General features: G+C 75.0%; 55 protein-coding genes (1 of these 55 only partly in view). 39 read left to right on the top strand and 16 right to left on the bottom strand.

Annotated elements, in window-relative coordinates:
• Positions 1 to 216 precede the first annotated feature (216 nt).
• On the top strand, positions 217 to 1,509 hold the full coding sequence (locus tag ASF82_RS00315) for a SpoIIE family protein phosphatase (protein WP_056051923.1): 1,293 nt from the start codon (positions 217 to 219) through the stop codon (positions 1,507 to 1,509).
• Between the two features lie 60 nt (positions 1,510 to 1,569).
• Here ASF82_RS00315 and ASF82_RS00320 read toward each other — a convergent pair whose 3' ends face one another.
• Positions 1,570 to 2,931 (bottom strand): PP2C family protein-serine/threonine phosphatase, encoded by a 1,362-nt coding sequence (locus ASF82_RS00320; protein ID WP_056051927.1) that lies wholly within the window; start codon positions 2,929 to 2,931, stop codon positions 1,570 to 1,572.
• A 150-nt stretch (positions 2,932 to 3,081) separates the two neighbouring features.
• On the opposite strand from ASF82_RS00320, the gene ASF82_RS00325 reads away from it, so the two are divergent.
• From ASF82_RS00325 to ASF82_RS00360, 8 genes are all read left to right on the top strand, one after another.
• Entirely contained in the window at positions 3,082 to 3,414 is a 333-nt protein-coding gene (locus ASF82_RS00325) for an STAS domain-containing protein (protein ID WP_056051930.1), read from the top strand.
• A complete protein-coding gene (locus ASF82_RS00330) occupies positions 3,407 to 3,814 on the top strand; it encodes an ATP-binding protein (RefSeq protein WP_056051933.1) in 408 nt (135 codons plus the stop codon). The genes ASF82_RS00325 and ASF82_RS00330 overlap by 8 nt, the downstream gene beginning before the upstream one ends.
• Positions 3,815 to 4,048: 234 nt before the next feature.
• On the top strand, positions 4,049 to 4,429 hold the full coding sequence (locus ASF82_RS00335; RefSeq protein ID WP_056055461.1) for a LexA family transcriptional regulator: 381 nt from the start codon (positions 4,049 to 4,051) through the stop codon (positions 4,427 to 4,429).
• Positions 4,422 to 5,708 (top strand): Y-family DNA polymerase, encoded by a 1,287-nt coding sequence (locus ASF82_RS00340; protein WP_056051936.1) that lies wholly within the window; start codon positions 4,422 to 4,424, stop codon positions 5,706 to 5,708. Before ASF82_RS00335 ends, ASF82_RS00340 begins: the two co-directional genes overlap by 8 nt.
• A gap of 143 nt (positions 5,709 to 5,851) precedes the next feature.
• Complete coding sequence (locus ASF82_RS00345) at positions 5,852 to 7,735, top strand: BCCT family transporter (protein WP_082514112.1); 1,884 nt, start codon at positions 5,852 to 5,854, stop codon at positions 7,733 to 7,735.
• A 52-nt stretch (positions 7,736 to 7,787) separates the two neighbouring features.
• Positions 7,788 to 8,333: an RNA polymerase sigma factor gene (locus ASF82_RS00350; RefSeq protein WP_197982492.1), complete on the top strand. Its 546-nt coding sequence runs from the start codon at positions 7,788 to 7,790 to the stop codon at positions 8,331 to 8,333.
• Complete coding sequence (locus tag ASF82_RS00355; RefSeq protein WP_056051939.1) at positions 8,330 to 9,001, top strand: hypothetical protein; 672 nt, start codon at positions 8,330 to 8,332, stop codon at positions 8,999 to 9,001. Before ASF82_RS00350 ends, ASF82_RS00355 begins: the two co-directional genes overlap by 4 nt.
• A gap of 25 nt (positions 9,002 to 9,026) precedes the next feature.
• Entirely contained in the window at positions 9,027 to 10,049 is a 1,023-nt protein-coding gene (locus ASF82_RS00360) for an LLM class flavin-dependent oxidoreductase (protein ID WP_056051942.1), read from the top strand.
• A gap of 47 nt (positions 10,050 to 10,096) precedes the next feature.
• Here ASF82_RS00360 and ASF82_RS00365 read toward each other — a convergent pair whose 3' ends face one another.
• Positions 10,097 to 10,879 (bottom strand): FadR/GntR family transcriptional regulator, encoded by a 783-nt coding sequence (locus ASF82_RS00365; RefSeq protein WP_056055469.1) that lies wholly within the window; start codon positions 10,877 to 10,879, stop codon positions 10,097 to 10,099.
• A 151-nt stretch (positions 10,880 to 11,030) separates the two neighbouring features.
• Here ASF82_RS00365 and ASF82_RS00370 point away from each other — a divergent pair, with 151 nt between their 5' ends.
• Genes ASF82_RS00370 through ASF82_RS00380 form a run of 3 tightly spaced genes read left to right on the top strand, consistent with a single transcriptional unit; the run spans position 11,031 to position 14,433 of the window.
• The gene (locus ASF82_RS00370; RefSeq protein WP_235491115.1) at positions 11,031 to 11,933 is read left to right on the top strand and encodes a proline iminopeptidase-family hydrolase; all 903 of its coding nucleotides are present in this window, start codon (positions 11,031 to 11,033) and stop codon (positions 11,931 to 11,933) included.
• Between the two features lie 53 nt (positions 11,934 to 11,986).
• On the top strand, positions 11,987 to 13,450 hold the full coding sequence (locus ASF82_RS00375; RefSeq protein ID WP_056051947.1) for an APC family permease: 1,464 nt from the start codon (positions 11,987 to 11,989) through the stop codon (positions 13,448 to 13,450).
• Positions 13,447 to 14,433 (top strand): acetamidase/formamidase family protein, encoded by a 987-nt coding sequence (locus ASF82_RS00380; protein WP_056051950.1) that lies wholly within the window; start codon positions 13,447 to 13,449, stop codon positions 14,431 to 14,433. The genes ASF82_RS00375 and ASF82_RS00380 overlap by 4 nt, the downstream gene beginning before the upstream one ends.
• A 115-nt stretch (positions 14,434 to 14,548) precedes the next feature.
• Here ASF82_RS00380 and ASF82_RS00385 read toward each other — a convergent pair whose 3' ends face one another.
• The gene (locus tag ASF82_RS00385; protein WP_056051953.1) at positions 14,549 to 15,247 is read right to left on the bottom strand and encodes a hypothetical protein; all 699 of its coding nucleotides are present in this window, start codon (positions 15,245 to 15,247) and stop codon (positions 14,549 to 14,551) included.
• A 232-nt stretch (positions 15,248 to 15,479) separates the two neighbouring features.
• On the opposite strand from ASF82_RS00385, the gene ASF82_RS00390 reads away from it, so the two are divergent.
• Positions 15,480 to 16,178 (top strand): hypothetical protein, encoded by a 699-nt coding sequence (locus tag ASF82_RS00390; RefSeq protein WP_056051957.1) that lies wholly within the window; start codon positions 15,480 to 15,482, stop codon positions 16,176 to 16,178.
• Between the two features lie 34 nt (positions 16,179 to 16,212).
• Here the strand turns inward: ASF82_RS00390 and ASF82_RS00395 are convergent, their stop codons facing one another.
• Positions 16,213 to 17,268, bottom strand: a complete 1,056-nt coding sequence (locus tag ASF82_RS00395; protein WP_156369863.1) for a GTP-binding protein — start codon at positions 17,266 to 17,268, stop codon at positions 16,213 to 16,215.
• 47 nt (positions 17,269 to 17,315) lie between these two features.
• On the opposite strand from ASF82_RS00395, the gene ykgO reads away from it, so the two are divergent.
• The 3 genes from ykgO (at position 17,316) to ASF82_RS00410 (ending at position 18,137) form a co-directional block, all read left to right on the top strand.
• Positions 17,316 to 17,438 (top strand): type B 50S ribosomal protein L36, encoded by a 123-nt coding sequence (ykgO, locus tag ASF82_RS00400; protein ID WP_056051966.1) that lies wholly within the window; start codon positions 17,316 to 17,318, stop codon positions 17,436 to 17,438.
• A gap of 154 nt (positions 17,439 to 17,592) precedes the next feature.
• Positions 17,593 to 17,748, top strand: a complete 156-nt coding sequence (locus ASF82_RS00405; protein WP_056051970.1) for a hypothetical protein — start codon at positions 17,593 to 17,595, stop codon at positions 17,746 to 17,748.
• A gap of 95 nt (positions 17,749 to 17,843) precedes the next feature.
• Positions 17,844 to 18,137, top strand: coding sequence for a helix-turn-helix transcriptional regulator (locus ASF82_RS00410; protein ID WP_056051972.1), 294 nt, complete (start codon positions 17,844 to 17,846; stop codon positions 18,135 to 18,137).
• Positions 18,138 to 18,176: 39 nt separating this feature from the next.
• Here the strand turns inward: ASF82_RS00410 and ASF82_RS00415 are convergent, their stop codons facing one another.
• The gene (locus ASF82_RS00415; protein WP_200931955.1) at positions 18,177 to 19,340 is read right to left on the bottom strand and encodes a M20/M25/M40 family metallo-hydrolase; all 1,164 of its coding nucleotides are present in this window, start codon (positions 19,338 to 19,340) and stop codon (positions 18,177 to 18,179) included.
• A 208-nt stretch (positions 19,341 to 19,548) separates the two neighbouring features.
• On the opposite strand from ASF82_RS00415, the gene ASF82_RS00420 reads away from it, so the two are divergent.
• Both ASF82_RS00420 and ASF82_RS00425 read left to right on the top strand, forming a co-directional pair.
• A complete protein-coding gene (locus ASF82_RS00420) occupies positions 19,549 to 20,727 on the top strand; it encodes an exonuclease SbcCD subunit D (protein ID WP_056051975.1) in 1,179 nt (392 codons plus the stop codon).
• Positions 20,724 to 24,017, top strand: a complete 3,294-nt coding sequence (locus ASF82_RS00425; protein WP_056051978.1) for an AAA family ATPase — start codon at positions 20,724 to 20,726, stop codon at positions 24,015 to 24,017. Before ASF82_RS00420 ends, ASF82_RS00425 begins: the two co-directional genes overlap by 4 nt.
• A 231-nt stretch (positions 24,018 to 24,248) precedes the next feature.
• Here the strand turns inward: ASF82_RS00425 and ASF82_RS00430 are convergent, their stop codons facing one another.
• The 3 genes from ASF82_RS00430 to ASF82_RS00440 all read right to left on the bottom strand — a co-directional run bounded on the left by ASF82_RS00430 (position 24,249) and on the right by ASF82_RS00440 (position 26,644).
• Positions 24,249 to 24,509, bottom strand: a complete 261-nt coding sequence (locus tag ASF82_RS00430) for a DUF6458 family protein (RefSeq protein WP_056051981.1) — start codon at positions 24,507 to 24,509, stop codon at positions 24,249 to 24,251.
• A 415-nt stretch (positions 24,510 to 24,924) separates the two neighbouring features.
• Positions 24,925 to 25,716 carry a type I 3-dehydroquinate dehydratase gene (aroD, locus tag ASF82_RS00435; protein WP_056051984.1) on the bottom strand — a complete coding sequence of 264 codons (792 nt, stop codon included), beginning with the start codon at positions 25,714 to 25,716 and terminating at the stop codon, positions 24,925 to 24,927.
• A 1-nt stretch (position 25,717) separates the two neighbouring features.
• Positions 25,718 to 26,644: a shikimate dehydrogenase gene (locus ASF82_RS00440; RefSeq protein WP_235491116.1), complete on the bottom strand. Its 927-nt coding sequence runs from the start codon at positions 26,642 to 26,644 to the stop codon at positions 25,718 to 25,720.
• 144 nt (positions 26,645 to 26,788) lie between these two features.
• Here ASF82_RS00440 and ASF82_RS00445 point away from each other — a divergent pair, with 144 nt between their 5' ends.
• Entirely contained in the window at positions 26,789 to 27,232 is a 444-nt protein-coding gene (locus ASF82_RS00445) for a GNAT family acetyltransferase (RefSeq protein ID WP_056051988.1), read from the top strand.
• Positions 27,233 to 27,267: 35 nt separating this feature from the next.
• Here the strand turns inward: ASF82_RS00445 and ASF82_RS00450 are convergent, their stop codons facing one another.
• Complete coding sequence (locus tag ASF82_RS00450) at positions 27,268 to 28,233, bottom strand: EamA family transporter (protein WP_235491191.1); 966 nt, start codon at positions 28,231 to 28,233, stop codon at positions 27,268 to 27,270.
• A 205-nt stretch (positions 28,234 to 28,438) separates the two neighbouring features.
• Between ASF82_RS00450 and ASF82_RS00455 the strand changes: the two genes are divergently transcribed.
• From ASF82_RS00455 to recQ, 3 genes are all read left to right on the top strand, one after another.
• Positions 28,439 to 30,712 carry a bifunctional UDP-sugar hydrolase/5'-nucleotidase gene (locus ASF82_RS00455; RefSeq protein ID WP_056051994.1) on the top strand — a complete coding sequence of 758 codons (2,274 nt, stop codon included), beginning with the start codon at positions 28,439 to 28,441 and terminating at the stop codon, positions 30,710 to 30,712.
• A gap of 96 nt (positions 30,713 to 30,808) precedes the next feature.
• Entirely contained in the window at positions 30,809 to 31,753 is a 945-nt protein-coding gene (locus ASF82_RS00460) for a type II CAAX endopeptidase family protein (RefSeq protein WP_056051997.1), read from the top strand.
• Positions 31,754 to 31,784: 31 nt separating this feature from the next.
• Positions 31,785 to 33,983, top strand: a complete 2,199-nt coding sequence (gene recQ, locus ASF82_RS00465) for a DNA helicase RecQ (protein WP_082514119.1) — start codon at positions 31,785 to 31,787, stop codon at positions 33,981 to 33,983.
• 116 nt (positions 33,984 to 34,099) lie between these two features.
• On the opposite strand, the gene ASF82_RS00470 is transcribed toward recQ, so the two are convergent.
• Complete coding sequence (locus ASF82_RS00470) at positions 34,100 to 34,681, bottom strand: hypothetical protein (protein WP_056052000.1); 582 nt, start codon at positions 34,679 to 34,681, stop codon at positions 34,100 to 34,102.
• Between the two features lie 226 nt (positions 34,682 to 34,907).
• Between ASF82_RS00470 and ASF82_RS00475 the strand changes: the two genes are divergently transcribed.
• From ASF82_RS00475 to ASF82_RS00510, 8 genes are all read left to right on the top strand, one after another.
• The gene (locus ASF82_RS00475; RefSeq protein ID WP_056052002.1) at positions 34,908 to 35,657 is read left to right on the top strand and encodes a 1-acyl-sn-glycerol-3-phosphate acyltransferase; all 750 of its coding nucleotides are present in this window, start codon (positions 34,908 to 34,910) and stop codon (positions 35,655 to 35,657) included.
• 94 nt (positions 35,658 to 35,751) lie between these two features.
• Positions 35,752 to 36,678 (top strand): NAD(P)-dependent oxidoreductase, encoded by a 927-nt coding sequence (locus ASF82_RS00480; RefSeq protein ID WP_255354125.1) that lies wholly within the window; start codon positions 35,752 to 35,754, stop codon positions 36,676 to 36,678.
• Between the two features lie 210 nt (positions 36,679 to 36,888).
• On the top strand, positions 36,889 to 37,974 hold the full coding sequence (locus ASF82_RS00485; protein WP_056052008.1) for an alkene reductase: 1,086 nt from the start codon (positions 36,889 to 36,891) through the stop codon (positions 37,972 to 37,974).
• A gap of 157 nt (positions 37,975 to 38,131) precedes the next feature.
• On the top strand, positions 38,132 to 39,274 hold the full coding sequence (locus ASF82_RS00490; RefSeq protein WP_056052011.1) for a septum formation family protein: 1,143 nt from the start codon (positions 38,132 to 38,134) through the stop codon (positions 39,272 to 39,274).
• A gap of 273 nt (positions 39,275 to 39,547) precedes the next feature.
• Entirely contained in the window at positions 39,548 to 40,189 is a 642-nt protein-coding gene (locus ASF82_RS00495) for a CDP-alcohol phosphatidyltransferase family protein (protein WP_056052014.1), read from the top strand.
• 9 nt (positions 40,190 to 40,198) lie between these two features.
• On the top strand, positions 40,199 to 40,735 hold the full coding sequence (locus tag ASF82_RS00500) for a GNAT family N-acetyltransferase (protein ID WP_056052017.1): 537 nt from the start codon (positions 40,199 to 40,201) through the stop codon (positions 40,733 to 40,735).
• Between the two features lie 9 nt (positions 40,736 to 40,744).
• On the top strand, positions 40,745 to 41,320 hold the full coding sequence (locus tag ASF82_RS00505) for a hypothetical protein (RefSeq protein WP_056052018.1): 576 nt from the start codon (positions 40,745 to 40,747) through the stop codon (positions 41,318 to 41,320).
• A 76-nt stretch (positions 41,321 to 41,396) separates the two neighbouring features.
• Entirely contained in the window at positions 41,397 to 42,353 is a 957-nt protein-coding gene (locus ASF82_RS00510; protein ID WP_056052021.1) for an SDR family NAD(P)-dependent oxidoreductase, read from the top strand.
• Between the two features lie 102 nt (positions 42,354 to 42,455).
• Here ASF82_RS00510 and ASF82_RS00515 read toward each other — a convergent pair whose 3' ends face one another.
• Positions 42,456 to 42,668, bottom strand: a complete 213-nt coding sequence (locus tag ASF82_RS00515; protein WP_056052024.1) for a hypothetical protein — start codon at positions 42,666 to 42,668, stop codon at positions 42,456 to 42,458.
• 164 nt (positions 42,669 to 42,832) lie between these two features.
• Positions 42,833 to 42,964, bottom strand: a complete 132-nt coding sequence (locus ASF82_RS16275; RefSeq protein ID WP_255354126.1) for a hypothetical protein — start codon at positions 42,962 to 42,964, stop codon at positions 42,833 to 42,835.
• Between the two features lie 227 nt (positions 42,965 to 43,191).
• Here ASF82_RS16275 and ASF82_RS00520 point away from each other — a divergent pair, with 227 nt between their 5' ends.
• Genes ASF82_RS00520 through ASF82_RS00530 form a run of 3 tightly spaced genes read left to right on the top strand, consistent with a single transcriptional unit; the run spans position 43,192 to position 46,786 of the window.
• Positions 43,192 to 45,024 (top strand): circularly permuted type 2 ATP-grasp protein, encoded by a 1,833-nt coding sequence (locus ASF82_RS00520; protein WP_082514124.1) that lies wholly within the window; start codon positions 43,192 to 43,194, stop codon positions 45,022 to 45,024.
• The gene (locus tag ASF82_RS00525) at positions 45,018 to 45,947 is read left to right on the top strand and encodes an alpha-E domain-containing protein (RefSeq protein WP_056052026.1); all 930 of its coding nucleotides are present in this window, start codon (positions 45,018 to 45,020) and stop codon (positions 45,945 to 45,947) included. The genes ASF82_RS00520 and ASF82_RS00525 overlap by 7 nt, the downstream gene beginning before the upstream one ends.
• Entirely contained in the window at positions 45,944 to 46,786 is an 843-nt protein-coding gene (locus ASF82_RS00530) for a transglutaminase family protein (protein WP_056052028.1), read from the top strand. Before ASF82_RS00525 ends, ASF82_RS00530 begins: the two co-directional genes overlap by 4 nt.
• 15 nt (positions 46,787 to 46,801) lie before the next feature.
• Here ASF82_RS00530 and ASF82_RS00535 read toward each other — a convergent pair whose 3' ends face one another.
• The 4 genes from ASF82_RS00535 to ASF82_RS00550 form a co-directional block, all read right to left on the bottom strand.
• On the bottom strand, positions 46,802 to 47,626 hold the full coding sequence (locus ASF82_RS00535) for an endo alpha-1,4 polygalactosaminidase (RefSeq protein WP_082514127.1): 825 nt from the start codon (positions 47,624 to 47,626) through the stop codon (positions 46,802 to 46,804).
• A 79-nt stretch (positions 47,627 to 47,705) separates the two neighbouring features.
• Positions 47,706 to 48,284: a hypothetical protein gene (locus tag ASF82_RS00540; RefSeq protein ID WP_156369864.1), complete on the bottom strand. Its 579-nt coding sequence runs from the start codon at positions 48,282 to 48,284 to the stop codon at positions 47,706 to 47,708.
• Positions 48,285 to 48,391: 107 nt separating this feature from the next.
• Entirely contained in the window at positions 48,392 to 49,729 is a 1,338-nt protein-coding gene (locus ASF82_RS00545; protein ID WP_056052033.1) for an MFS transporter, read from the bottom strand.
• Positions 49,726 to 50,205 (bottom strand): MarR family winged helix-turn-helix transcriptional regulator, encoded by a 480-nt coding sequence (locus tag ASF82_RS00550; RefSeq protein WP_082514130.1) that lies wholly within the window; start codon positions 50,203 to 50,205, stop codon positions 49,726 to 49,728. The genes ASF82_RS00545 and ASF82_RS00550 overlap by 4 nt, the downstream gene beginning before the upstream one ends.
• A 183-nt stretch (positions 50,206 to 50,388) precedes the next feature.
• Between ASF82_RS00550 and ASF82_RS00555 the strand changes: the two genes are divergently transcribed.
• The 6 genes from ASF82_RS00555 to ASF82_RS00580 all read left to right on the top strand — a co-directional run.
• Entirely contained in the window at positions 50,389 to 51,141 is a 753-nt protein-coding gene (locus ASF82_RS00555; RefSeq protein WP_056052035.1) for an SDR family NAD(P)-dependent oxidoreductase, read from the top strand.
• A gap of 253 nt (positions 51,142 to 51,394) precedes the next feature.
• Positions 51,395 to 52,072 carry a response regulator transcription factor gene (locus tag ASF82_RS00560; RefSeq protein WP_056052037.1) on the top strand — a complete coding sequence of 226 codons (678 nt, stop codon included), beginning with the start codon at positions 51,395 to 51,397 and terminating at the stop codon, positions 52,070 to 52,072.
• Positions 52,065 to 53,594, top strand: a complete 1,530-nt coding sequence (locus ASF82_RS00565; RefSeq protein WP_056052040.1) for a HAMP domain-containing sensor histidine kinase — start codon at positions 52,065 to 52,067, stop codon at positions 53,592 to 53,594. The genes ASF82_RS00560 and ASF82_RS00565 overlap by 8 nt, the downstream gene beginning before the upstream one ends.
• A gap of 255 nt (positions 53,595 to 53,849) precedes the next feature.
• Entirely contained in the window at positions 53,850 to 54,482 is a 633-nt protein-coding gene (locus ASF82_RS00570; RefSeq protein ID WP_056052042.1) for a PepSY domain-containing protein, read from the top strand.
• A gap of 109 nt (positions 54,483 to 54,591) precedes the next feature.
• Positions 54,592 to 55,461, top strand: a complete 870-nt coding sequence (locus tag ASF82_RS00575; protein WP_056052044.1) for an alpha/beta hydrolase — start codon at positions 54,592 to 54,594, stop codon at positions 55,459 to 55,461.
• Positions 55,462 to 55,534: 73 nt separating this feature from the next.
• Positions 55,535 to 55,849, top strand: partial view of a biotin/lipoate A/B protein ligase family protein gene (locus ASF82_RS00580; protein WP_056052046.1) — the beginning only. Its footprint extends 735 nt past the window's final position; 315 of the gene's 1,050 nt are visible here — the first part of the coding sequence; the start codon lies at positions 55,535 to 55,537; the stop codon falls past the right edge of the window.

Genomic DNA, 55,849 nt, shown 5'->3' on the forward strand with positions numbered 1-55,849 from the left:
TCTTCCCGGTGGGGAGGTGACAGGGGTTCGCCGCCACCTCGGGAAGGGGTGGGTGTTCCCAGGTCCTGCTCAGCTTCGCCCACGCCGGGCCCCCCGAACGGGGCACGCCCCGTGCTGGCACGCGGCGGGCCCGCCTGCTCTACTGGTCGTCAGGCACCACCGCTCCGACCGCCTCCTCGGCACCACCAGGTCGGGGCCGCCGGATCAGGGAGAGACATGGACGACCGAGCGGGAACCGACACGGACACCGACACCGCCGCCGCCGACCCGGGCGGCGCCGCCGCCGGCTCGCAGGACGACGGCTGGCACGCCGTCGACGGCACCGCGCCCCTCGACGCCGCCGAGCGCGAGCGCCTGGCCGCCGTCGAGGCCTCGGCCCTGCTCGGCACCCCGCCGGAGGAGCGCTTCGACCGCATCACGCGCTTCGCCCGCGAGCTCCTCGACGTGCCGATGTCGTACCTCAACCTCGTCGACGACGCCTCGCTCGTGGTCAAGTCGCCCCAGGAGCCGGGGGAGGCGGCGCCCCGCTTCCCGTACGGGGCCGCGTTCTGCGAGTACACCGTCCACGGGACGGGCCTCTTCGAGGTGACCGACGCCTCCCTCGACCCCCGCTTCGCCGAGAGCCCGGCCGTCACGGCCTTCGGGGTGCGCTCGTACGCGGGCGTGCCGCTGCGCGCCGACGGCGGGCAGGCGATCGGGACGCTGTGCATCCTGCACCCCGAGCCGCGCCGGCTCACCGGCGAGGAGCGCGGCCGGCTGGTCGACCTGGGGCGGTGGGCCGAGGCGGAGATCCGCCAGGGGCAGGGCCCGGCGTCGGACGTCACCGTCGCCGTGGACCCGACGGTCGCAGGGCAGCGCCCCGCCCTGCACCACGGCGACCTCACGGCCACCGCCCTCGACCGGCCCCACGGCGCGGTGAGCGGCGACCTCCACGCCTGGGCCGAGGGCGGCGACGTCGTCACGGCGACGCTCGCCGACGTGATGGGCAAGGGCGCGGCGGCCGGCGCCCTCGCCGAGGCCCTCCGCCGGAGCCTCTACGAGGGGCCCGACGGCACCGACGCGCCCCCCGCGACGGCGCTCGCCACGGCGGCGCGGGCCCTCGGCCCGCAGCTCGCCGAGGCCGGGTCGTTCGTGACCCTCTTCCACGCCCGCGTCGACACGCGCTCGGGCGACGTCGAGTACGTCGACGCCGGCCACGGCCTCACGCTCCACCTCCGCGCCTCGGGGACGGTCGAGCGGCTCTCGTCGCACGACCTGCCGCTGGGGCTCCAGGACGCGGCCGAGGGCTGGACGACCGGGACGCTGCGCCTCGAGCCCGGCGACGCGCTCGTCTCCGTCTCGGACGGCGTGCTCGACGTCTACGACTCGACGCTCGCGAGCCTCGACCGCGTCGTCGCCGACCTGCGGGCCGAGCGCGACGTCGAGGCCTTCCTCGACGCGTTCTCGGTCAAGGTCGGCGTGGCCCAGGTCGACGACGACGTCACGGTGCTGGTCGTCACGAGGAGCTGAGCGGCCGGCCGGCCGGCAGGCCGGGCGCCGGTGCCGGCGGGGGTCGGTGCGGCCCGGGCGTCAGGGCGCCGTCGGGGCGGCGACGGCCACGGGAGCGAGCACGTCGCCCGCGACCGGCGCCGCGACGGGCTCGCGCCGCAGGGCGACCACGGTCACGTCGTCGTCGTGGCCCAGCTCGCGGGCGAGGTCGGCCAGGGCGTCGACGACCGACGACGGCCGCGGGTCGCGGCGTGCGAGGGCCGCCACGTGCTCGACGCTGTCGAGCCCGCCGCCGAAGAGGTCGAGCACCCCGTCGCTGAAGCAGACCACGAGGTCGCCGGGGCAGAGGGCGGTGGTCCGCGTCTCCCACGCGTCGTGCAGGCCCAGGCCGAGGCCGATCGGGAGGTCGGGCGTCGACAGGCGCTCGGCTCCGCCGTCCTCCCGCACGACGACGGTCAGGCCGTGGCCGGCGTCGGCCCAGTGCAGCACGTCGCCGCGGAGGCGCGCGTGGAAGAGGGTGGTGAACACGACGGAGTCGGGCCCGTCGGCGAGGTCGGTGGCGAGCCCCTCCGAGGCGCGGACGATGGCGGCCCCCGGGTCGGGGTCGCGGCGCGAGCTGCGCACCGTCGCCCGCACGGCCGCCGCGATGAGACCGGCGCCGACGCCCTTGCCCATGACGTCGCCGAGGGTCATCGCGACCCCGTCGTCGGTGCGGTACCAGTCGAAGAAGTCGCCGCCGACGGTCGTCGAGGGCAGGCAGGTGCCCGCGAGGGCGTAGCCGGGCGTGTCGGCCAGGGCTCCGGGGAGGAGCGAGCGCTGCACCTCGGCGGCGCGGGTGATCTCGGTCCGGACCACCGCCTCCCGCTCCTCCGACAGGCGCAGCTGGGCCGCGTACTGACGGCTCAGCTCGTTCACGACGAGGGCCAGCGCGGTGTAGACGAGGACGCCGACGAGCAGGCGGGCGAGCTCGGTGACGCGGTCGCCGGCGCTGATGCCGGCGATGAAGGGCGTGAGGATGACGACCATCGAGCCGAGCACCGCCCAGAGCACCGACCGGCGTGGCTCGCGAGCGGCGAACCACACGAGCGGCATCACCAGCAGGGCCGTGAAGACCGACGAGGAGGAGCCGGTCGACCAGCGCAGGACCCCCAGCGCGACGAAGTCGAGGGCGGGCACCAGGAGGGCCCACCCGCCGATCACGGCCGGGCGGGCGGTGGCGGCGGCCGCCCAGAGCGTGGCGACCGCGGTGACGCCCAGGGCGACGAGGAGGCCCGCGCCGCTGGTGACCACCAGCTGCGGGACGGTGAGCGAGAGGACGACGGCCAGGACGACGAGCAGCGCCGACGGTGCCTGCTTCACCAGGGGGGTCACGCCGTACCGCAGGAGGAACGTGTCGAGCGTGGAGCTCCGGCGTGCCCGCGACGGAGAGCGGTCAGAGGTCACCCCCCGACGATAGGTGTCGGGCAGCCCTCTCCGGTACCCCCCGCACTGGAGCGCCGCGGCGGGCTGTGCCGGGGGTCGGCCGCAGCTATGGTGTCGCGGAGGACCGCGCCGACCCGTGCGCCGGGACGACGAGCCGAGGAGGCTGGCTGGATGGATCTCGCTGTCGAGGGAGCGGGCGCCGACGTCGCCGTCGTGCGCTGCACCGGGAGGCTCAACATGGTCTCGGCCCCGGCCCTGCGGGAGGCCGTGACCGGCGCGATCGCCGACGGCCGGCCCCGCGTCGTCGTCGACCTCGCCGGCGTCGACTTCATGGACTCCTCCGGCCTGGGCGCCCTCGTCGGCTGCCTCAAGTCCGCCCGCTCGGCGGGCGGCGACCTGCGCATCGCCTCGCCGTCGGCCCAGGTGCTGATGGTGCTGAAGCTGTCGAACATCGACCGCATCCTCCGCCCGCACGACGACGCGGCGACGGCGTTCGATGAGTGAGCACCAGCTCGTCTTCGCCACGCCGCCGGACGACGTCAACACGGTGCACGACTTCCTCGAGTCGGTCTGGGGCGACGACACGACCCTCACCGACGAGGAGCGCATGGCCTTCGAGCTCGCCCTCGTCGAGCTGACCAGCAACGTCATCGAGCACGCCGCGGCGGGCGAGGGCGTCGCCTGCCGGCTCTCCGTCGCCATCACCGACGGCGAGCTGACGGCCACCCTCAGCGACACGGCCGAGCCCGGCAGCGTCTCGCTCGTCGGCCGCGTCATGCCCGACGAGATGGCCGAGGGCGGCCGCGGCCTCGCCCTGGTCCAGCTGCTCGTCGACGACCTCGGCTACGAGCGGGTGGGCGACTCCAACGTGTGGTCGATCCGCAAGGCGCGCCCGACGGCCTAGCCGAGGGGCGCCGCACGACCGGCCACCTCGGGGGAGGCGACGTCAGTGGAGGCGACGTCGGTGGAGGCGACGTCGGTGGTCTGGCCTAGGTTCTCTCCGGGAGGCACCGTGAGCGAGACGACAGGCGAGGCAGCGCGTGGGGCGTGCCCTGCGCGGCCGACCCGACCCGCGACTCCTGAGCTGCCGCCCGTCGTGCTCGGGCCCGTCGGGGGCGAGGAGCGCGCCGACGCCGACCTGCCGCGAGCCGCGCTCGAGGCTGTCCACGCCGGCTTCCCGTCGCCCGCCCAGGGCTACTGGTCGGGGCCGGTCGACCTCAACCGGCACCTGATGCGCGACCCGACGGCGACCTTCCTGGTGCGGGTGAGCGGCGACAGCATGACGGGCGCGGGCATCTTCGACGGCGACGAGCTCGTCGTCGACCGGGGGCTCGACGCCCACGACGGAGCCGTCGTCGTGGCCGTCGTCAACGCCGAGCTGACGGTCAAGCGCCTCTCGTGGCGGCAGGGGCTCATGGTGCTCAGCCCGGAGAACCCCGCCTACCCCGAGATCGTGCTCTCCGAGCTCGACGAGGCGACCGTCTGGGGCGTCGTCACGAGGTGCCTGCACCGTGTCTGAGCGCCACGTCGCCATCGTCGACGCCAACAACTTCTACGTGTCGTGCGAACGTGTCTTCAACCCCGCGCTCGAGGGCAGGCCGGTGGTCGTCCTCTCGAACAACGACGGCTGCGTCATCGCCCGCTCGCAGGAGGCCAAGGCGCTGAACGTCGACATGGCCGCGCCCTGGCACACGATCGCGCCGATCGCCGCGATGCAGGGCGTCGTCGCGGTGTCGAGCAACTACGAGCTCTACGGCGACATGTCGGCGCGCTCGGCCGAGATCCTCAGCCGGTTCACGAGCCACCAGGAGGTCTACTCGATCGACGAGTCGTTCATCGAGCTGAGCGGCACCGTCGACGAGACCACCGCGCAGGCCCGCGAGATCCGCCGCGTGGTGCGCAAGCTGATCGGCCTGCCCGTGAGCATCGGCATCGCGCCGACGAAGACCCTCGCGAAGCTCGCGAACCGGGGCTCGAAGCAGGCCGCCGCACTGGCGGGCGTCTGCCACCTGGGCAGCTACTCGTCGGCGCAGCAGACCGCCATCCTCGCCAGCGTCGACGCGGGCGACGTGTGGGGCATCGGTCGACGCACGGCGAAGAAGCTCGTGCCGCTCGGCGTGCACACGGCCGCCGACCTGCGCGACGCCGACGCCGCCCGCATCCGGAAGCGCTTCGGCGTGGTGCAGGCGCGCGTCGTGCAGGAGCTCCGCGGGGTCGACTGCCTGCCGATCGAGGAGGTCCAGCCCGAGCGCGACCAGATCTACCACTCCCGGTCGTTCGCGGTGCCCGTGACGACGGTCGCCGAGCTCGAGGAGGTGCTGTCGGTCTACACGCAACGTGCCGCCGCACGACTCCGGGGGCAGGGCTCGCTGACCCGGATGATGCGCTGCTTCGCCGCCACGTCGCCGTTCGCGACGGAGGCCGGCCACACCAACCACGTCGTGTCGATCGCCTTCCCCGAGCCGACCGACGACGCGACCACGCTCTACCGGGCCGCGATCGCAGCGCTCGGCCCCCAGCTCGAGCCCGGCAAGCGCTACGTGCGCGCCGGCGTCACGCTGATGGAGCTCACGCCGCGCGCCGAGCACGCGAGCCTCGACGTCTTCGGCGAGGTCGCCGCGGCACCGCCCGCCTACGGCGACGTGCTCGACCGGATCGCCGGCAAGTTCGGCGACGAGAGCCTCGGCCTCGGCGTCGCCGGTCTGCGGCACCGCCGCGGCTGGGCGATGAAGCGCGACATGGTCTCGCCGCGCGCGACGACCCACTGGGACGAGCTCGCGACGGTGACGGCGCGGTAGCTCCTCCGTGATCGAGGTGCCCCTTCCTGGGCTCTCCGGCGAGGACGGAGCCCCAGACGGGGCGTCTCGACGACTCGCCGAGCATCTCGGTGCACGGTGCGCATCATTGCCCGGAACGCGCCGGGAGCCGTCACGATGGAGGCATGGCAACGACCGAACCGCCCTCCTCCGGGGCCCCCGAAGCCCGACCCTCGACCCTGGGGGAGGCCGTCACGACGACCCCCCAGCTCCGCCGCTGGGTGTTCTGGCCCGCCGCGATCGTCGTCCTCGGCTTCGTGGCCTTCACGCTGATCGCGCCCGCCTCGGCCGAGGCGCTCTTCCTCGGGCTGCAGAGCGGCATCGTCCGCAACTTCAGCTGGTACTACGTGCTGATCGTGGCCTTCTTCGTCGGCTTCTCGATCTTCGTCGGGTTCAGCCGCTTCGGCACCATCAAGCTCGGCAAGGACAAGGACGAGCCGGAGTTCTCCACCGGGTCGTGGTTCGCCCTGCTCTTCGCCGCCGGGATGGGCATCGGCCTCGTCTTCTACGGCGTCTCCGAGCCCCTCAGCCACTTCGCCTCGCCGCGCCCCGGCGTCACCGGCACGGAGGACCAGCTCGCGCAGCAGGCCCTCACGCAGACCTTCCTGCACTGGGGCCTGCACGCGTGGGCGATCTACGTCGTGCTCGGCCTCGCGCTCGCCTACGCCATCCACCGTCGGGGCCGTCCGGTCTCCATCCGCTGGGCGCTCGAGCCCCTGCTCGGCGACCGCGTGCGCGGCGGCTGGGGCAACCTGATCGACGTCATCGCCCTGGTCGGCACGCTGTTCGGCGTCGCCACCTCGCTCGGCCTCGGCGTGATCCAGATCGGCGCGGGCCTCGAGGCCGCCGGCATCGCCGACAGCAGCATCGTCAGCCAGATCGCGATCATCGCGGTGATCACCGCGGTGACGATCGTCTCGCTCGTGACGGGCGTGACGAAGGGCATGAAGATCCTCTCGAACTTCAACCTGATCCTGGCCGCCGCGCTCCTCCTCTTCGTCCTGATCGTCGGCCCGACGCAGTTCCTGCTGCGCGACTTCGTGCAGTCGATCGGCGCCTACCTGCAGAACGTCGTCGGCCTCTCGTTCAACGTCACCGCCCAGCAGGGCGCCGCCGGCGAGGAGTGGCAGGGCGCCTGGACGACCTTCTACTGGGGCTGGTGGATGTCGTGGGCCCCCTTCGTGGGCATCTTCATCGCGCGCATCTCGAGGGGCCGGACCGTCCGCCAGTTCGTCTTCGGCGTGCTGCTCGTGCCGACCGCCCTGACGTTCCTCTGGTTCGCCGTGCTCGGCGGCGCGGCCATCCACCGCCAGACCGACGGCGCCGGGGGGCTCATCGGCGCCGACGGCTCGGTCGACGTCGAGGGCTCGCTGTTCGCCCTCCTCGGCGACCTCCCCGCGGGCGCCGTGCTGACCTTCGGCGCCATCCTCCTGATCGGCGTCTTCTTCGTCACGTCGTCCGACTCGGGCTCCCTCGTGATGGCGATGATCGCCTCCGGCGGTGACATCGAGCCGAAGAACTGGCTGCGCGTCTTCTTCGCGCTCGTCGCCGCCCTGCTCGCCGTCGCCCTGCTGCTCACGGGCGGCCTCGACGCCCTCAAGACCGCGGCGATCACGACGGCGCTGCCGTTCAGCGTGGTGCTGCTGCTCACCTGCTGGTCGACGATCATCGCCTTCACGCGTGAGCGGCGGGCCTATGACGCGGCTGAGCGCGACGTGCTGCTCGAGCACGTCGGGGCCTACTACGGCCTCGAGGTCGAGGCGCCGACGGAGGCCGGGGCCCGCGGGCTGGCCCGCCCGTGGGAGGCGTTCAAGGGTCGCCTGCGCGGCTCCCGTCGTGCGACGGGCGAGGGCTCGCCCGCCTCGTCGGCCTCGCCGTCCTCCGTGGCTGCCGAGCCGCCCCTCCGCGTGAGCGACGTCTCGGTCGACCCCGCGGTCGACCCGAGCCTCGACCAGCGCCCCACCGACGACGACCGCGGCGAGGGGACGCACGGCCCCGGCCCGCGCTGACGTCGGCCCGGGCGAAAGGCACGCCGGGCGGCGGACATGTGAGGGTGTGGACGTGACCCTGCTGCCCGCCCGAGCCCGCTTCGAGGCCCTCGTGCCCGAGGTCGTCGAGCCCGTGCGCCGGTACCTCGCGCGCCGCGTCGACGCGGCGACGGCCGACGAGGTGCTCGGCGACGTGCTGCTCGTGCTCTGGCGGCGCCTCGACGACGTGCCCGCGGGCGACGAGGTGCCCTGGGCCGTCGGCGTCGCCCGGCTGCAGCTGAGCAACGCCCTGCGGTCGATGCGTCGCCGCGACCGGCTCGTCGCGCGCATCGTCACGGTCGACCCGCCGACCGAGTCGGTGCCCGAGGCCGACGAGGTCGACCCCCGGGTCGCGCTCGTCGCCCCCGCCCTCGCGCGCCTGCGGGAGGTCGACGCCGAGGTGCTGCGCCTGCACGTCTGGGACGAGCTCACCGTCGCCCAGACGGCCGCGGTGCTGGGCACGACGCCGAACGCCGTGTCGATCCGCCTGCACCGGGCCCGTCGACGCCTCGCCGACGAGATCCGGAAGGCGGAGGCGCGTGACGGACATGCACCGGTGACGGGAGGAGACGGACGATGACCACGCACGACGAGCACGAGCACGAGCACGAGCACGAGCACGAGCACGACGAGCACGCCGAGCACGGCGCCGACGACCTGCTGATGCGGTCCGCCGACCCGGCCTCCTCCCTCGCCCCGCTGCCGGCCCGGCAGCTCGCTGACCTGACGGAGACGACCATGAGCACCGCACCCCGCACCCCCGCCCGCACGGCCCCCGGCCGCTCCGCCGCCGCTCCGGCCCGTCGACGCTCCCGCCGCCTCCTGGCCGGGGCCGCCGGCGGGGTGCTCGTCGCCGCGGCGGTGGTCGGGGTGCTCGTCGCGACCGGCCCGGGGGCGGGCGGGAGGGTCACGACCCTCACCGCGCCTCCGGCGGGCGGACCGGGCGCGATGTGCGCCGTGCCGACCGCGGAGGTGCTGGCGACCTCGACCACGGCCTTCCGCGGCACCGTCGTGGCCGTCGACGGGGGCACCGCCACGCTGCGGGTCGACGACGTCTTCGCCGGCGACCCGGGCGACGCCGTCGAGGTGCCGCAGGGCGACCCCGACGACCAGGTCGACGGGGCGGCGCCCGTCTTCACCGAGGGAGGCGCGTGGCTCGTCGCCGCCTCGGCCGGCGTCGTGAGCTCGTGCGGCCTGACCGGCCCCGACTCGCCGGAGCTCGCGGCGCTCTACGACCAGGCGTTCTGACGCCGTCACCTGCGAGGATCGGGCCATGCCCGTCGACGGAACACCCCTGCGGCGCCTCGGCGTCCTCACCATCGGCTCGTTCGACCCCGCCTCGCCGGCCGCGGGCCACGAGGACGTCCTGCGCGTCATCGAGCGCGCCGAGGAGCTCGGCCTCGACAGCGCGTGGCTGCGCCACCGCCACCTGCAGCCGGGCATCTCGTCGCCGGTCGCGATCATGGCGGCGGCGTCGCAGCGCACGAGCCGGATCGAGCTGGGCACGGCGGTGACGCCGATCGGGGCCGAGAACCCCTTCCGGCTCGCGGAGGACCTCGCCACGGTCGACGTGCTGCTGGGGGGCCGCCTCAACCCGGGCTTCTCGTCGGGCACCCCGATGAACTTCGACCTCTACCGCGACGCGATCTACCCCGACACCGCCGACCACGAGGAGCTCGGGCCCGAGCGCCTGCTGCGCCTCCGCGACCTCGTGCGCGGCGACGTCGTCTCGGCCTCGCCGGGCCGTCGCGGCATCGAGGAGTTCAGCGACGTCGTCCAGCCGCACAGCCCGGGGCTCGTCGACCGGCTGTGGTGCGGCGTCGGCAGCACGAGGTCCGCCGTCTGGGCCGGCGAGAACGGGTTCCACCTGCTCGCGTCGAGCGTCACGAAGGCCGAGCGGGGCACCGACTTCGCCGAGAACCAGCGCGCCCAGATCGACGCGTACCGCGACGCCCACCCGGCGGGCGCCTCCGCCCGGGTGTCGCAGGGGCTCGTCGTCGTGCCGACCGACTCGGCCACGCCCGAGCAGCGGGCCCGCTACGCGGCGTACGCCGAGGCGCGCGCCGGCCGCGTGGGCGTGCCGCAGGGCCCGGGGCAGCTGCTCTTCGCCGCCGACCTCGTCGGCACCTCGGCCGAGATCGCGGACGCCCTGCACGCCGACCCCGCCTACCAGGCGGTCGACGAGGTCGCCTTCGCGCTGCCGTTCGCCTTCGAGCCCGGCGACTACGCGCAGATGCTCACCGACATCGGCGAGCGCCTCGGGCCCGAGCTCGGCTGGAGCCCCGCCGGCGCCTGACGGCGAGCCCTCCGGGGGCCCGACGCCGAGCCCCGCCAGGTCGTCGGTCAGGCGTGGTCGCCGCCGCGGACCACGCGTTCGAGCAGCTCGAGGTCGATGCCGACGTGACGTCGTGCCAGCGCGGCGGCGCGCGCGGCCTCCCCGGCGCAGATGGCCTCGACGATCTGCTCGTGCTCGGCGAGGGCGCGCAGCTCCATCTCGCGCATGCCGTCCGGGCCGCCCCAGAGGTGGGCCGGCGCGGCGATGCTGACCCGCGACTCCAGCTCGAGCAGCACGGCCCGGAGCGTGGCGCTGTGCGCCGCGTCCGCGATCGCGACGTGCAGGCGCTCGTCGGCCTTCTGCGAGGCCAGGCCCGAGGCGGCGGCGCGGTAGCCCTCGAGGCGGTCGCGCAGCACGGCGACGTCGTCGTCGGTGCGGTTCTCGGCGGCGGCCTCGGCGACCGTGCCGTGCAGGCGGCCGATCGCGTCGCTGGTGTCGCGGAGGTCCGACCAGCGGGCGGCGAGCGTCCGCTGCGCGACGGCCGCGGCCCGGTCGGTCGAGCGCTCCTGCACGAACGAGCCGCCGCCGCGGCCGCGCTGGGTCTCGATGAGCCCCTGGTCGACGAGCCGGGCGAGGGCGGCCCGCACGGTCATCCGGCCCACGCGCAGCGAGGCGGCGAGCTCACGCTCCGGGGGGAGGCGCTGGCCGGGCAGGTACTCGCCGGTCGCGATGGCCGTGACGAGGCGGTCGGAGATGTCGTCGACCCGGGTCGACGACTCGAGCGGGGCCTCGAGGACGCCGGGGGAGTCGGAGCCGGGAGAGGCGGTGGCGGCGTCGGTCGTGGCGGTCACCGGGGACCCGGCGCGCGCCTCCGCGGCGTCCACAGACCCGTCCTCCGTCATGCCGCGTCACCCCTCCCCAGCTCGTCGTCGTGTTACGCCCAGGTTAAGTCACGCAGAAAGGTCTTGGCGTGAGACCTTTCGCGGGTGCATGCTGACGCGCATGTCGACGAGCACCGCTGCCACCCTCCCGTTCCGCGACGGCCACACCTGGTACCAGGTCACCACGCCCGACGAGCCCCGCCCCGGCGCCCTGCCCCTCGTCGTGCTCCACGGCGGCCCCGGCATGGCCCACGACTACCTGCGCAACCTGGCGGCGCTCGCCGACGAGACCGGCCGCACCGTGGTGCACTACGACCAGTTCGGCTGCGGCCGCAGCAGCCACCGCCCCGACGCCCCCGTCGAGACCTGGGTGCCCCAGCTCTTCGTCGACGAGTTCGAGGCCGTCGTCGCGCACCTCGGGCTCGAGCGCTTCCACGTGCTCGGCCAGTCGTGGGGCGGCATGCTCGGCGCTGAGATCGCCGTGCGCGAGCCCGCCGGCCTCGCCAGCCTGGCCATCTGCAACTCGCCCGCCTCGATGCAGCTCTGGGTCGACGGCGCGGCCGAGCTCCGGGCCCAGCTGCCCGCCGACGTGCAGGAGGCGCTGCTCCGGCACGAGGGCGCGGGCACGACCGGCGACCCCGAGTACCTCGCCGCGACCCAGGTCTTCTACGAGCGCCACGTCTGCCGCGTGGTGCCGATGCCCCAGGACTTCGTCGACAGCGAGGAGCAGATGGAGGCCGAGCCGACGGTCTACCACACCATGAACGGCCCGAACGAGTTCCACGTCATCGGCACGATGCGCGACTGGACGATCGTCGACCGCCTGCCGAGCGTCACCGCGCCCACCCTCGTGGTCGCGGGCGAGCACGACGAGGCGACGCCGGCCACCTGGCAGCCCTTCGTCGACGGCATCGACGGCGCCGTCTCCCACGTCTTCCCCGGCGCCAGCCACTGCACGCACCTCGAGCAGCCGGAGGAGTTCCGCCGCGTCGTCGCCGGCTTCTTCGCCGACCACGACGCCTGACCACCACCACCCCCTCCCCGCACCGTTCCTCCCTCACCCCGAAGAGAGACACCATGTCCGAGCGCACCGAGTCCCCCGAGCTGAGCGCGCAGGCGCAGCTCGAGCAGTACGGCTACAAGCAGGAGCTGAAGCGGTCGGTCTCGACCGGCGACCTGCTCGTCTACGGCCTGATCTTCATGGTGCCGATCGCGCCCTGGGCGATCTTCGGCACCGTCTACAACGCGTCGTCGGGCCTCGTGCCCCTGGTCTACCTCGTGGGCCTCGTCGCGATGATCTTCACCGCCCTCGCCTACGCGCAGATGGCCAAGTCGATCCCGCTCGCGGGGTCGGTGTTCTCGTACGTGGGGCGCGGCATCCACCCCACGGTCGGCTTCTTCGCCGGCTGGGCGATCCTGCTCGACTACCTGCTCGTGCCGACGCTGCTCTACGTGTTCGCCGCCGAGTCGATGGTCGGCATCTTCCCCGGCACCGCCCGCTGGATGTGGGCGCTGATCTTCGTCGCGATCAACACGGCCGTGAACCTGCTCGGCATCACCTCGCTCAAGCTGATGAACCGCGTCTTCCTCGCCATCGAGGTCGTCTTCATCGTCATCTTCGTGATCATCGCCGTCACCGCCCTCAACGGCGGCACCATCCCCGGCGCCGAGTTCAGCGTCAGCCAGGTGTGGGACCCGTCGAAGGTCACCGGCCCGCTGATCGCGTCGGCGCTCTCGATCGCCGTGCTGTCGTTCCTCGGCTTCGACGGCATCTCGACCCTCGCCGAGGAGTCGACCGGCAAGCGCGGAGGCGCGGGTCGAGCCATGATCATCGCCCTCGTCATCGTCGCCTTCCTGTTCGTGCTGCAGACCTGGCTGGCGAGCGCGCTCGCCGCGGGCCGCGACTCCTTCCCCGAGGGGGAGGCCGGCAACGCCTTCTTCGACCTCGTCGCCCAGGCGTCGTCGAGCGGCTGGATGACCGCCTTCTTCGTCGTGAACGTGCTCGCCGTCGGCATCGCGAACGCCATGGCGGCGCAGGCCGCGACCTCGCGCCTGCTGTTCTCGATGAGCCGTGACCGGCAGCTGCCCGCGGTGCTCTCGCGCCTCAACTCGCGCCAGGTGCCGCAGGCCGCCATCCTCGTCGTCTCGGTGCTCTCGGCGATCCTCGTGCTGTTCTTCGTCGGCCAGATCGACGTCATCTCGTCGCTGGTCAACTTCGGCGCCCTCTTCGGCTTCATGCTGCTGCACCTCTCGGTGATCTGGCACTACGTCGTGAAGGGGAAGTCGCGCAACTACCTGCTGCACCTCGTCGTGCCCGTGGTCGGCTTCCTGATCATCGGCTACGTGCTCGTCAACGCGGCCCCCGCGGCGAAGATCGGCGGCCTCGTCTGGCTCGTCGTCGGCGCGGGAGTCTTCCTCTTCTACAAGATCCGGGGAGGCGCGGCGCCGACCCTGGGGCAGGTCGACGAGGGCGACGGGTCGGGAGCGGCCGCCACGGCGACCCCGGCGGCGGACACCCTCGAGAAGGAGGCCGGGCGGTGAGCGACGCGCACCGCGACTCCTCGGGGTCCGGGCCGGCGTCGGCCTCGTCCGGCGCCTCGGGCGTCGACCACTTCCTCGGCAACGAGCTCGGCCGGCCCGGCTTCAGCGCCGCCGTCGAGCCCGTGCTGCGCATCACCCCGGGCACGGGCGAGACGATCGGCTTCGAGACCAGCGACGCCGTCTACGCCGAGCTGCACGACCACCACGACCTGGCGCAGCTGTCGGTGCCGATCAACCCCGTCACCGGCCCGGTCTTCGTCGAGGGCGCGATGCCCGGCGACGCGCTCGCCGTGACGGTGCACGACATCCGGCTCGTCGACCACGGCTGGTCGGTCAGCCTGCCCGGCTCGGGCGCCCTGCAGCACGTGATGGGCGACGAGATGTTCACCCGTCGCGTGCCGATCGACGCGGAGGGCGTGCACGTCACCGACCGCCACGTATTCGCGCCGCGGCCGATGATCGGCTGCATGGGCACCGCGCCCGCCGAGGGCGAGAACTCGACGATCATGCCCGCCTACCCGCAGGGCGGCAACATGGACGTGACCGAGAACACCGTCGGCTCGACCGTCTACCTGCCCGTGATGGTCGAGGGCGCGTACCTCTCGATCGGCGACGTGCACGCGATCATGGCCGAGGGCGAGTCGTCGTTCGTGGCGATCGAGGCGCAGGGCACGGCCGTCGTGTCGATCGACCTCGTGAAGGGCGCCCGGCTGCGGGCGCCGCGCATCGAGACCGCCGACGACTGGATCTTCGTCGGCCTCGGCGACCCCGTGCAGGAGAGCGTCCGGCGCGGCTACGAGGACGCCTTCTCCTTCCTGGTCGACGACCACGGCTGGTCTCGCGGCGACGCCTACGCGGTGCTCAGCGCCGTCGGGCACTCCCGGCTCGGCGGGCCGACCGGCTCGGTCGCGCCCGACCCGCTGCACCCGTTCGCGGCCGTCGGCGCGGTGACGCTGCACCGCGTGCCGAAGTCGGTCCTGTAGGAGGTGCGGGGCGGGCCCGGTCGCGGGGCGACGGGTCCGCCCGCGCTGCTGCGGGCCGACCGGGCCCGACCGCCCGGGCGCGCGACCGCCCGGCCGCCCGGCTGCCCGACCGCCCTCAGCTCGAGAGGTGCGTCAGGATCGACCCGAGCAGGTCGTCGGTCGGGTAGTTCGACTGCCCGACGGCGATGAAGAGGTCGCCTCGCACGAAGTAGGTGTCGGTGCTGTCGGTGCCGTACATCGCGTCGACGGTGGTCTGCTGGCAGAGCCGACCGTCGTGGGCCTCGGAGCAGCTGGCCCCGCGCGCCTCCGCCTGCTGCAGCAGGGCGGCGCTGGTGGCCTCGTCGAGTCGCCCCAGCTGCACCGACAGCCCGGTGACGTCTGCGGCCGGGTCGCGCCAGAGGCAGTCGAGCTCCGCCGCCGTGTCGGCGATGACGAAGGGGGCGTCGCCGGCCGCGGGGACGCCGGGCGTGCGGGCGCCGCGGGCGCTGCCGTCGCGCCGCGGGTACGCCTCCGGGTTCAGCGGCGTGGAGCCCATGGTCGCCTGGTACGTCGCCGTGTCGACGATCTGCGTGCAGTCGGTCGGGATGGTGACGACCGGCGACGCGTCGGGGGCCGCGGTCGCCGTGGGGGCCGGGGTCGTGTCGGGCTCGGCGGTCGGCGTCGGGGCCGGCGTCGGAGCGGCGTCGCCGGTGGCCGTGGCCGTCGGGGTCGGCGACGCCGTGGCGTCGCCCCCGGGCGTCCCCGAGCAGCCGACCAGGGCGAGCACGACGAGGGCGGCGGCCGTGACGGTGGTGAGCGGGCGGACGTGCGACATGGCGGTTCTCCTCGACGGGCAGGTGCCGCGCGCACCCCTGGCGCTCGCGGCGGGCCCTCGGTCGGGCCCCGTGCTCACGCTAGTGAGCGGGGGAGGAGTCGCCCGTCAACCTCGGGGATGATCCCCGCCCGTGCCGGTCACGATCTGGTCACGTCGACCCGGTGTCGGACGGCGGCCCGCTACGGTCTCCCCGTCGGCCTGCAGCGGCCCGACGCCGGCCCTGAGGAGGACCATGCTCTCGCTCCGCTCCGCACCCGTCGGTGCGACCCGTCGGCGACCGTCGTCCCGTGCCCTCGGCGGCCTCGTGCTCGTCGTCGGCATCGCCCTCTCGGCGGCCGGCTGCGCCTCTGACGACGGCGCCGCCTCCGCCTCCCACCGTCAGGTGTCGGTGGCGGGCCACGGCTCCGGCGAGGCCGAGGCGACCCAGGCGGCCACGGTGAGCCCGACGCCCAGCTCGGAGGGCGCAGGGGCGGCGATCGCCGCTCCGGCCTCCCTCCCGACGTCGTGCGACGACGTCCTGCCCCCCGCCGAGGCCGTGGCCGCGGTGGGCGACCGTCCGGTCGTCGAGCTCGAGCCCCGCGCGGAGGCGGACGCCGTCATGAAGAGCGAGCGGCCCGTGCTGGCCGCCGAGGCCCTCGCGTGCCTCTGGTCGTCACCCGGCTCCGACCTCGGCACGAGCGTCGAGTACAGCGTCGTGGCCCCCGAGGTCTCCGACCAGTACCTGTACGACCTCAGCCTCGAGGGCTTCGCCTGCACCGAGTCGCTCGGCGGGCAGCGCTGCGCGTACTCGCACCCCGGCACGGCGGGGTCGTCGGCGGACGCCGGGCTGCTGACGATCTTCGAGCGCGACGGCGTCGTGATCACGCTGACGGAGTTCGGCGACGTGTCGGGCTCGCTGCTCCAGGCCGTCGTGCACCGCTTCTGGCCCTGAGCCCGTGGCGGCTCGGCCCCTCGGGCGAGTCAGCTCAGTGGGCGTGACCGTGCCCCGGCCGCCCCGTCGCGTCGTCCCAGGTCGGGAAGGGGTCGACCAGGTCGCGCCACGAGGCCGGGTCGGCGAGCAGCTCGGCGTCCGTGAGGAGGCACTCGTCGAGCGCGCGACGGACGAGTCCGGCGTCGAGGTCGAGCCCGAAGAACGTGATCTGCTGGCCGTGCGGCGACTCCGGGTGCCACGACGGCCGTGACGTCGGGTCGAGGCTGAGCATCTGGCCGACGCTCGACCAGGAGCCGACCCGGTCGGCCCGGGTCGCGAACTGGGTGAAGCCCCGTGACCGGAGCACGGTGCCGGCCGGCCCGGGGGTGAACGTCTGCTCCAGGGCGACGGCCAGGCGCTCGGGGTGGAAGGGCCGCTCGTCGCGGTAGACCACCGTCGACACGGGGTCGCCCTCGACGACGTCGGGGGCGTCGTCGGAGAGGGCCCGCATCCAGCCCGCGGAGCCGGAGAGGGCCGAGGCGCGGCCCGGCGTGGGCAGGCAGCCCGCCGTCAGCGACGTGATCGGCAGCACCGTCGCGGTCGGGGCCAGCACCCCGAGCAGGGCCGCGAGGAGGCGGTGCTCGCGCTCCGTCACCGCGCCCACGTCGGTGAGCACGACGAGGGTCGCGTGCTCCACGAGCTCCACGACGTGCTCGGCCGCCGCGAAGCGGTCGTCCGTGCCGCGCAGCACGAGGTCGGCGAGGTCGTCGGCGCTGACCACGCACGCCACGTGCTGCAGCAGCGACGCCCCGTCGGGGCGGCCGAGGTCGTGGTCGAGCAGCGAGCCGAGCAGCAGCGCCGTCGAGCGGGTCGGGGTGCCGGGGCGCAGCTGGACGGCGACGTCCACGGGCTCGCCGCTCCGGGCGAGGTCGAGCACGGCACGGTGGACCTCGTCGACGGCGTCGTGCACGTCGGGCCCCGGGGCCAATCGGTGGCTGTCGGGGCGGGCGAGCGTGTCGGCGACGTGCTGCAGGGCCGCCTCCTCCTGCCCGGCCACGAGGGTGACCCCCCGGTGTCGTGGGAGGCGCTGGCTCGGCAGGTCGTGTCTCATGCGGCTACCCTAGATGAAAACCGTTCTCAACAACACGGAGGTCACCCATGAAGGTCCGCAACTCGCTCAAGGCGCTGAAGCTCGTCCCCGGCTCGCAGGTGGTGCGCCGGCGCGGTCGCGTCTACGTCATCAACAAGGCGAACCCGCGCTGGAACACGCGCCAGGGCTGAGGCCGCCGCCGGTCGTCGTCGGTCATGGTCGCGGTGTCTCGCGCTCCTGTCGGTGCTGGTTCTCATCATCGATTGGATGAACGCATTGCAATCCGTGCATGCGTCATGATGGACTGCTCCTGCCCGCACGACCCGCCCCTCCGGAAGGACCGCCATGACCGACACCGAGACCCACGCCGAGCACACCGTCACCGAGCACCAGCACGGCACCGACTGCGGCCACGAGACCGTGACGCACGACGACCACGTCGACTACGTGCACGGCGAGCACAAGCACGCTCAGCACGGCGACCACTACGACGAGCACTGATCGTCGCGACCGAGGGCCCCGCTCGTCAGCGGGGCCCTCGGTGCGCCCGGCACCGCGGCCGCGCGCGTCGCATGCGCCGCGGCTAATGTGTCTCCATGTCCACCGAGGGCCTCGAGGCCGCCGCCGAGCTGTTCAAGGCGCTGTCGTCGTCGTCCCGCCTGCGCCTGCTCCGCCTCCTCGGCGAGGGCGAGGCGGGGGTCTCCGCCCTGGTCGAGGCGTCCGGGCTGTCACAGCCCCTCGTCTCGCAGCACCTGCGCACCCTGCGAGCTGCGGGCCTCGTCCAGGTCGACCGCGTCGGGCGCGAGGCGATCTACTCGGTCGCCGACCTGCACGTCTCGCACATCGTCGACGACGCCGTGGCGCACGCGGGCGAACAGCCCGGCGCCTGACGCGCGCCCTCTGACGCCCGGTGCGGGCGCCCGGCCGCGCTACGCCAGCTCGGCGAGCAGCGCCACGACGAACTCGCTGCGCTCCACCATGCCGTCGAGGCTGATCCACTCGTGGCGCGCGTGGGCGCCGCCGCCCACGCCGCCGACCCCGTCGAGCACGGCTGCGCCGAGCGCGGCCGCGAAGTTGCCGTCGCTCGCCCCGCCGACCGACACCTCGCGCAGCTCGAAGCCCAGCTGCCCGGCGACCGCGGCGGCCCGTTCGTAGAGCGCGCCCGTCGCCGCCGACCGCTCCATCACGGGGCGGTTCCAGCCGCCGGTGACCTCGACCCGGGCGAGCGGGTCGTGCGGGGCCAGCGACGCGAACAGCTGCTCGACGCGGGCGGCCTCGTCGGCCCGGGTGACCCGCACGTCGACCATGGCGCGGGCGTGCCCGGCCCGGACGTTCGTCCGCGTCCCGCCCTGCACGATGCCGACGTTCAGCGACGTGCCGGCCTCGACGTCGGCCTCGCCGTGCAGCTGCAGCACGAGACGGGCCATCTCGTCGATGGCGCTCGCCCCGCCGCGCGGGTGGAGCCCGGCGTGCACCTCGACGCCGAACGTCTCGACCTCGTAGATGCCGACGCCCTTGCGGGCGGTCTTGACCGCGCCCTCGGCGGCGGACTCGAAGACGAGCACCGCGCCTCCCCGGCGCACCTCGGCCTCGATCACGGGGCGCGACGCGATGCTGCCGACCTCCTCGTCGCCGGTCAGCACGATGCGCACGCCGGGCCGCGGCAGGCCGAGTGAATCGGAGACGGCCAGGGAGTGCCCGAGCTGCACGAGCCCGGACTTCATGTCGAAGACACCGGGGCCGGTCATGCGGTCGCCGTCGATCTGCACGGGCCACTCGGCGAGCGTGCCCTCGGCCCAGACCGTGTCGTAGTGGCAGAGAGCCGTGACCCACTCGGCCGAGCCGGTCGGTGACGGGTGCTCGAGCGTGACGGCGTCGCCGTAGCCCTCGACGACGCTCACCCGGCGGGCGGCGGCGGGGCCGGCCGTCCGCTCGAGCCACGCCTCGATCCACGCGAGCCCGGCGGCGAGCAGGTCGACGTCGTCGGAGGGGGTCTCGAGCGACGCGTAGGCCACGAGGTCGGCGATCATCGCCTCGCGGCGGGCGGCGACCGCCTCGCGCAGGGCGGTCGTGTCGGTCTCGGTGAGGGTCACGGGGGTCTCCGGGGGCGTCTCGGTCGGTGCGGGCGGCGCGGGCTCCGACCATGTTCCTCCCTCCCGGGGCCGACGGGCGACGAGGAGGCGCGGTGCCGGCCCCGCAGGCAGGGCCACGCCGCACCTCGGGTGTCGGTCGGCGTCGATACAGTGACGACCGTCCGGCAGCACCGCCGGCGCCACGACCACCGCGAGCGAGAGGGGCCCCGTGCGCATCCTGCACACGAGCGACTGGCACCTGGGGCGGACCCTGCACGGCGTCGACCTCCTCGAGCACCAGGCCGCCTTCGTCGACCACCTCGTCGACCTCGTGGCCGAGCGCGCGGTCGACGTGGTCGTGGTGGCGGGCGACGTGTACGACCGGGCCGTGCCCTCGGTGCCCAGCGTGCGCCTCCTCGGCTCGGCCCTGCGGCGGCTGAGCGAGCTCGCCGTCGTCGTCGTGACGCCGGGCAACCACGACTCCGCCGCGCGGCTGGGCTTCGCCGCCGAGCTGATGCGGCCGGGCCTCCACGTGCTGGCCGCGGTCGACCGGCTCGACGAGCCGGTCGTCGTCGACGACGTGCACGGGCCCGTGGCCTTCTACGGGCTGCCCTACCTCGACCCCGACACCGTGCGGCACGCGCTCGCGCCCGACGGCGCCGACGGGCCCCTCGCCCGGTCGCACGAGGCCGTCGTCGGCGCGGCGCTCGACCGGGTCAGGGCCGACCTGGCGACGCGGCCCGGCACCCGCTCGGTCGTCGTCGCGCACGCCTTCGTCGCGGGCGGCGCCGTCGTCGAGCGGAGCGAGAGCGAACGCGACATCCGCGTCGGCGGGGTCGACGTGGTGCCCTCGGCGGTCTTCGACGGCGTCGACTACGTCGCCCTCGGCCACCTGCACGGCGCCCAGCGCGTGGGCGCCGCCGCCGGGTCGCACCCGGTGCTGCGCTACTCGGGCTCGCCCCTGGCCTTCTCGTTCGGCGAGGTCGGGCACGTGAAGTCGACGGCCGTCGTCGACCTCGCCGCCGACGGCACGGTGGAGGTCGAGCTCGTCGCCGCACCGGTGCCGCGCCGTCTGGCCGAGGTGACCGACACCCTCGAGCACCTGCTCGACGGCCGGCACGACGACCTCGTCGACGCCTGGCTGCGGGTCAGCGTGACCGACCCCGTGCACCCCGACCACCTGTGGGCGCGCGTCCGGGAGAGGTTCCCGCACGCGCTCGCCGTGCTGCACACGCCCGTCGGCGCCGTCGACTCGCCCCGGCTGCGCGTGGTGACGGCCGAGACCGACCCCGTCGAGGTCGCGGCCGACTTCGTCGCCTTCGCCTCGGGGGCCCCGGCCAGCGACGCCGAGCTCGCCGTCGTGCGGGCGGCGTACGAGGCCGCGAGGGCGAGCGAGGGCAGCGAGTGATCCTGCACCGGCTGACCCTGCGTGCCCTCGGCCCCTACGCCGGCGAGCACTCCATCGACTTCGCGGCGCTGGGCGCCTCGGGCACCTTCCTGCTCGAGGGGCCGACCGGGGCCGGCAAGTCGACCGTCATCGACGCGATCGTCTTCGCCCTCTACGGGCAGCTCGCGGGCGAGGGCGCCAGCCGCGACCGCCTCCGCAGCCACCACGCCGCGGCGCACGTCGAGCCGTTCGCCGAGCTCGTGTTCGAGACGGCGGCCGGCGTGCACCGCATCCGCCGGAGCCCGGCGTGGCAGCGGCCGAAGAGCCGGGGCACCGGCACGACGCCGGCGAACGCGACGGCCACGCTCGTCCGCCTGACCTCGCCCGACTCGGTCGACGGCGAGGTGGTGTCCACCAGCACGCAGGAGGTCGGGCACGAGATCGGCCGGGTGCTCGGCCTGACCCGTCAGCAGTTCGTGCAGACGGTCGTGCTGCCCCAGGGCGAGTTCGCGGCGTTCCTCCGCTCGTCGGGGGAAGACCGCCGGCGCATGCTGCAGTCCCTCTTCGGCACCGAGATCTACGAGCTGACGACGGCCCGCCTGGCCGAGGGGCGGCGCGCGGCCCACGCGGCCGTCGCCGAGGCCGACCGGGGCGTCGAGCTCGCGGTCGCCCGGCTGCGCGAGGCGCTCGGGGTCGACGACGACCCGGTCGTCGGAGCGGCGCTGGAGGCGGCCCTCGCCGGGCAGGCCGCCCCGGTCGGTGCGGGTGCCGGGGGCGACTCGGGCGACTCGGGGGCTCAGCCCTCCGAGGGCGCCGAGGGTCTCCCGGCCACCGTCGACGGCGTCCTCGCAGCGCTCGTCCGCGACTCCGACGCGGCCGCCGAGCGGCGGGGCGAGGCTCGACGGGTGCACGACGACGCGCGGCGCCGCCTCGACGAGCAGCGCCGCCTGCGGGCGGCCCTCGACCTCCGCGCCGACCTGCAGGCCCGGAGCGCCCGCCTGACGGAGGCGGCGGTCGCGGTCGACGAGGCCCGGTCGCGCCTCGAGGCCGCGGGCCGGGCCGACACGGTGACCGGAGCGGCCCGGGGCCTCCGGGCGGCGCAGGCCGTGCTCGCCGAGGCCCGCGCGGCGCTGGTCGACGCGCGGGAGGCGGCGACGGACGCCGACCCGGAGCTGGAGTCCGTGCCCGGGCTGGTGCTCGTCACCGGGGCGTGGCCGTCGGCCGAGCGCGCGGACAGCACCGACAGCACCGACGGCACCGCCGGCTTCGACAGCTTCGACAGCTTCGACAGCTTCGACAGCTTCGACAGCCACGGGGGAGAGGACCCCACGCTGCCCGAGGTGGCCGCCGCCGTCGCGGCCCACCGCGACGACCTGCGCTCCGACCTCGCCGTGCTCGGCCGGGTCGCCGCCGTCGAGCGGGGGCTGCCCGGCCGTCGTGCCGAGCTGCTCGACGCGGGCCGAGCGCTCGAGCAGGTCGACGTCGACCTCGCAGCGCTCGACGCTGAGCTCGCCGAGGGCCCCGTCGCGAGGACCGCCCTGGTCACCGCTCGTGATGCCGCCCGGCGGTCGGCCGACGACGAGCCCGCCGTCGCCCGCCGGGTCGCCGACGCCCGTGCGCAGCTCGCCGCCGTGCTCGCGACGGACGCCCTGAGGCAGGAGGCGACGCGGCTCGACGAGCTCCTCGCCGACCGGTCGACGGAGGCGCTGGTCGAGCTCGACCTCGAGGCCGGGCTCCGTCGTCGGCAGATCACCGGCACGGCCGGCCAGCTCGCGCTCTCGCTCGAGGCCGGAGAGCCGTGCCCGGTCTGCGGGTCGATCGAGCACCCGGCCCCGGCCGCCCCGACCGACGACCACCCGACCGACGACGACGTGGAGGCCGCCGCCCTCTCCGCCCGCGCCGCGGGGCAGCGGCAGCGCGACGCGGCCGCCGCCGCGGCCGCGGCCCGTGCCCGTCTCGACGTCGCCGTGGCGGGGCTCGGCGACCTCGACGAGGCCGGGGCCCGGGAGGCCGTCACCGAGGCGGAGCAGGCGCTCGACCGCGCCCGTGCCGCCGTGGCGTCCGCCCGGGCCGCGGAGCGGGCGCTCGATGACCACGACCGTGAGGCGGAGGCGCTGCGCACCCGGGCCGAGACGACCCGCACGCTCCGAGCCACCCGCGCCGAGCGGCTCGAGGGCGATCGACGCCGGCTCGCCGACGACGAGGCGCTCGTCGCCGAGGCCGTCGCCGGAGCAGGAGCCGAGGGGCGTGCCGACGGGAACGCCGACGGCCACGCCGAGCGGCCTACGGGGACCGTCGCCGACCGCGTCGGCCTCCTCACCCGTCGCGCCGACCTCGCGGATCGTCTCGTCTCCGCCCTCCGCGCGGCCGAGGTCGCCCGGATCGCGCACGACCAGCGTCGCGTCGAGCTCGCCGAGGCGCTGGCCGCATCGGGCTTCGCGACGGCCGACGACGCCGCCGCGGCGGTCCTGCCCGGCCCGGAGCGCGACTCCCTCGGTCGTCGCGTCGCGGGGCACGACGCCGAGCTGGCCGTCGTCGGCGCGGGCCTGGCCGACCCGTCCATTGCCGCCCTCACCGGTGAGGAGGAGGTCGACGTCCCGGCCGCGGAGGGGGCTCTCGGCGTCGCCGAGGTGGACCTCGGGGCGGCCACCGACGCGGCCGGGCGGTCCGCCGACCGGGCCCGACGCGCGACCGAGGCGCTCGCCGCGCTCCGACGTGCCGAGGCCGCGGGCGAGTCCGTCGCCGAGGAGGCGCGGGCCGTCGTGCGGATGGCCGACCTCACGAGCGCCACCGGCACCGTCAACGTGCGCGGGGTGACGCTCGGCACGTACGTGCTCCTCCGTCGGTTCGACGACGTCGTCGCGGCCGCGAACGCCCGGCTGCGGGTGATGTCGAGCGGTCGCTACGTGCTCGAGGCCTCGGAGGAGCGCGAGCAGGGCTCCCGCTCCCGGCGCACGGGCCTCGCGCTCGCCATCCGCGACGCGTCGACCGACACGACCCGCGACCCCGCGAGCTTCTCGGGCGGCGAGACCTTCTACGCCTCCCTGAGCCTCGCGCTCGGGCTCGCCGACGTGGTCCAGGCGGAGGCGGGCGGCCTCGAGCTCGGCACGCTCTTCGTCGACGAGGGCTTCGGCTCGCTCGACCCCGAGACGCTCGACGCCGTCATGACCGAGCTCGGTCGTCTCTCCGACTCCGGCCGGGTGATCGGCATCGTGAGCCACGTCGACGAGCTCAAGCAGCGCATCGCCGACCGCATCGAGGTGCGACGCCTGCCCGACGGCTCGTCGACGCTGCGCTCCACGGTCGGCTGACCGGCGCAACTCGCTCCGCGCCTCCCGCCTGTCTCCTCCCGCCCGTCGTCGCCCGCTGGCCGGCCTCGCTCGGCGAGTGGTCACGAACTGCTGCTCCCGGCCGCCGGGACGAGCAGATCGTGACCACTCGGCGCCCGCCCGCGCCTCCCCCACGAGCGACGGGCCGCGTCCCCGCCACGACCACGGGGGTCGGGAGGGGGCGCGGCCCGTCGAGGGGTCGTGCGGGGTCGATCAGACGATCGGGCCGCCGTCGTCGCGCGTCGAGCGACGCGTGACCTGCTCGCCGCTGACCGGGTCGACCGCGCTGCGCGAGGTCGAGGTCACCTGACGACGACGCGTCGCGAAGACGAGCCCGAGGATCGTGACGATGATGCCCGCCGCGATGAGGATGTAGCCGATCAGCTGGATGTCGATGCCCGCGACCTGGAAGTCGAGAGCGAACGCGAGGATCGCGCCGATCACGATCAAGGCGATGCCGCCGCCGATGCTCATGGGTTCTCCTTCGTGAGCCGGAGCCTCTGCTCCGGGTGCCTGAAGGGTACTGACCCCGCGCCTCCTCCGTCACGATCTCGTCGAGCGCTGCTCACCCCTCTGGGGCCTGTGGGCGGCCCTCGGGCGGGCCGAGCCCCGGCTGAGCGTCACCCGGGTGGACGGGGGACGACGGGCCGAGACAGGTCGGGCGGCGAGGTAACCTCGGGTCACTCCGGCGGATCCTCGGCCTCGAGACTCCTGTTGAGCGACGCCCGTCGCTCGTTTCCCGGTGGTGGAGCCGAGGTCGGGTCCGCCGGAGGCCTCGCAGCACCCGACGCGGCGGCAGACCACGCGGTCGACCCTCGATCTGGGGGAGGCGCGGGCCAGGTCGGTCCGATCACCTCGGCCGGCAGCGCCCCCGGTCGCCCCGCCCCGGTCAGGCCCCGTGCAGCAGGTCGAGCGCGACGCCGAGGGCCCGTGCGTCGAGCTGCCCCGGCGCACTCGTCGCCCCGACCGCGCCGAACGTCAGGCACGAGCCGACCGTCTCGCCGGCGAGACGCGAGAGGGCGCCGAGCGGCCCCATCGACATCGTCACCGCGGGCACCAGGCCGGGCCCCGACCGGAAGTCGTCGGTGGCCGCCAGGAGGGTCAGCACGTCGGCGGGCGACGTCGGCATCGCGGCGAGCTTGACCACGTCGGCGCCGTTCTCCTGCTGCTCGACGAGGCGCGAGACGATCTCGGCACGCAGCGGCGTCGCCGTGAAGTCGTGCGACGACATGACGACCCGGAGCCCCGCGCCGTGCGCGGCGTCGACGAGGTGCTCGCGCACGTCGGGCTGCGTGTACATCTCGACGTCGACCGCGTCGGGGCGCTCGGCCGGGTCGAGGGCGACGACCGCGTCGAGCAGCGCACCGTAGGCGTCGGGCGTGATGTCGCGCTCGCCGCCCTCCTGCTTCGTGCGGAAGGTCGCGAGCAGCGGGACGTCGTCGCGCAGCGACCGCCGCACCGCGGCCACGGCCTCCCGCACGCGGTCGTGGTCGGCGACGGCGGTGAGGTAGTCGAGGCGGAGCTCGACGACGTCGACCACGCCCCGGGGCAGGGCCGCGAGCTCGACGGCGGTGGCCTCCAGCGCGGCGGCCGTGCGCCCGACCAGCGGCACGCAGACGGCGGGGCGTCCGTCGCCCAGGGTCACCGAGCGCAGGGCGACGGGCTGCGGGGTGGGACGCACGTCAGACCACCGCCCGGTCGCCGCGGCCGCCGCGGTCGTGGTGGCCGCCGAGGTCGTGGTGGTCGGCGGCGCCCGACGGCTCCGCCTCGAGCCCGGCGGCCGCGCGGACGGCCGCCCGCACGGCGCCCTCGTCGGGGAGGGCCTCGTCGGCCGCGCCCCCCGTGAACAACCGCACCTGCCCGATCGCCTGCTCGACGAGCATGTCGAGCCCGCTGAGCACGACGCCGCCCTGCGCCGCCCAGGCGCTCGCGGCGCGCGTCGGCCACGGGTCGTAGGCGACGTCGAACAGCACCGACGTCGAGCTCCGCGGCCGCAGCGGCAGGTCGTCGGCCGCGCCGGCGGGCAGGGTGCTGACGACGAAGTCGAGGGGGCCGATGGAGGGCAGCTCGCCGAGCGGGGCCACGACGACGTCGCCGCCGAGCTCCGCGGCGAGGGCGGTCAGCTCGCCGGCGCGGCCGGGGCTGCGCAGGTGGACGGAGAACGACCGGGCTCCCAGCTGCCAGGCCGCGTGCATCGCGGAGGCGGCCGTCGCGCCGCCGCCGAGGATGACGGCCGACTCGGGCCGCACGTCGTGCCGGCGCTCGACGGCCCGGACGATGCCGTCGACGTCGGTGTTGTGCCCGTGCCGGCGGCCCTCGTCGTCGATGACGACGGTGTTGGCGACGCCGAGCAGGGCCGCGAGCGGCGAGACGGTGTCGAGCAGCGGCAGCACCTCGCGCTTGAGCGGCATCGTGAGGCTGAGCCCCCGCCAGCTCGCGTCGAGGCCGTCGACGAAGCCCTGCAGCTCGCCCGAGGCGACCTCGGCGCGGCCGTACTCGAGGTCGAGCCCGAGCACCTCGTACGCCGCGGCGTGCAGGCTCGGCGACAGCGAGTGGGCGATCGGCGAGCCGAGCACGGCCAGGCGGCGGCGGGGGTCGGCTCGGGTCACACGGGCTCCTCGGGGTCGGCGGGGCAGACGGCCCATCCTACGACCGGGCCTCCGGGCGGGCCTCGACCCGCGACTCCTTCCTGCTCCGCCGCCGCCCCGGGCCGCCGCGCCGCCGGGCCGCTCGCGGTCTGGCAGGCTCGACCGATGGAGATCCGCGCCTTCGCCCCCGCCGACACCGAGACCGTCGTCGCCCTGTGGGGGGAGTGCGGCCTGACCCGCCCGTGGAACGACCCGCGCCGCGACATCGAGCGCAAGCTCCAGGTGCAGCCCGAGCTCTTCCTCGTCGGCACCGAGCCGGTCGAGACGGTCGACGGGGGAGTGCGGGAGGCGGTGGTCGCCACCGCCATGGCCGGTCACGAGGGCCACCGCGGCTGGCTCTACTACGTCGCCGTCGCCCCGGCCCTCCGCGGCGGCGGCCGGGCCCGCGCGCTCGTGGCCGAGGTCGAGCGGCTGCTCACCGAGGCGGGCTGCCCCAAGCAGCAGCTGATGGTGCGGTCGGGCAACGACGACGCGCTCGCCGCGTGGAGCGCGCTCGGCTACGAGCGGCAGGACGTCGTCGTGCTCGGCAAGCGGCTCATCGAGGACTGAGCGGGCGGGCCGTCGACGACGACGGGGGGCCGTGCTCAGTCGAGCGCGAGCAGGACGGCCGCCGCGAGGGCGAGCACGAGGCCGACGACCTGCGACCGGGTGAACCGCTCCCGCAGCACGACGGCGGCCAGCACCACCGTCACGGCGGAGTAGAGCGCGGTCAGCACGCTCATCACGGTGAGGTCGCCGAGCCGGAGCCCGAGGAGGATGAGCACGTTCGCCCCGGCGTCGGCCACGCCGCAGAGCAGGGCGAGGCGGAGAGCGGGGGCGAGGCTCCGGGCCACCGACGGCATGCCTGCCGGCCCGGCCGTGCCTGAGGCGTGAGCCGTCGGCAGCGCGCGACCCGCGCCTCCTGCTCGACCCGCGCCTCCTGCTCGACCCGCGCCTCCCCCGCCCGGCGACCGCCGCCTCGAGATCGCGACCAGGGCGAGCACCGCCACCGCGCCTCCGGTCAGCACCACGTTCGTGACCCGGTTCGCGACCAGCGGCACGAGGCCGGAGTCGGCGGGCGTCTGGTCGAGGAAGACGAGGACGACGCCGATGCCGACGCCCGCCGCGAGGGCCATCAGCAGGCCGGCGGCGGTCGGCTTCGGGGCGGAGGCGTCGGGCACGAACCCGACGAGCACCACCGCGACGAGGGCGAGCGCGATGCCCGCCCAGCCGGCCGGCCCGAGCCGCGAGCCCTGCAGCAGGCCCACGCCCACCGGCACGATCGCGGAGACCACGGCGGTCAGCGGCGACAGGATGCTCATCGGCCCGATCGCGAGGCAGGCGTAGAGCAGGGCGATGGCGGCGGCGCCGGCCACGCCGCTCGCGACGCCCCAGCCGACCGCGGCGCTGGAGGGGGTGCCGGGCACCACGACGAGCAGCACGAGCAGCAGCACGAGGCCGCTCGCCGCCGAGATCGCCGTGACGCGGAGCGGCGGCAGGCGACGCGCCGCGAGACCGCCGAGGAAGTCGCCCGAGCCGTAGGCGACGGCGGCGGCGAGGCCGAGGAGCACGGACAGCAACGGGACCTCCGGAGGCGCGGTGGGGGTGGACGACGACCGTCGCGTTAACAGCACGTGACGAACGTGTGCGGAGCCTTGTGCGGCTCCCAGCCAGATCTTATGTTCGTCGGGTCTGTCCCTCGTCCGAGGGACGGACCGCCCCGGGCACCTCCCGCGGGCCTGAGATCACGCACGGACACCAGGAGACACACCGCACATGCGCCCCCGTCACCCCATCGCACCTCCGGCCGAGACGGGAGCGCCGCGTCGTCGCCGTCGCGCCGCCCTCTCGCTCGTCGCCGTCGCCACCCTCGGCGCCGGTCTCGTGGCCGCCGTCCCGGCCCAGGCAGCCCCGACGACCATCGACATCCTCGGCATCAACGACTTCCACGGCCGCATCGCGCAGGAGGCCTCGCCGGTCGCCGGCGCCGCCGTCATGGCCGGGTTCGTCGACCAGTTCCGCACGACCCACCCGAACACGTCGTTCGTGTCGTCGGGCGACAACATCGGTGCCTCGACCTTCACCTCCTTCATCCAGGAGGACAAGCCGGCCCTCGACGCGCTCAACGCGATGGACCTCGACGTCAGCGCGCTCGGCAACCACGAGTTCGACCGCGGCCAGGACGACCTCAACGGCCGCGTCGACGACGCCAGCGACTTCCCCTACCTCGGGGCCAACATCTTCCGGGCCGACGGCTCGCACGCCTACGACCCCTACTTCGTCAAGGACGTCGGCGGCGTCAGGGTCGGCTACATCGGCGCGATCACCGAGCTGATGCCCGAGCTGGTCAGCCCGTCCGGCATCGCCGGCCTCACCTTCGGCGACATCGTCGACAGCGTCAACGACGTGGCCGACGACCTCAGCGACGGCGCCGCCGCGAACGGCGAGGCCGACGTGCTCGTGCTGCTCGTGCACGAGGGCAACTCGTCGGGCACGGCGCTCGACGCGGGCGGCGACTTCGCCCGCATCGCGACCGACGTCTCGCCGAAGGTCGACGCGATCCTGTCGGGCCACACGCACCAGTCGTACAACTTCTCGGTCGTGCCGACCGGCGGCACCACGCCTCGCCCGGTCGTGCAGACCGGCAGCTACGGCGCGAACCTGAGCCACCTCGCGATCACGTTCGACGCCGACACGAAGGCCACGACGGTCACGAGCGAGCTCCTGCCGCTCTACCAGAAGGCGACGCCCGACCCCGAGGTCGCGAAGATCGTCAGCGACGCCGTCGCGGTCGCCGCGGTCGAGGGCGCGAAGAAGGTCGGCGAGATCACCGCCGACTTCCCCCGCGCCGTGCAGTCCGACGGCACCGAGAACCGCGGAGGCGAGTCGACCCTCGGCAACTTCGTCGCCGACGTGCAGCTCGAGGCCACGGTCGGCAACGGGTCGCAGATGGCCTTCATGAACCCGGGCGGCCTCCGTGCCGACCTGCGCTACGCCTCCGCGGGCGCCAGCGACCCCGCCGGCAACCTGACCTTCGCCGAGGCCGCCGCCGTGCAGCCCTTCGCCAACACGCTCGTCGTCGTCGACATGACGGGGGCGCAGATCGAGCAGGCCCTCGAGCAGCAGTGGCAGCCCGCCGGGTCGTCGCGGCCGTTCCTCAAGCTGGGCGTCTCGAAGGGCCTCAGCTACACGTACGACCCGGCCGCCGCCTCCGGTGAGCGCATCCGCACGATCACGCTGAACGGCGCGGAGCTCGACCGCGCGGCCTCGTACAAGGTCACGGTCAACTCGTTCCTGTCGTCGGGCGGCGACAACTTCACCGCCTTCAACACCGGCTCGGCCGCCGACAGCGGCAAGGTCGACCTACAGGCCCAGGTGGACTACTTCACCGTGCCCGCCGGCTCGCCCGCCCGCGTCGCCACGCCGGACTTCACCCAGCGCTCGGTCGGCGTCACGGCGACCCCGTCGCCCGAGGCCGGCTTCGCGGCCGGCGACACGGTGACGCTGTCGCTCTCGTCGCTGCTCTTCAGCTCGCAGGTCGGGCCGGAGACGGGCACCGTCTCGGTCAGCCTCGACGGCGTCGAGCTCGCCTCGCAGCCGATCGACCGCACCGTGGTCGACAAGGGCGACGAGACCGGGCGCGCGACGCTGTCGTTCGCGGTGCCCGCCGGCGTCACGGCCCCCACGGCCGGCCCGGTCGTGCGTCAGCTGCGCGTCACGGTGGCCGGGACGGGGACGGTCGTCGACGTGCCCGTCGTCCTCGCCGCCGCCGCCGAGCCGGTCGTCGTCGACCCGACCCCGGCCCCGACCGACCCCGCCGTCCCCGCCCCCGGGGCCGGAGCGGGCACCGGCGCGGGCACCGGGACTGGTGCCGGCACCGGCACCTCGACCCGCCCCACGCGCGTCACGGCCGCGGGCGACCTCGCCTACACGGGCTCCGACGCCGCGATGACCGGGCTGGCGCTCGCGCTGACCCTGATGCTGGCCGGCGCCGGCGTGGTCACGGCCACGCGCCTCCGTCGCACCGCCTCGGTCGGCACCACCGACTGACGCCCCGCCGCACAGCTCGACCTGGACGGCCCGGTCGCACCCCACGGTGCGGCCGGGCCGTCCGGCGTCGCAGCTGTCCCGGCTAGCCTCGACCCCGTGACCGTCGCCTACCACCGCCTGTTCCGCACCCTGCCGACGTACCGCTGGTACCGGCCTCTGCTGGCGCTCCTGCTCGGCACGGTCTTCTACGTCGTCGCGTCGAACGCGGTCGTGCTCGCCCTCTACGCCGTCGTCGCCGCGGCCGGGGGAGCGGACGCCGCCTCCCGCCTGGCCGAGGGCCTCCAGGACGACCCGCTCGACGCCTCCCAGCCCCTGGTCATGCTCGCGACGCTGGGCTCGATCGCGACCATGCTGCCCTCCGTGCTGTTCGCGACGAAGCTCGCCGGGCTCGGCGGCTGGGGCCAGCTGTCGAGCGTCGCCGGTCGCCTGCGCTGGCGCTGGCTGCTGCGCTGCGTGGGCCCGGCCGCGGCCTTCATGGCCCTCACCGTCCTGCTCAGCTACCTCGTCGTGCCGCTGGTCACGGGCGACGATCTGGGCTCCGGGCCCGTCACGACGCCGCCCGCCGCCCTCGTCTGGTCGGTCGTCGTGATCCTCCTGCTCGTTCCCCTGCAGGCCAGCGCGGAGGAGTACGTCTTCCGCGGCTTCGCGATGCAGTCGCTCGGGTCGTGGATCGCCCGGCCGCTCGTCGCGATCGTCGTGCCGACCGTCGCCTTCGGCCTCTCGCACGCCTACAACGTGTGGGGCGTGCTCGACGTCGCCGTCTTCGGCGTGACCGCTGCCTGGCTGACCTGGCGCACCGGCGGGCTCGAGGCCGCCATCGTCGCGCACGTGCTCAACAACACCGTCCTCTTCCTCCTCCTGGCGCCCTACGCGGGCACCCCGTCGAGCGACGGCAGCCCGCTCGCGCTCGCCGTCACCGTCGTCTGCACGCCGTTCTGGGCGTGGCTCGTGCTCCGGTCGTTCCACAGGTCGGGCGAGCTCGCGTCCTCCCCCGCGAGCGAGCTCACGGGGCGTCCCCCGGTGGAGTCGCGGGTCGGCTGACCGCGTCGGTGGCGCCTCCTAGACTCGCCTGGTGACCGACGCTCCCCCCTCCTCCGCAGCCCCCGCCACCGGCAGCCCGACCGACGCCTCCGGCAGCGCGACCGGCGCCTCCGCGCGGGCCGGCTCGCCCGTCGAGGTGCTGCAGCGGGTCTTCGGCTACGACGCCTTCCGCGGCGACCAGGCGGCGATCATCGACCAGGTCGTCGGCGGCGGCGACGCCCTCGTGCTGATGCCGACCGGCGGCGGCAAGTCGCTCTGCTACCAGGTGCCCGCGCTCGTGCGCCCCGGCACCGGGGTCGTCGTCTCGCCGCTGATCGCGCTGATGCAAGACCAGGTCGACGCCCTCGAGGCCGTGGGCGTGCGGGCGTCGTTCCTCAACAGCACGCAAGACCCCGACCAGCGCCGTGCCGTCGAGCAGGCCTTCGTCACGGGCGAGCTCGACATGCTGTACCTCGCGCCCGAGCGGCTGAAGCTCGACAGCACCAAGTCGCTCCTCGACCGCGGCCGGGTCTCGCTCTTCGCGATCGACGAGGCGCACTGCGTCGCGCAGTGGGGCCACGACTTCCGCCCCGACTACCTCGAGCTGTCGGTGCTCCACGAGCGCTGGCCCGACGTGCCGCGCATCGCCCTCACCGCGACCGCCACCGAGACCACCCACCGCGAGATCTCGCGGCGGCTCGAGCTCGACGACGCCGCGCACTTCGTGGCCGACTTCGACCGCCCCAACATCCAGTACCGCATCGAGGCGAAAGACGGTCCGCAGCAGCAGCTGCTCCGCTTCATCCGCGCCGAGCACGACGGCGACGCCGGCATCGTCTACTGCCTCTCGCGCAAGTCGGTCGAGAGCACGGCCGAGTTCCTGGTGAAGCAGGGCATCGCCGCGCTGCCCTACCACGCGGGCCTCGACGCGGGCACGCGCGCCCGCAACCAGTCGCGCTTCCTCCGTGAAGACGGCATCGTCATGGTCGCCACGATCGCCTTCGGCATGGGCATCGACAAGCCCGACGTCCGCTTCGTCGCCCACCTCGACCTGCCCAAGTCGGTCGAGGGCTACTACCAGGAGACCGGGCGGGCCGGGCGAGACGGTCTGCCCTCCACCGCGTGGCTGGCCTACGGCCTGCAGGACGTCATGCAGCAGCGCCGCATGATCGACCAGTCGGAGGGCGACGCCGAGCACCGCCGCAAGCTCAGCGCGCACCTCGACGCGATGCTCGCGCTCTGCGAGACGGTCGAGTGCCGCCGCGTGCAGCTGCTCGGCTACTTCGGCCAGGCGAGCACCCCGTGCCACAACTGCGACACCTGCCTGAACCCGCCGCAGTCGCTCGACGGCACCGTGCCGGCGCAGAAGCTCCTGTCGACGATCGTGCGCCTCAAGCGCGAGCGCGACCAGCAGTTCGGCGCGGGCCAGGTCATCGACATCCTGCTCGGCAAGACGACGCCGCGCATCACGCAGAACCGCCACGAGCAGCTCAGCACCTTCGGCATCGGCACCGAGCTGACCGAGATCGAGTGGCGCGGCGTCGTGCGCCAGCTGCTCGCCCAGGGCGTGCTGGCCGTCTCGCCCGACGGCTACGGCACCCTGCTCATCACCGACGCCGCGGCCGAGGTGCTCTCGGGCTCGCGGCCCGTCCGTCTCCGCAAGGAGCCCGAGCGGGCCCCCCGATCGCGCTCGACCCGAGGGGCGGGCGGCTCGTCGCGCGGCTCGCGCACCGGTGCCGGCGCCGCCGACCTCGACGCCGCCGACGTGCCGCTGTTCGAGACGCTGCGCCAGTGGCGGGCCGGGGTCGCGAAGGCCCAGGGCGTGCCCGCCTACGTCGTCTTCGGTGACGTCACCCTGCGCGGCGTCGCCGCGGCCCGGCCCTCGTCGATGACCGAGCTCGCCGGCATCAGCGGCGTCGGGCAGAAGAAGCTCGACACCTACGGCCAGCAGGTGCTCGACGTCGTGGCCGGCGTCTCGCCCGAGGAGGCCGCCGCCGCGGCGGCCGAGCGCGGCCCGGCGAGCTCCGGCCCGAGCTTCGGCGGGGGAGGGGGCGGGGCCGACGAGGCCCAGCCCGCCACGGCGCCCGGGGCGGCCCGGCGGGCCGCGCCCGCTCGCTCACGCCCGGCGACGCGCCCCACACCGGCGGCTCCGGCCAGCGGGGGCGCTCCCGACCTCGAGCCCTACCCGTACGACGACGAGCCGCCCTTCGACCCCTACGTCGACGACGTCCCGCCCGACGACTGGCGCTGACGACCGGCGCTGTTGACCGGCGCTGACGACCGGCCGCGCCGGGGCGGGCCAGGGCGAGCCCCCGCGGTCTGATCGCCTCCGACCTCGTGGGTCGGGGCGATCCGTGGGTGTCGTCGTCAGCCCTGGGCCTGGCGAGCGTCGATGACCGGCAGATCGTCGACCTCGGCGACCTGCACGACCTGCGGTGCAGGCCGCACGGGCACCCGGATCGGCCCCGAGACCGGGCCGGCGGAGCCGAGCTGGAGCTCGGAGACGCGTCGGGCGAGCAGCACGAGCGCGAGGGTCGTCCCGACCATCGCCTCGAAGCCGCCGGCGAACCCGCCGCCGTGGAGGCGGGAGACGTACGCGGCCGAGAGCAGGAAGGCGCAGCCCAGGGGAGCGCTCAGGTACAGGGCCTGCACCGGCTGCAGCAGCAGCGGCAGACCGAGTCGCACCCGCACGCGGATCACCGTCATCGTGACGAGCAGCGCGACGGCGACCGCCGCGGCGAGACCGTAGAGGACGACGGCGACGTCGGCCGCGACGAAGTCCGCCCGGGCCGCCCCCGCGGCCCCGGCGGACGCCACCGCCGCGAAGTAGAGGTAGACCGCCGGCGCGACGGCGTAGGCCGCGCGCCGGAGACGCCCGGCAGGCAGCGCGATGATCGCGTCGGCCCCTTGCCCGTCGCGAGTCGTCGGCTCCTGCGTGTCGTGCGTCATCGTCGTCCCCCCGGTCCGCCCCCACGGCGCACCTGCATCCCCGGGTCGAGCCTAGACAGGTCCGTCGGAGGCGCGCAATCAGTCACAAGGAGGACACCCGCCGTACCCGCCGCGGGTGGTCCGCCGGCTCCGCGCCTCCCGCCCGCCCCTCGCCCGCCGCGCCTCCGGCCGTCACCCGCCGCCGGCGCACGGCCCGTCGACGCCCGGGGAGCATGCCCGGCGGGGCATGCGGCGTCGGGCACCCTGGAGCGTGCTCACCTTCGTCAGCCGGGCTGTCCTCGCGCCCCTCGTGCGCCTCCTCTGGCGACCCCGCGTCGTCGGACGCCGCAACGTGCCCAAGCGGGGCGCCGTCATCCTCGCCAGCAACCACCTGTCGTTCATGGACAGCGTCGTCATCACGCTGATGGCCCCGCGGGAGGTGTCGTTCCTCGCGAAGAACGCCTACTTCACGGGCACGGGCCTCCGGGGCCGGCTACGCCGCTCCTTCTTCACCGGCATCGGGGCCATCGGCGTCGAGCGCGGCGCCGGCTCCGCCGCGCAGCACGCCCTCGACCTCGGGCTCGAGCGCCTGACGCAGGAGGCCGCCTTCGCGATCTACCCCGAGGGCACCCGGTCGCTCGACGGCCGCCTCTACAAGGGCCGCACGGGCGTCGCCTGGCTCGCCCTCACGAGCGGCGCCCCCGTCGTGCCCGTCGCCCTGACCGGCACGCAGGAGCTGCAGCCGGTCGGCTCCACCCTGCCGCGCCTCACCCGCTTCACCGTCGAGTTCGGCGAGCCGATCGACCTGTCGCACCACGGCGAGGCGAAGTCGGGCCGCGCCCGGCGCCAGGCGACCGACGAGGTGATGGCGGCCATCGCGCGCCTCAGCGGCCAGGAGCTCGCCGGCACGTACAACGAGCCGCCGAACCCCTCCGTCGTCGAGCGCGTGCGGCGGGCGATCCGCCGTGACCCGGTGGGCGAGGACGCGGTCGACTGATCCGCCCTGCCGGGGCGGCTCCCCGCGGCGGCCGACCCGCCCCCCCCGGCCCCGGGCGTGCCCCGAGCCGCCCGGCGTACGGTGCACCTCGGCGGTGCACCAGCCCGCCCCCGCACATCGACGCGGCCGCACGACGGCCGCCGGCAAGGAGCACCAGGGCATGCACGTCGCAGTCATCGGCACCGGGATCATGGGCGGCGGCGTCGCCAGGACGCTGCTCCGCGAGGGCTTCGACGTGACGGTCTGGAACCGCACCCGGGCCAAGGCCGAGCCGCTCGCCGACGACGGGGCCCGCGTGGCCGACACGGTCGCCGAGGCCGTCGCCGACGCGGACGTCGTCGTGACGGTGCTGTTCGACGGCCCCGCGGTGCTCGACGTGCTCCGCGAGGGCGGCCGGGCCCGGCACTCCGCCGACGCGCCCCTCTGGGTCCAGGCCAGCACGATCGGCACCGCGGCCACCGCCCAGGTCGTCGACCTCGCCCGCGAGCTCGACGTGCCGCTCGTCGAGGCGATGATGCTCGGCACGAAGAAGCCCGCTGAGACGGGTGCGCTCGTCATGCTCGCCGCCGGCGACCCCGACCTCGTCGCCCGGGCGACCCCCGTGCTCGACGCCGTGGGCGCGAAGACGGTCGTGGCCGGCACCGAGGTGGGCCAGGGCACGGCGCTCAAGCTCGCCGCCAACGCCTGGATCGCGTCGATCACGGCGGCGACCGCGCAGTCGCTCGCCCTGACGCAGGCCCTCGGGCTCGACCCCCGGCTCTTCCTCGACGCCATCGCCGGCGGGCAGTCCGACAGCCAGTACGCGCACGTCAAGGGCGCGACGATGATCGACGGCGAGTACCCCGCGCAGTTCGCCCTCGACGGCATCCGCAAGGACATCGACCTCATGCGCGAGGCAGCCGACGGCACGCCCGTCGACACCGGACTGCTGGAGGCGCTGGCCGGCCTCTACGGGCGCGCGTCCGACCGCGGCCACGGCGGCGACGACATCGCCGCGGTGCGCACCGGCTTCGACGCGTGACGCCCCTCCGATGCCCCTCCGCCTGACGCGCCTCCGCTCCTGCCGCTGACTGCAGGCGGCCGAACCTGCGCTCCTCCTGGGAGTCCCGCCGCCGCGCCGCCGCGGTGGAATGCCCTCCCCGCACCTCCGGTTGCCCTCGCGGGCGCCGCTGCCTCCGTGCGCCGCACCCGCGGTCGCGCCCCGTCCTCATCCCCGACGAAAGGACCCTCCGTGGACCTCTTCTCCTCCGCCTCGTTCGGCGACCTCACCCTCGCGAACCGCGTCACCATGGCGCCCCTGACCCGCATGCGCGCCGACGCCGGCGACGTGCCCGGCGACCTGATCGTCGAGCACTACCGCCAGCGCGCGACCGTGGGCCTGATCGTGACCGAGGGCACCTACCCGACCGTGGAGGGCAAGGGCTACACCGGCCAGCCCGGCATCGTCACCGACGAGCAGGTCGCCGGCTGGAAGCGCGTCGCCGACGAGGTGCACGCCGCCGGCGGCACGATCGTCATGCAGGTGATGCACGCGGGCCGCGTCTCGCACACCGAGGTCACCGGCACCGAGCGCATCGTCGGCCCGAGCGCCATCGCGATCGACGGCGAGATCCACACGCCGAGCGGCAAGTCGGCCTACCCGGTGCCGCACGAGCTGACCACCGAGGAGGTCCGTCAGGTCGTGCAGGACATCGTCACCGCGTCGAAGCGCGCCGTGCTCGAGGCCGGCCTCGACGGCGTCGAGCTGCACAGCGCCAACGGCTACCTGCTGCACGAGTTCCTCTCGCCCGTGTCGAACGTGCGCACCGACGAGTACGGCGGAAGCCCCGCCGCCCGCGCCCGTATCGGCGTCGAGACGGCCACGGCCGTCGCCGCGGCGATCGGCGCCGGCCGTGTCGGCATGCGCATCTCGCCCATGCACAACATCCAGGACGTCGCCGAGACCGACCTCGCCGACGTGACCGCGACCTACGAGGCCCTGCTCGACGGCGTCGCGCCGCTCGGCCTCGCCTACCTGAGCGTGCTGCACGCGGAGCCCCGCGGCGAGCTCGTGCAGCACCTCCGGGCCCGCTTCGGCGGCCCCGTCGTGCTCAACAGCGGCTTCGGCGTCGTCACCGACAAGGCCGAGGCCGAGGAGCTCGTCAGCGGCGGCCACGCCGACGCCGTCGCGGTCGGCCGCATGGTCATCGCGAACCCCGACCTCGTCGCGCGCTGGCAGGGCGACACCGAGCTGAACGAGCCGAACCCGGCCACGTTCTACGCCGAGGGCGCCACCGGCTACACCGACTACCCGACGCTGGAGACGGTCTCGAACTGACCCGCGCCTCCTCGCTCGGCCCGACGCCCGGCCTCGCTGCGACCCCTGGTCGCCGCGGGGCCGGGCGTCCCGCGAAGGGGGCGGCGCGCCGCGAGCCCGCGGCGCGTTACGATCCCTCAGGCGGTCGACCCCGACGACGCCGCCGAAGGGGACCACCGTGGCCGATGCCGACCTGCCGCCGACGCACCAGCGCGTCGCGGCGCTCCTCCGCCACGAGTTCTCCGGTCTCGAGCTCACCGACGTCGCGAGCGAGTACCCGGGCACCCGCGCGCCGGGTGCCGCCCTCCGCCTGCGGCTCGGCCACCGTCTCTGGCTCGACCTCGCCGACGACGGCCGGGAGTGGTTCGTCGCCGGCCTCTACGCCGACGCCTCGGGCGTCACCCCGCCCGACCAGCGGTCGCGCGAGTCGCTCGCCGTGCCCCTGGACGCGGAGGCGCGGGTCGTCGCCGACGCAGCCGTCGCGTCGGTCTGGCGCTGGGTCGACGCGGTGGGCCCGGCCGAGGCCGACGCTCCGTTCGCCCGGGAGCGCCCCGCCGCGCCTCCCGCGATCCCCAGCCCCGCCGTCTTCGGGGCGCCGGCGCCCGCTCCGTACGTCCCCCAGCCGGCGCAGCCGCTGACGCCCCCGCCCGGGGCGTGGGCCGGGCAGGGCGTGGCCCAGGCCGCGCCGAACGCGTACGTGCCGCAGGCCGCCCCCGGGGCGGCGCCCTACGGCGCGCCCGGCGGCTACGGCGCCGCGCCCGCCTACGGCGCCTGGGCGCCCGCCGCCCCCGCGAAGCCGCGGAACCGCGGCCTGCTCATCGGCGGGATCATCGCCGCGTCGGTGCTCGTGCTCGGGGGCGTCTCCGCCGCGGTCCTCAGCGGCATCGACACCCTTTCGAGCGAGGTCGCGGCCGGGTCGGACCCGGGCATCGACCCCGACGCCGTGCCCGACACCGGCATCGAGGAGCTCACTGTCGGCGACTGCTTCTCGTTCGGCGGCGCCGACGCGACGGCGGAGCAGGTCTCGATGGTCGACCTCCGCTCGTGCGACGAGGAGCACCAGAACGAGGTCTACCTGCAGGACGAGCTCACCGACGCGGACGCGTACCCCGGCGACGAGGAGACCGCGGCCGAGGCGGACGACCTCTGCTACGGCGCCTTCGAGGGCTTCATCGGGCTGCCGTGGGAGGAGTCGGAGGTCGAGTACCTCTACCTGACGCCGACCGAGCAGAGCTGGGGCCAGGGCGACCGGAGCGTGCTCTGCTACGCGTACCTCTACGGCGACACGTCGCCCGGCAGCCTGCAGGACTACGGGTACTGAGCCGCCGCTGGTGGGGCAGTGCGGCGGGTCCGTGTCCTCGCTGGCGGGTCGGCGCCGGCCCGCCGGGGAGGACGGCGACCGGCCGCCTTCGCTGAGCGGTGGGCGGGGCGCTGGGGGAGGCTGTTCCACTCCGAAGTGGAGGAGCGATCCTGGAGCACGCCCTGCTGGCCGCCGCGCTCCTCGCGGACCGGGGCTCGCGCCTCCCGCGCTCGCCCGCCCACTCGCCGCGGCGCGCCCCGTAGGATCGGAGCGCCCCCGCAGCCCGTCGGGAGCGTGACCCGAGAGGACGTCGTGCAGCTCGTCGACCGTCTGTTCCGCACCGACGAGTGGCGGACCGTGCCCAACGCGATCACGGCCGTGCGCCTCCTGCTGCTGCCCGTCTTCGTCGTGCTCGTCGTCGGCGCGCACTACTGGTCGTCGCTGCTGGTGATCGCCGTGGTGTTCTTCACCGACTTCCTCGACGGGTTCGTCGCGCGGCGCACCGGCGCGACGTCCGAGCTCGGTCGCTGGCTCGACCCCGTGGCCGACCGGCTGACGGTCATCGTCGTGATGGTCTCGCTCGCGCTGGGCGACCTGCTCAACTGGCCCGTCGTCGTGCTGATCCTGCTGCCCGACGTGCTGCTCAGCCTGTACGCGCTGGTGCGCTTCGGCGGCGCGCCCTTCCCGGTCACGCGCGTCGGCAAGGTGCGCACCGCCCTGATCTTCGTCGGGCTGCTGATGCTGCTCGTCGGCCACGCGGCCGTCGACCAGTGGCGAGGAGTCGCGGGCTCGGAGGGCCTGGACGTCGCGGGCCAGGTGATGATCCTGGTCAGTGCGTTCGTGCTGCTGCTCGGGCTGATCGGGCACTACGTCGCGGCGGTGATCTACGGGCGAGCCCTCGTCGCCCGCCACCGCGAGGACCGCCGGGCCGGCTGAGGTCGCCGGATGACGATTCCCGACAACGGCACGGACGCCGCAGCGCTCGACCCCGCAGTGCTCGACCCCGCCGCGATCGAGCTCGCCGAGGTCGACCCCGACGACCCGAGGGCCGTCTGGTGCCTCGGGCAGTACCTCGCCGAGATCGACGCCCGCTTCGACGTCGGCTACGACCCCGCCGCGGCCGTGCCGACCACGGCGGCGTCGATGCGGCCGCCGAAGGGCCTCTTCGTGCTTGCGACGCGGAGCGGCGAGCCCGTCGGCTGCGGTGCCCTCAAGCTGCACGACGACGGCTCCGCCGAGGTGAAGCGGGTGTGGGTCTCGGCGACGGTGCGGGGAGCGGGGCTCGGCCGCCGCCTCCTGCGCGACCTCGAGCGCCGGGCCGGCGAGCGCGGCACCACGCTGCTGCGGCTCGACACGAACGCGACGCTGGTCGAGGCGATCCGCCTCTACCGCGCCGAGGGCTGGGTCGAGGTGCCGCCGTTCAACGACGAGCGCTACGCCGACCACTGGTTCGAGAAGCGCGTGGCACCCGCCGCCTCCTAGGCTCGGCCCGTGACCTCGACCACCGCCTCCGCCGGCCTCGACGCGGCGTCGCCGGTCGCCCTCGTGCTGCCCGGCGCCGGCTACACCGCGCAGGCGCCGGTGCTCGCCTGGTCCGTCGCGCTGCTCGCCGAGCGGGGCTGGCACGTGCAGGTCGTCTCGTGGACGATCGACGCCGCCGCCGAGGGCGCCCCGGAGGCGTTCGTCACGGCCGAGGCGCGCTCCGCGCTCGACGCGGCCCGCGCCTCCGGCGCCACCGGGCCCGCCCACGTCGTCGCCAAGTCGCTCGGCACCTGGTGCCTGCCGTGGGCGCTCCGGGAAGGGCTGCCGGGCGCGTGGCTCACCCCGCTGACGACCGAGCCGGCCGTGCGGGCCGCGCTCGACGCCGTCGGCCCCGAGCACCTGGCCGTCGGGGGTGACGTCGACGCCTGGTGGCGGCCGGAGGGCCTGGGCGCCTCCGGCCTCGAGCTCGTCTCCGTGCCCGGCGCCGACCACGGCCTCCGGCGCCCGGGCGACTGGCGCGCCTCCCTCGACCTCCAGCGCGGCGTCCTCGAGCGGGTCGACGCCTGGGCCGGCCGCTCCGCCTGACCCCCGGGCGTCGAGGGGCCGAGCACGGACCCGGCCTCAGACCCCAGCCACAGACCCCGGGGCTACCGTTCACCGCATGACACGTCTCACCACCCCGTTCTCCGCCGCCACGACCGCCGCCGAGGTGGTCGACGGCGTCGACCTCACCGGCCGCCGCATCGTCGTCACGGGCGGCGCCTCGGGCCTCGGCCTCGAGACGGCGCGCGCCCTCGCCGGGGCCGGCGCCGAGGTGACCCTCGCCGTCCGACGCCCGGAGCAGGGCGAGGAGGCGGCGGCCGACATCCGCCGCAGCACCGGCAGCGAGACGGTGCGGCACGCCGTCCTCGACCTGCAGCGCCGCGACTCCCTCACCGCCTTCGCCGACGCCTGGCAGGGCCCGCTGCACGCCCTCGTGAACAACGCCGGCATCATGGCCACGCCGGAGACCCGCACGCCCGAGGGCTGGGAGCTCCAGTTCTCGAACAACCACCTCGGCCACATGGCCCTGTCGCTCGCCCTCAAGTCGGCCCTCGTCGCCGGCGCGGACGACGCTGGTGCCCCGTCGCGCATCGTCTCGCTCAGCTCGACCGGCCACCACTACTCGCCCGTCGTCTTCGACGACGTGATGTTCGAGCGCCGCCCCTACGACCCGTGGTCGGCCTACGGCCAGTCGAAGACGGCCAACTCGCTCTTCGCGGTCGGCGTCACCCAGCGCTGGGCCGACGAGGGCGTGCTCGCCAACGCCGTGCACCCGGGCGGCATCATGACGGCCCTGCAGCGGCACATGCCCGAGCAGGAGATCCTCGACCGCGGCTGGCGCGACGCCGACGGCACCCCGAACCCGGCGTTCAAGACGCCGGAGCAGGGCGCCGCCACCTCGGTGCTGGTCGCCGCGTCGCCGCTCGTCGAGGGCGTCGGGGGCCGCTACTTCGAGGACGTCGAGGAGGCGCTGCCCTTCTCCGAGGACCGCCCGCGCGTCGGCGTCAAGGCGTACGCGCTCGACCCCGAGGCCGCCGACGTGCTCTGGCAGTACAGCGCCGGCCTGCTCGACTGAGCCCGCCCCGAACGGCAGGACGCCCCGTCACGACCAGGTCGTGACGGGGCGTCCTCGCGCTGAGCCGCCCGCAGGGGCGCCCTCAGCGGACGTCTGCGGAGCTCAGCTCCAGCGCTTCTTCGCCTTCTTGGCGGCGACCTTGCGGGCCTTGGCGACGTTCTTGCCGGCGCTCTTGCGGGCCTTCTTGACCTGCGGGTCGTTCCAGAACGAGCCGAAGTAGCTCGCGATCTCCTTGTAGCGGCCGTGGCCGGCCTTGGCTCCGAAGGTGTACGCGACGAAGGCGATGACGGCGATGAACAGGAAACGGAAACTCATGGGGTCCTCCCGAGTGGAACGATGTGCGATTCGTCCCGACGCTAGTCCCTGAGGCTGCGCATCGGCTCGCCCGCGAGCATGAGATCGCCGGGTGCGGCCAGCGGCCAGCGGCGACGGCGTCGAGGCCGAGAGGAGTCGCCCCCACGTCGGCGGGGAGGCTCCGGTCAGCCCGTCGGGTGCAGGAAGTGGTCGATCGCGTCGTGACGCGGCCACGCCGTGCCGCCGATCGGGAGGAGGCGCTGCTCGTCGGGCTGGGAGGCAGAGGCGAGCGCCTCGGTCATCGTCATCTGGTCCACGCCGCGACGCTACGTCGTGCGGCCCCGGGCGCTGCAGCCCCAGAGCGGGTGCGCCCAGACCGGGGGAGCCCCGCGCGGGGGACGGCGCGGCGGAGGTCGGCGCGGCCGAGGCCGCCGCGACGGCGTCCGGGCCGCCGCCCGCTCGCTCGGCACCCCCACAGGGAGCTCGTCCCCGCGTGCAACGCCGCGGAAACACCCCCGCAACACCCCGTGGATACCGTCGAGCCATGGGAGACCTCTTCGACGGATACGCGGCTACGGCCGACCCGGGCAGCCGTCGCGGCGGGGGCCTGCGGGCCGCCGCCGGGGCCCTCGGGGTCGGCTCGGGCGCCCGCCAGGCCGCGGCCCGGCAGGCCGCCGACCGCACGCCGCCCGCCCGCGCCTGGGACGAGATGTTCGAGCGCGACGGCACCCCGCGCCGGGCGTACCACGAGATCCACGCGACGCTCGAGGGCATGACGCAGGACGACCTGCGGCACCGCACCGCCGCGCTGGCCGACTCGTACCTCGCCCAGGGCGTCACCTTCGACTTCGCCGGCGAGGAGCGCCCCTTCCCCCTCGACGCCGTGCCGCGCGTGATCGAGCAGCCCGAGTGGGCCTCGGTCGAGAAGGGCGTCGCGCAGCGGGTGCGGGCGCTCGAGGCCTTCCTCTCCGACGTGTACGGCGCGCAGCGGGCCGTGGCCGACGGGGTCATCCCGGCGCGGCTGATCACCTCGTCGTCGCACTTCCACCGGCAGGCCGCGGGCATCGAGCCGTCGGGCGGCGCGCGCATCCAGGTCAGCGGCATCGACCTGGTGCGCGACGAGGCCGGCGCGTGGCGCGTCCTCGAGGACAACGTGCGGGTGCCGTCCGGCGTCAGCTACGTGATCTCGAACCGGCGGGTGATGGCACAGACCCTGCCCGAGCTCTTCGTCTCGATGCGGGTGCGGCCGGTGGGCGACTACCCCAACCGCCTCCTCGCGGCCCTGAAGAAGAGCGCACCGTCGGGCGTCGACGAGCCGACGGTGGTCGTGCTGACCCCCGGCGTCTTCAACAGCGCCTACTACGAGCACACGCTGCTGGCCCGGCTGATGGGCGTCGAGCTCGTCGAGGGCCGCGACCTCTACTGCTCCGGCGGCCGCGTGTTCATGCGCACCACCGGCGGCCCCGAGCGGGTCGACGTCATCTACCGCCGGGTCGACGACGAGTTCCTCGACCCGCTGCAGTTCCGCGCCGACTCGGTGCTCGGCTCGCCGGGCCTGCTGATGGCGGCGCGCCTCGGCACCGTGACCATCGCGAACGCCGTGGGCAACGGCGTCGCCGACGACAAGCTCGTCTACACGTACCTGCCCGAGCTGATCCGCTACTACCTGGGCGAGGAGGCGCTGCTGCCGAACGTCGACACGTGGCGGCTGGAGGACCCGGGCGCCCTCGAGGAGGTGCTCGACCGTCTCGACGAGCTCGTCGTGAAGCCGGTCGACGGCTCGGGCGGCAAGGGCCTCGTCGTCGGCCCGGCCGCGAGCCGCCGCGAGCTCGACGAGCTGCGCACCCGCCTGCAGCGCGACCCCCGCGGCTGGATCGCGCAGCCGGTCGTGCAGCTGAGCACCATCCCGACCCTCGTCGACGAGGGGCTGCGGCCCCGGCACGCCGACCTGCGGCCCTTCGCGGTGCACGACGGCGACGACGTCTGGGTGCTGCCCGGCGGGCTCACCCGGGTCGCGCTGCCCGAGGGGCAGCTCGTCGTCAACAGCAGCCAGGGCGGCGGCTCGAAGGACACCTGGATCGTCGGCGGCGACGTCAACGCCTGGGCCGGCCACGACGTCAGCGCCCTCATCGCCGAGCAGACGACGCCCACGGCCGCGATCCCGATCGTGACCGCCGCGGAGGCGGGCGCCCCGGCGGTCGCCGACCACAGCCCCGACCACGCTCCGCAGGACGACCCCCGCAACGACCAGCAGGCCCAGCAGCAGCAGGAGCACGTCCAGCAGCAACAGCAGCAGCAGCAGCGACAGCAACACCGACAGCGGCACCGACAGCGACCGAACGACGACCGCGCCACCACCGAGAGGGAATCATGCTGAGCCGCATCGCCGAGAGCCTCTTCTGGATCGGTCGGTACATCGAACGCTCCGACGGCACCGCGCGCATCCTCGACGTGCACCTGCAGCTGCTGCTCGAGGACCCGTGGATCGAGGAGGACGCCGCCTGCCGCAGCCTCCTCGCGGTGATGGGCAGCGAGGCCCCCGTCGACGTGTCGCTGACCCGCGCCGACGTGCTCGCGATGCTCGCCGTCGACCGGCACAACCCCGCCTCGATCGCCTACTCGCTCGGTGCCGCCCGCGAGAACGCGCGACGGGCCCGCGAGATCGTCTCGACCGAGCTGTGGGAGTCGCTGAACACCACGAGGGCGCGCATGCCCCGCAAGGTGGCCGGCGACAAGGTGCACGAGTTCTTCGGCTGGGTGCGGGAGCGCAGCGCCCTCGCCGTCGGCATCATCGAGAGCGCCACGAGCCGCGACGAGGTCTGGCACTTCTTCACCCTCGGCCGGTCGATCGAGCGGGCCGACATGACCGCCCGCCTGCTCGCGACGCGCACGCTGACCGAGGCGTCCGGCCCGTCGTGGACGACCATCCTCCGCTCCTGCGGCGCCTACGAGGCGTACCTGCGCACCTACCGGGGCGTGCCGAGCGCCCGCAACGCGGCGGAGTTCCTCCTGCTCGACCGCCTCTTCCCGCGCAGCGTCCTCTTCGCGGTGAGCCGCGCCGAGATGTGCCTCCGCGAGGTCGAGCCGACGAACCACCGGGTGGCGGCCTCCGACAGCGGGGTGCGCATCCTCGGCCAGATGCGCAGCGAGCTCGAGTACCGGCCCATCGGCGAGATCCTCGACGACCTGCCCGGCCACATGGACAGCGTGCAGGCGGCGACGAGCGCGGCCTCCGAGGCGATCCGCCAGCGGTACTTCCCGACCAGCGCGGCACCGACCTGGGTCGGCGGGCGCGCGTGAGCCGCCTGCGCATCCGGCACCTGACCGGGTTCTCGTACGCCGGGGAGGCGGTGGCCAGCTACAACGAGGCCCGCATGCTGCCGGCGCACACCGAGGGGCAGTACGTGCTCTCGTCGCACCTGCGCATCGAGCCCGTCGCGGCCTCGCACGAGTACGTCGACTACTGGGGCACGCGTGTCTCGTCGTTCGAGGTGCTGCTGCCGCACCGGCAGCTGTCGCTGACCGCGACGTCGCTCGTCGAGGTCAGGCCCGTCGCGCACCCCGACACGAGCATGGGCTGGGACGACCTCGCGCGCGTCGCGGGCGCCACCGCCCCGTTCGTCGAGCACCTCGAGCAGACGCCGCTGACGACGCCGCCCGACGACCTCGTCGCGCTCGCGGCCGAGGCGCGGGGCTCAGCGGCGCCGTGCGAGGCGGCCCTCGCGATCTGCCGGGCCGTGGGAGGCGCGGTGTCGTACCTGCCCGGGGTCACGAACGTGAAGACCACCGCCGCCGAGAGCTGGGCCGCCCGGGCCGGCGTCTGCCAGGACATCGCCCACGTGACGATCGGGGCCCTCCGCTCGGCGGGCATCCCGGCCCGCTACGTGAGCGGGTACCTGCACCCGAAGCCCTCGGCCGAGCTGCGCGAGACGATCGTGGGCGAGTCGCACGCCTGGGTCGAGTACTTCTGCGGCACCTGGCACGGCTACGACCCGACGAACCTCATCGACATCGGCGAGCGGCACGTGGTCGTCGGCCAGGGCCGCGACTACCGCGACGTGCCGCCGCTGCGCGGCGTCTACGCGGGGTCGGGGGCGTCGTCGCTCTTCGTCACGGTGGAGATCACGCGCGAGGCGTGAGCGGACGGGCGCCCGTCAGCACCGCTCGAACGCGTAGCCGGGGTCGTCGGGGCCCACGAGGTCGCGGTCGCGGAGGACGGTGCTCGCCGGCGTCGTCGCCCGGCCGCAGGTGCCGGCGAACGTGTCGCGCAGCTCGTCCGAGTACTCGACCGCGAGCACCCGGTCGCCGTACACCTCGGTGAACGCGGGGCACTCGTCGTAGGCGTCGCACTCCTCGACGACCGCGAAGTCGAAGCCGACCTCGTCCCGGCCCCGCGACTCCAGCTCGGCCGTGTTCTTCTGTGCGGCGGCGAGCCCGACGGCGTGCGCCCGGTCGACGAGCAGCGTCGCGTAGGCGACGGCGTCGTCGAGGCCGAAGGCGCCCTCCGAGCGGCTGTACGAGTCGAGGTTGTCGAACTCGACGGCGTCGTAGCCGTCGTCGGCGCAGCCCTCGATCGTGGCCGTCATGCGCGCCGCGACCGTGGCCCTCGTCTCGGGGCGGGCGAGGTCGAACAGGTGCTCGTCGGGCCACCCGGGGTCGACGAGCAGCTCGCCGGAGGCGCGGTGCACGAGGAGCTCGTCAGGCCAGTCCACGCCCGGCTGGGTCTGGAACGCGTTCACGTGGCAGACCCCGTAGGCGCCGGCGGCGGGCTCGGCCGTGCTGTCGCGCACGACGACGTCGGTGCCGGCCGGGGGGTCGTAGGCGGCACCGAGCTGGTAGTCGAAGGTCGCTCCGGGAGGAGGCGCCTGCGGTGCGCTCGCCGCGCACCCGGCGACGGCCGTGGCGACGACGGCGGAGGCGAGCAGCAGCAGCGCGGCGCGGACCGCGCGGTGACGGCGGGGGCGCGGCGAGGTGGGCACCCCGGGAGCCTAGACGCCCGGGTCGGCCTCGGGGAGGCGGGCGAGCGGCGGCGGGACGGGTGAGCCGACGCGCGACGGGTCAGTCGTGCTGCGGGGTCGCCGGCGCAGGCGGCTGATCCACTCGGGAGTGGATCAGCGTTCCTGGCGGGTCGCCCGCCGGGGCGGCTGCCGGTGCGGCGCCCCCGGTCGTCGCCCCGACCGCCGAGGCCACCCGCGGAGCCATGGACCTCGGGCGTCGGCCGAACGTCGACCCGTCCGGGCTGTCGGCGAGCACGCGGTCCGCGAGGGCGACGAGCAGCACGACGAGCCCGCCGACCACGACGGCCGCCGCGAGCAGCGCCAGGGCCACCCCGACGTAGTCGCCGCCGGCCAGCGGGGTGACGACGGAGGTGCCCGCGGCGCCCGTGCGGTCGACCGCACCGGGGGCCGCGGCCACGCCGGCACCGGCCGTCGCCGCGGCCGACGGCACGGCGGCGACCGGGCTCGCGGCGGCCCCGGCGCCCGTCGTCGTGAGGGGAGTCAGCGCCGTGGCGACGCCGCCGGCCTCGGCTCCGGAGCCGGCCGTGCGGTCGAGGCGAGCGAGCACGACGAGGCCCAACGCGCCTCCCACGGTCGTGGTGGCGATCGCCACGACGCCGCTGACCGTCGCTCTGCCCATGGCCGGCCCTCCGCCGCCGAGTCGCTCGGCTCGTCGGTCGACGACCCGGTTGCTCGTGCCGGGGAGCGTACGCCCCACGGCGACCGCACGGCAGCCCGGGCCGGTCGCTACGTCGTCTGGCGGACAGCGGCCTCGTCGGCCGCCATCGCCTCGGCGGTCTCCTCCCGCTGTGCGCGGAGGCCGTCGCCGTCGTGCTCGACCCGGAAACGCGGGTGGAGCACCGACCCGCCGCGGCGCAGCCGCAGGTGCTGGCGGCGGATCAGCCACGCCAGCGCGAGGCCGCCCGCCACGTAGCCGGCGCTCGCGCCGACGCCGATCGCCCAGCGCGGGCCGAGGGTGTCGGCGACCCAGCCGACGATCGGGGCGCCGAGCGGAGTGCCGCCCGTGAAGATCGCCATGTAGAGCGCCATCACGCGACCGCGCATCTCCGGGGCCGCCGACAGCTGCACCGAGCCGTTCGCCGTCGTCATCAGCGTGATCGACGAGAGCCCCACGGTGACGAGCACGGCGGCGAAGCTCCAGTACGTCGGCATCAGCGCCGCGACCGTGCAGGTCACGCCGAAGGCGAAGGCCGCGAGCACGAGCACGCGCATCCGCGGCCGCTCGCGCCGGGCCGACAGCAGGGCGCCCGCCAGCGAGCCGACCGCGATGCACGACGACAGCAGGCCGAAGCCGCTGGCGTCGACGCCGAACTCGACGCTCGCCATCGTCGAGGTGAAGATCGGGAAGTTGAGGCCGAAGGTGCCGATCACGAAGATCACGGCGAAGATCACCAGGAGGTCGGGGCGGCCGCGCACGTAGCGGAACCCCTCCCTGATCTGGCCCTTCGCCCGCGACACCCGGGGCTTCGCCTCGAGCTGCGACACCCGGATGAAGCGCAGCGACACCAGCACCGCCGCGAACGACGCCGCGTTGATCAGGAACACCCAGCCCGTGCCCACCCCCGCGATCAGAACGCCGGCGACGGCGGGGCCGAGGAGGCGCGCGGCGTTGAACGAGGCCGAGTTCAGCGAGACGGCGTTGGCCAGGTGCCCCGGCGGGACGAGCTCCGAGACGAAGCTCTGGCGGATGGGCGCGTCGATCGCGTTCGCCGTGCCGAGCAGCAGCGCGAAGACCCAGACCATCCAGAGCTGGGCGACGTCGGTGAGCACGAGGAGGCCGAGCGCGAGCCCGAGCAGCCCCATCGTCGCCTGCGTCAGCATCAGCATGCGCCGCCGGTCGAAGCGGTCGGCGATCAGCCCCGTGACCGGCACGAGGAGGATCGGCGGCGCGAACTGCAGCGCCATCGTGATGCCCACGGCCGTCGCGTCGTGGTCGGTGAGGTGCGTGAGCACGAGCCAGTCCTGGGCGGTCGACTGCATCCAGGTGCCGGTGTTCGAGACGAGCGCCCCGGCCGACCAGAGCCGGTAGTTGTAGAGGCGCAGCGAACGGAACATGGCGCTCACGACAGGGTCAGCTTCCGCAGGATCTCGGTCGCGTCGGCCAGCGTGCGGCGCTCGTCGGGGGTGAGGGCGGCGAGCCGGGGCGCGAGCCAGGCGTCGCGGCGGCGGCGCGTCTCGACCACGAACGCGGACCCCGCCGGCGTCGTCTCGAGCACGACGCGTCGACGGTCGGCCTCGTCGACCCGGCGCGCCAGCAGGCCGGCCTCGACGAGCTTGCCGACGGTGCGGTTCATCGACGGCGGCGTCACGCCCTCGTGCTCGGTGAGGGCGCCGATGGTCAGCGGCTGCGACTGGTAGACCCAGCCGAGCGCCGCCATCTGCGCGTCGCTCACGTCGGCTTCGGCCTTCTGCTGGCGGAGGCGCCGCGCCAGCCTCAGCACCGACCCGCGCACCGTCGTGGCCAGCTGGGCGTGCGGCAGCGCACGGAGCGGGGCAGCGGCGGAGGGGGGAGCGGGGGAGGCGGGAGTCACGTCGGTCATCGCCCTCCAGTATGAGCAGTTAGCTCGGCTAAGTAAACATCTTGGGGAGATCGACGACACCTGTTGAGGAAAGGTCGATGCAGGCGTATCGTCGTGGACGGCTCGACGACGAGCCCCACGACGATGCCCCGAGGGGCACCAGGACGCCGGCGCGACAGCGCCGCAGAAGGAAGAAGGACCACCATGGCCAGGTTCACCGACAAGACCGCGATCGTCACCGGCGGAGGCAGCGGCATCGGCGCCGAGATCTCGCGGGCGCTCGCCGCCGAGGGCGCCTCCGTCGTCGTCACCGACATCAAGCTCGACGCCGCGCAGTCGGTCGTCGACGAGATCGTCGCCGCGGGCGGCGCCGCGACCGCCTTCGAGCAGAACACGGCCGTCGCCGAGCAGTCCGACGCCGCCGTCGAGTTCGCGAAGACGACGTACGGCGCCCTGCACCTCGCCGTGAACAACGCCGGCATCGGGGCCGCCCCGGCCGACATCGGCGAGTACGACGTCGCCGCCTGGGACCGCGTGCGCGGCGTCGACCTCGACGGCGTCTTCTACGGCCTCCGCTACCAGCTGCCCGCCATCGTCGAGGCCGGCGGCGGAGCGGTCGTCAACATGAGCTCGGTGCTCGGCACGGTCGGCCTGGCCCAGAACGCGGCCTACGTCGCCAGCAAGCACGCCCTGGTCGGCCTGACCAAGGTCGCGGCGCTCGAGTACACCGCCCGCGGCGTCCGCACGAACGCGGTCGGCCCCGGCTTCATCGACACGCCCCTCGTGCGCGCGTCGCTCTCCGGCGAGGCGCTCACCGCGCTCGAGCAGCAGCACGCCGCCGGCCGCCTCGGCACCGACGCCGAGGTCGCCGCGCTGGTGCTCTTCCTCCTCAGCCCGGAGGCGTCGTTCATCTCCGGCAGCTACCACCTCGTCGACGGCGGCTACTCGGCGCACTGACCCGCGCCTCCCCGGGGGCCTCGGGCTCGCTGCGCGGTGCGGCGGGTCCGTGTCCTCGTGGGCGGGTGGGCGCCTGCCCGCCCAGGAGGACGGCGACCCGCCGAACCTCGAGGTGCGGCCACCCGTGATGACACCGACCCGCGGGCCGTGGCAGGCCGGGCGACGCCGGCCCCGCCGCCGCTTCAGCGCCGGTTCAGCGCTCGCCCGCCAGACTGGGTGCGTGGGCAGGGCGCCCGCGGGGAGGGAGCCGGCCGTGCGCGTGCTCGTCGTCGAGGACCAGGCGACCCTGGCCGAGGGCCTGCGGGTCGGGCTCGAGGCCGAGGGCATGGCCGTCGACGTGGCCGGCACCGGCACCGACGCCCTCTGGCGCACCCGCGAGGGCAGCTACGACGTCGTCGTGCTCGACATCATGCTGCCCGGCATGAGCGGCTACGCCGTCTGCCGGGCCATGCGCGAGGGCGGCGACTGGACCCCCGTCATCATGCTCACGGCGAAGGACGGCGAGTGGGACCAGGTCGAGGCCCTCGACACCGGCGCCGACGACTACCTCACCAAGCCGTTCTCGTTCGCCGTGCTGCTCGCCCGGCTGCGCGCCCTCGTGCGGCGCGGTGCCCGCGAGCGGCCCGTCGTGCTCGAGGCCGGCGACCTGCGGCTCGACCCCGCGGCCCGCACCGTGCACCGCGGCGACGCGGTCGTCGACCTGACGAGCCGCGAGTTCGCGGTGCTCGAGTTCCTGATGCGACGGGCCGGCAGCGTCGTCACGAAGCGCGAGGTGCTCGACGGCGTCTGGAACGACGACTTCGAGGGCGACCCCAACATCGTCGAGGTGTACGTGCGGCACCTGCGCAACAAGGTCGACCGCCCCTTCGGGCGCGAGGCGATCGTCACGCTCCGCGGGGCCGGGTACCGGTTGGAGTCGCGGGGTGGCTGAGCACGCCCCTCCCGTCGGGCGCCGTGGTCGCCATGGCTCGCTGCGACTCCGCACCACCGCGGCCGCCGTGCTCGCCGTCGCCGTCACCCTCGGCCTCTTCACCCTCGTCTTCGCGGTCGTGCAGCGCGCCGTGCTCGACGACGCCCCGCGCTCGGCGGCCGAGGCGGACGTCTCGCGCGTGGCCTCGGCGCTCGAGGCCGGGCAGACGCCCGCCGTCGCGGTGGCCGGCGACGCGGACGGCACGCTGGTCGTCGTGCTCGACTCCGCCGGTGCCGTGCTCGCGGCCGGCGGCGAGGACGACCTCGTCACCGAGGCGACCCGCCTCTCGACCGTGCCGTCGGGCGGCCGGGCACGGCTCGACGGCGAGGCCTTCGTCGTCGAGCGCGACACCGCCGACGTCGCCGGCGGCGCGACCGACGGGGCGTCGTCGGGTGGCGAGCCGTCCGCGTCGGCGTCGCGCGACGACGACGACGATGACGACGACTCGTCCGGCCGCGGGGGCCGGGGCGCCGACGACGACGCGGCCGGCGCGGCCGACGACGACGCGGCCGACACGGCTGAGCTCACCGTCGTGGCCGCGCGCTCCCTCGACGAGGCGCAGGCCGCCTCCGCGGCGAGCCTGGTGACGCTCGGCGTCGCCGTGCCCGTGGCGCTGGTCGTGCTCGGCGTGACGACCTGGTTCGTCGTCGGCCGGGCCCTGCGCCCGGTCGAGGCCATGCGCCGCGAGGTCGACGAGGTCACCGCCGCACGCCTCGACCGACGGCTCCGCGACCCCGGCGGGCGCGACGAGATCGCCCGCCTGGCCCGCACCCTGAACGGCATGCTCGACCGGCTCGACGCCTCCGCCCGCGCGCAGCGGCGCTTCGTCGGCGACGCGTCCCACGAGCTCAAGACGCCCCTGGCGACCATCCGGCAGCACGCGGAGGTCGCGCTGCTCCACCCCGGCAGCATCGACGGGCAGGCCCTCGCCGGCACCGTGCTCGGCGAGGAGGCGCGCCTCACGGCCCTGGTGCAGGGCCTGCTGGTGCTGGCCCGCGCCGACGAGGGGCAGCTCGGCGTGGCCCGACGGCCCGTCGACCTCGACGATCTCGTGGTGGCGGAGGCGTCGCGGCTCCGCGCCTCCTCTCCGATCCGCGCCTCCTCGCCGATCCGCGTCGACGCCACCGGCGTCGGGCCCGCCCGTGTCGTCGGCGACGAGCCGCTGCTCGGGCAGGTCGTGCGCAACCTCGTCGCCAACGCCGCACGGCACGCCACCTCGACCGTCGCGCTCGCCCTCGTCGAGCGTGACGGCCGGGCGGTGCTGACCGTCGACGACGACGGCGCCGGGGTGCCCGTCGCCGACCGCGGGCGGGTGTTCGAGCGCTTCGTCCGCCTCGACGAGGCCCGCGACCGCGACGCCGGGGGCAGCGGCCTCGGGCTCGCCATCGTGGCCGAGATCGTCCGCGTGCACGGGGGAGCGGTGCGCGTCGACGACTCCCCGCTCGGCGGCGCGCGCTTCGTGGTGGACCTCCCCGCCGGCTGACGCCGCTCCCGGCCCCGGCTGACGCCGAGCCTCCCGTCGAGTGGTCACGATCTGCGCGTCGCGGCGCGCCAGAGCAGCAGATCGTGACCACTCGGCGCGCGACCGCGCCGGCTGAAGGTCCCTTCAGGTCGCTTCAGGGGTGCTTCAGCGCCCGGTCGGCACAGTGGGGTCATCGCCGAGGGGCCCGCCCCGCACCGGCACCGACCACCCCACGACCACCGGCCGCACCGCGGCTCGACGAACGGAGACATCGTCATGAAGAACACCAAGAAGACCCTGCTGATCGCCGGCGGAGTGGCGGCCGTGCTCGTGCTCGGCGGCGGCGTCGCCCTGGCGACCGGCCTCGACGACGACCGGCTGTCGGCCCAGACCACCGACCGTGCCCGGGAGGCGGCGCTCGCCGAGACCGGTGGCGGCACCGTCACCGAGGTCGACACGATCGGCGACGGCCTGCCCGGCTACGAGGTCGAGGTCTCGCTGCCCGGCGGCGGCGAGACGCACGTGTACCTCGACGACGACTACGCCGTGACGTCGACCCGCACGGGCGACGACCGCGGGGGCGACCGGGGCGACCGGGGAGGCCGCGACGACGACGACCGCGACGGCACCTCCGGCAGCGCGACCGACGACTCCGCCGGCGGCTCGGGCGACGCCACGACCGGCACCGGCACCGACGACGACACCGTCACCGGCGCCGACTACGACCAGGCCTCCGCCGCAGCGCTCAGCGCGGCCGGCGGCGGCACCGTCACCGACGTCGACCGCAGCGACGACGGCGGCGTGGCGTACGAGGTCGACGTCCGCCTCGACGACGGCACCGAGGTCGACGTCGACCTCGACGCCGCGTTCGGCGTCGTCCGCACCGACGTCGACGCGCCGCGCAGCTGACCCTGACGCCGCGCAGGAGGCGCGGGTCGGCCCTCGGGAGCCGGCCCGCGCCTCCTCGCGTCCGCCCCGCCGCACCGTGGCCGCCCCCGGTCGGTGCCAAGATGACCGCATGCCCACCTTCTCCGCCGCCCGGGGCGACTTCGAGTTCGTCGACGCGCACGGCGTCACCGTCCACTACTACGTGTGGCGGGCGGCCGACCCCCGAGGGGCGGTGCAGATCATGCACGGCGTGGGCGAGCACGCGCTCCGCTACGAGGAGGTCGCGCAGCACCTCGTCCGCGCCGGCTGGACGGTCTACGCCGACGACCACCTCGGCCACGGCGCCACCGGTCTCGGCCAGCACGGCGGCGACCACACGAAGCTCGGGCGCCTCGGCCCCTCGGGCGTGCGGGGAGCGGCGGAGGCGGTGGTCCAGCTGACGGGGATCATCCGCTCCGAGGCCCCCGGCCTCCCCGTCGTCGCGCTCGGCCACTCGTGGGGGTCGCTGATGCTCCAGGCGATCGTCGACCGGAAGGCCTCGCTCTACGACGCCGTCGTGCTCACCGGCACCGCCTACCGCGTGCCCGGCAGCATGAACGGCGGCGACCTCAACGCGCGCCACGCCCACCTCGGCAGCACCGGCTTCGAGTGGCTGAGCCGCGACCCCGCGGTCGCCGAGGCGATGGCGGCCGACCCCCTCGTCGTCGACGCGAAGGTGATGCAGCTCTTCGGCTGGCGCGACACGCTGCGCCTGCTGGGCCGCCCGTCGAAGCACCTCGAGCACGACGTGCCGCTGCTGATCATGGTCGGCGACGACGACCCGCTCGGCGGGGAGGAGAGCGCGCGCAGGCTCGCCGACGCCTACGTGAACCGGAGCGGCCTCACCGACGTCGAGCTCGTCGTCTACCAGGGCGCACGGCACGAGATCTTCCGCGAGACGAACCGCGACGAGGTGCTCGACGACCTGACCCATTGGCTGGACGCCCGCGTGCCCCGCTGACCCGCGCCTCCCCGGGGGCTGCTGCCCGCCGACACCCCCCGCCCGCCCCGGCCGGCAGGCATAGGCTGCTCGCATGCACGGTGAGTACAAGGTCCCTGGCGGCAAGCTCGTGGTGGTCGACCTGGAGGTGCGCGACGGGCGCATCGCCGAGTTCCGCCTCGCGGGCGACTTCTTCCTCGAGCCCGACACGGCGCTCGACGCCATCGACCGCTCGATCACGGGCCTGCCCGTCGAGTCCGACGCCGCGACGATCGCCGCGGCCGTCCGCGCCGGGCTGCCCGACGACGCCGTCCTGCTCGGCTTCACGCCCGAGGCCGTCGCCGTGGCGATCCGTCGCAGCCTGTCGAAGGCCAGCGACTGGCGCGACCACGAGTGGCAGATCATCCAC

Source organism: Frigoribacterium sp. Leaf164 (assembly GCF_001423665.1).
Classification (GTDB): domain Bacteria; phylum Actinomycetota; class Actinomycetes; order Actinomycetales; family Microbacteriaceae; genus Frigoribacterium; species Frigoribacterium endophyticum.

Bases quoted from the DNA above. Each gene is read 5' to 3' on its own strand.
- ASF82_RS00315 (WP_056051923.1), top strand. From the start codon at position 217: ATGGACGACCGAGCGGGAACCGACACGGACACCGACACCGCCGCCGCC.
- ASF82_RS00325 (WP_056051930.1), top strand. From the start codon at position 3,082: ATGGATCTCGCTGTCGAGGGAGCGGGCGCCGACGTCGCCGTCGTGCGC.
- ASF82_RS00330 (WP_056051933.1), top strand. From the start codon at position 3,407: ATGAGTGAGCACCAGCTCGTCTTCGCCACGCCGCCGGACGACGTCAAC.
- ASF82_RS00345 (WP_082514112.1), top strand. From the start codon at position 5,852: ATGGCAACGACCGAACCGCCCTCCTCCGGGGCCCCCGAAGCCCGACCC.
- ASF82_RS00355 (WP_056051939.1), top strand. From the start codon at position 8,330: ATGACCACGCACGACGAGCACGAGCACGAGCACGAGCACGAGCACGAG.
- ASF82_RS00360 (WP_056051942.1), top strand. From the start codon at position 9,027: ATGCCCGTCGACGGAACACCCCTGCGGCGCCTCGGCGTCCTCACCATC.
- ASF82_RS00370 (WP_235491115.1), top strand. From the start codon at position 11,031: ATGTCGACGAGCACCGCTGCCACCCTCCCGTTCCGCGACGGCCACACC.
- ASF82_RS00375 (WP_056051947.1), top strand. From the start codon at position 11,987: ATGTCCGAGCGCACCGAGTCCCCCGAGCTGAGCGCGCAGGCGCAGCTC.
- ASF82_RS00385 (WP_056051953.1), bottom strand. From the start codon at position 15,247: ATGTCGCACGTCCGCCCGCTCACCACCGTCACGGCCGCCGCCCTCGTC.
- ASF82_RS00390 (WP_056051957.1), top strand. From the start codon at position 15,480: ATGCTCTCGCTCCGCTCCGCACCCGTCGGTGCGACCCGTCGGCGACCG.
- ASF82_RS00395 (WP_156369863.1), bottom strand. From the start codon at position 17,268: ATGAGACACGACCTGCCGAGCCAGCGCCTCCCACGACACCGGGGGGTC.
- ykgO (WP_056051966.1), top strand. From the start codon at position 17,316: ATGAAGGTCCGCAACTCGCTCAAGGCGCTGAAGCTCGTCCCCGGCTCG.
- ASF82_RS00405 (WP_056051970.1), top strand. From the start codon at position 17,593: ATGACCGACACCGAGACCCACGCCGAGCACACCGTCACCGAGCACCAG.
- ASF82_RS00410 (WP_056051972.1), top strand. From the start codon at position 17,844: ATGTCCACCGAGGGCCTCGAGGCCGCCGCCGAGCTGTTCAAGGCGCTG.
- ASF82_RS00430 (WP_056051981.1), bottom strand. From the start codon at position 24,509: ATGAGCATCGGCGGCGGCATCGCCTTGATCGTGATCGGCGCGATCCTC.
- ASF82_RS00445 (WP_056051988.1), top strand. From the start codon at position 26,789: ATGGAGATCCGCGCCTTCGCCCCCGCCGACACCGAGACCGTCGTCGCC.
- ASF82_RS00455 (WP_056051994.1), top strand. From the start codon at position 28,439: ATGCGCCCCCGTCACCCCATCGCACCTCCGGCCGAGACGGGAGCGCCG.
- ASF82_RS00470 (WP_056052000.1), bottom strand. From the start codon at position 34,681: ATGACGCACGACACGCAGGAGCCGACGACTCGCGACGGGCAAGGGGCC.
- ASF82_RS00475 (WP_056052002.1), top strand. From the start codon at position 34,908: ATGCGGCGTCGGGCACCCTGGAGCGTGCTCACCTTCGTCAGCCGGGCT.
- ASF82_RS00500 (WP_056052017.1), top strand. From the start codon at position 40,199: ATGACGATTCCCGACAACGGCACGGACGCCGCAGCGCTCGACCCCGCA.
- ASF82_RS00510 (WP_056052021.1), top strand. From the start codon at position 41,397: ATGACACGTCTCACCACCCCGTTCTCCGCCGCCACGACCGCCGCCGAG.
- ASF82_RS00515 (WP_056052024.1), bottom strand. From the start codon at position 42,668: ATGAGTTTCCGTTTCCTGTTCATCGCCGTCATCGCCTTCGTCGCGTAC.
- ASF82_RS00520 (WP_082514124.1), top strand. From the start codon at position 43,192: ATGGGAGACCTCTTCGACGGATACGCGGCTACGGCCGACCCGGGCAGC.
- ASF82_RS00525 (WP_056052026.1), top strand. From the start codon at position 45,018: ATGCTGAGCCGCATCGCCGAGAGCCTCTTCTGGATCGGTCGGTACATC.
- ASF82_RS00540 (WP_156369864.1), bottom strand. From the start codon at position 48,284: ATGGGCAGAGCGACGGTCAGCGGCGTCGTGGCGATCGCCACCACGACC.
- ASF82_RS00550 (WP_082514130.1), bottom strand. From the start codon at position 50,205: ATGACCGACGTGACTCCCGCCTCCCCCGCTCCCCCCTCCGCCGCTGCC.
- ASF82_RS00555 (WP_056052035.1), top strand. From the start codon at position 50,389: ATGGCCAGGTTCACCGACAAGACCGCGATCGTCACCGGCGGAGGCAGC.
- ASF82_RS00570 (WP_056052042.1), top strand. From the start codon at position 53,850: ATGAAGAACACCAAGAAGACCCTGCTGATCGCCGGCGGAGTGGCGGCC.
- ASF82_RS00575 (WP_056052044.1), top strand. From the start codon at position 54,592: ATGCCCACCTTCTCCGCCGCCCGGGGCGACTTCGAGTTCGTCGACGCG.